At 72.5% G+C, this 55,842-nt stretch carries 54 protein-coding genes (2 of these 54 only partly in view); 17 read left to right on the top strand and 37 right to left on the bottom strand.

Translation table 11 applies throughout. The features are described from left to right. Together ACZ4WQ_RS24790 and ACZ4WQ_RS24785 are read right to left on the bottom strand one after the other, a co-directional pair. On the bottom strand, positions 1-885 hold the 5' portion of the coding sequence (locus ACZ4WQ_RS24790; RefSeq protein WP_311725695.1) for a sensor histidine kinase. The gene continues 594 nt to the left of window position 1, outside the view; the window shows 885 of its 1,479 coding nt (coding positions 1-885); its start codon is at positions 883-885; the stop codon falls past the left edge of the window. Then, positions 882-1,739: a response regulator transcription factor gene (locus ACZ4WQ_RS24785; RefSeq protein ID WP_311725694.1), complete on the bottom strand. Its 858-nt coding sequence runs from the start codon at positions 1,737-1,739 to the stop codon at positions 882-884. The genes ACZ4WQ_RS24790 and ACZ4WQ_RS24785 overlap by 4 nt, the downstream gene beginning before the upstream one ends. Before the next feature lie 219 nt (positions 1,740-1,958). On the opposite strand from ACZ4WQ_RS24785, the gene ACZ4WQ_RS24780 reads away from it, so the two are divergent. The 3 genes from ACZ4WQ_RS24780 to ACZ4WQ_RS24770 all read left to right on the top strand — a co-directional run bounded on the left by ACZ4WQ_RS24780 (position 1,959) and on the right by ACZ4WQ_RS24770 (position 4,949). Next, positions 1,959-2,564, top strand: coding sequence for a carbonic anhydrase (locus ACZ4WQ_RS24780; RefSeq protein ID WP_468022403.1), 606 nt, complete (start codon positions 1,959-1,961; stop codon positions 2,562-2,564). Continuing rightward, on the top strand, positions 2,558-4,507 hold the full coding sequence (locus ACZ4WQ_RS24775; RefSeq protein ID WP_468022402.1) for a SulP family inorganic anion transporter: 1,950 nt from the start codon (positions 2,558-2,560) through the stop codon (positions 4,505-4,507). The genes ACZ4WQ_RS24780 and ACZ4WQ_RS24775 overlap by 7 nt, the downstream gene beginning before the upstream one ends. A 184-nt stretch (positions 4,508-4,691) precedes the next feature. Then, a complete protein-coding gene (locus tag ACZ4WQ_RS24770) occupies positions 4,692-4,949 on the top strand; it encodes a hypothetical protein (RefSeq protein ID WP_311725691.1) in 258 nt (85 codons plus the stop codon). 92 nt (positions 4,950-5,041) lie between these two features. Here ACZ4WQ_RS24770 and ACZ4WQ_RS24765 read toward each other — a convergent pair whose 3' ends face one another. The 10 genes from ACZ4WQ_RS24765 to infC form a co-directional block, all read right to left on the bottom strand. After that, positions 5,042-5,572, bottom strand: a complete 531-nt coding sequence (locus tag ACZ4WQ_RS24765; protein ID WP_311725690.1) for an NUDIX hydrolase — start codon at positions 5,570-5,572, stop codon at positions 5,042-5,044. Positions 5,573-5,630: 58 nt separating this feature from the next. After that, positions 5,631-6,968: a transcriptional regulator gene (locus ACZ4WQ_RS24760; protein WP_311725689.1), complete on the bottom strand. Its 1,338-nt coding sequence runs from the start codon at positions 6,966-6,968 to the stop codon at positions 5,631-5,633. 92 nt (positions 6,969-7,060) lie between these two features. Then, a complete protein-coding gene (locus ACZ4WQ_RS24755) occupies positions 7,061-8,242 on the bottom strand; it encodes a PP2C family protein-serine/threonine phosphatase (protein WP_468022401.1) in 1,182 nt (393 codons plus the stop codon). Positions 8,243-8,503: 261 nt separating this feature from the next. Beyond that, a complete protein-coding gene (pheT, locus tag ACZ4WQ_RS24750) occupies positions 8,504-11,029 on the bottom strand; it encodes a phenylalanine--tRNA ligase subunit beta (RefSeq protein ID WP_468022400.1) in 2,526 nt (841 codons plus the stop codon). Then, on the bottom strand, positions 11,029-12,156 hold the full coding sequence (pheS, locus tag ACZ4WQ_RS24745; protein ID WP_311725686.1) for a phenylalanine--tRNA ligase subunit alpha: 1,128 nt from the start codon (positions 12,154-12,156) through the stop codon (positions 11,029-11,031). Before pheS ends, pheT begins: the two co-directional genes overlap by 1 nt. 149 nt (positions 12,157-12,305) lie before the next feature. After that, the gene (locus tag ACZ4WQ_RS24740; RefSeq protein WP_358847392.1) at positions 12,306-13,475 is read right to left on the bottom strand and encodes a sensor histidine kinase; all 1,170 of its coding nucleotides are present in this window, start codon (positions 13,473-13,475) and stop codon (positions 12,306-12,308) included. Between the two features lie 75 nt (positions 13,476-13,550). Further along, positions 13,551-14,384: a TrmH family RNA methyltransferase gene (locus ACZ4WQ_RS24735; RefSeq protein WP_361191932.1), complete on the bottom strand. Its 834-nt coding sequence runs from the start codon at positions 14,382-14,384 to the stop codon at positions 13,551-13,553. 224 nt (positions 14,385-14,608) lie between these two features. Then, positions 14,609-14,992 (bottom strand): 50S ribosomal protein L20, encoded by a 384-nt coding sequence (gene rplT, locus ACZ4WQ_RS24730; RefSeq protein WP_014175141.1) that lies wholly within the window; start codon positions 14,990-14,992, stop codon positions 14,609-14,611. 101 nt (positions 14,993-15,093) lie between these two features. Beyond that, on the bottom strand, positions 15,094-15,288 hold the full coding sequence (rpmI, locus tag ACZ4WQ_RS24725) for a 50S ribosomal protein L35 (protein ID WP_014175142.1): 195 nt from the start codon (positions 15,286-15,288) through the stop codon (positions 15,094-15,096). 113 nt (positions 15,289-15,401) lie between these two features. Beyond that, positions 15,402-16,022: a translation initiation factor IF-3 gene (gene infC / locus ACZ4WQ_RS24720; protein ID WP_311725901.1), complete on the bottom strand. Its 621-nt coding sequence runs from the start codon at positions 16,020-16,022 to the stop codon at positions 15,402-15,404. Between the two features lie 378 nt (positions 16,023-16,400). Between infC and ACZ4WQ_RS24715 the strand changes: the two genes are divergently transcribed. Continuing rightward, positions 16,401-16,772, top strand: a complete 372-nt coding sequence (locus ACZ4WQ_RS24715; protein WP_311725683.1) for a DUF1844 domain-containing protein — start codon at positions 16,401-16,403, stop codon at positions 16,770-16,772. Between the two features lie 108 nt (positions 16,773-16,880). Here ACZ4WQ_RS24715 and ACZ4WQ_RS24710 read toward each other — a convergent pair whose 3' ends face one another. Further along, entirely contained in the window at positions 16,881-17,729 is an 849-nt protein-coding gene (locus tag ACZ4WQ_RS24710; protein ID WP_311725682.1) for an aquaporin, read from the bottom strand. 83 nt (positions 17,730-17,812) lie between these two features. Beyond that, positions 17,813-18,595 carry an SseB family protein gene (locus ACZ4WQ_RS24705; protein ID WP_398373987.1) on the bottom strand — a complete coding sequence of 261 codons (783 nt, stop codon included), beginning with the start codon at positions 18,593-18,595 and terminating at the stop codon, positions 17,813-17,815. A gap of 96 nt (positions 18,596-18,691) precedes the next feature. On the opposite strand from ACZ4WQ_RS24705, the gene ACZ4WQ_RS24700 reads away from it, so the two are divergent. Further along, positions 18,692-19,735, top strand: a complete 1,044-nt coding sequence (locus tag ACZ4WQ_RS24700) for a serine hydrolase (RefSeq protein ID WP_398893937.1) — start codon at positions 18,692-18,694, stop codon at positions 19,733-19,735. 16 nt (positions 19,736-19,751) lie between these two features. Here ACZ4WQ_RS24700 and mycP read toward each other — a convergent pair whose 3' ends face one another. Both mycP and ACZ4WQ_RS24690 read right to left on the bottom strand, forming a co-directional pair. Next, on the bottom strand, positions 19,752-20,984 hold the full coding sequence (gene mycP, locus ACZ4WQ_RS24695; RefSeq protein WP_385344770.1) for a type VII secretion-associated serine protease mycosin: 1,233 nt from the start codon (positions 20,982-20,984) through the stop codon (positions 19,752-19,754). Further along, positions 20,981-22,168, bottom strand: coding sequence for a hypothetical protein (locus ACZ4WQ_RS24690; RefSeq protein WP_468022399.1), 1,188 nt, complete (start codon positions 22,166-22,168; stop codon positions 20,981-20,983). Before ACZ4WQ_RS24690 ends, mycP begins: the two co-directional genes overlap by 4 nt. A gap of 222 nt (positions 22,169-22,390) precedes the next feature. On the opposite strand from ACZ4WQ_RS24690, the gene ACZ4WQ_RS24685 reads away from it, so the two are divergent. Then, a complete protein-coding gene (locus ACZ4WQ_RS24685; protein ID WP_311725677.1) occupies positions 22,391-23,611 on the top strand; it encodes an amino acid deaminase/aldolase in 1,221 nt (406 codons plus the stop codon). Positions 23,612-23,645: 34 nt separating this feature from the next. Here the strand turns inward: ACZ4WQ_RS24685 and ACZ4WQ_RS24680 are convergent, their stop codons facing one another. The 4 genes from ACZ4WQ_RS24680 to ACZ4WQ_RS24665 all read right to left on the bottom strand — a co-directional run bounded on the left by ACZ4WQ_RS24680 (position 23,646) and on the right by ACZ4WQ_RS24665 (position 28,303). Then, positions 23,646-24,644 carry a DUF2510 domain-containing protein gene (locus tag ACZ4WQ_RS24680; RefSeq protein WP_468022398.1) on the bottom strand — a complete coding sequence of 333 codons (999 nt, stop codon included), beginning with the start codon at positions 24,642-24,644 and terminating at the stop codon, positions 23,646-23,648. Between the two features lie 71 nt (positions 24,645-24,715). Beyond that, positions 24,716-25,516 carry a 3-oxoacyl-ACP reductase gene (locus ACZ4WQ_RS24675; protein WP_468022397.1) on the bottom strand — a complete coding sequence of 267 codons (801 nt, stop codon included), beginning with the start codon at positions 25,514-25,516 and terminating at the stop codon, positions 24,716-24,718. A 1-nt stretch (position 25,517) separates the two neighbouring features. Further along, positions 25,518-26,924: an aldehyde dehydrogenase family protein gene (locus ACZ4WQ_RS24670; RefSeq protein ID WP_468022396.1), complete on the bottom strand. Its 1,407-nt coding sequence runs from the start codon at positions 26,922-26,924 to the stop codon at positions 25,518-25,520. Positions 26,925-26,935: 11 nt separating this feature from the next. Beyond that, positions 26,936-28,303, bottom strand: coding sequence for a glutamine synthetase family protein (locus ACZ4WQ_RS24665; protein WP_468022395.1), 1,368 nt, complete (start codon positions 28,301-28,303; stop codon positions 26,936-26,938). Between the two features lie 92 nt (positions 28,304-28,395). Here ACZ4WQ_RS24665 and ACZ4WQ_RS24660 point away from each other — a divergent pair, with 92 nt between their 5' ends. From ACZ4WQ_RS24660 to ACZ4WQ_RS24650, 3 genes are all read left to right on the top strand, one after another. After that, a complete protein-coding gene (locus ACZ4WQ_RS24660; RefSeq protein ID WP_468022394.1) occupies positions 28,396-29,196 on the top strand; it encodes a FadR/GntR family transcriptional regulator in 801 nt (266 codons plus the stop codon). Between the two features lie 99 nt (positions 29,197-29,295). Further along, the gene (gene eat / locus ACZ4WQ_RS24655) at positions 29,296-30,783 is read left to right on the top strand and encodes an ethanolamine permease (protein WP_385344749.1); all 1,488 of its coding nucleotides are present in this window, start codon (positions 29,296-29,298) and stop codon (positions 30,781-30,783) included. A 16-nt stretch (positions 30,784-30,799) separates the two neighbouring features. Continuing rightward, positions 30,800-31,501, top strand: coding sequence for a gamma-glutamyl-gamma-aminobutyrate hydrolase family protein (locus ACZ4WQ_RS24650; RefSeq protein WP_398373982.1), 702 nt, complete (start codon positions 30,800-30,802; stop codon positions 31,499-31,501). 93 nt (positions 31,502-31,594) lie between these two features. On the opposite strand, the gene ACZ4WQ_RS24645 is transcribed toward ACZ4WQ_RS24650, so the two are convergent. The 8 genes from ACZ4WQ_RS24645 to ACZ4WQ_RS24610 form a co-directional block, all read right to left on the bottom strand. Continuing rightward, positions 31,595-31,993 carry a hypothetical protein gene (locus tag ACZ4WQ_RS24645; RefSeq protein ID WP_311725669.1) on the bottom strand — a complete coding sequence of 133 codons (399 nt, stop codon included), beginning with the start codon at positions 31,991-31,993 and terminating at the stop codon, positions 31,595-31,597. Between the two features lie 183 nt (positions 31,994-32,176). Continuing rightward, positions 32,177-32,485 (bottom strand): trypco2 family protein, encoded by a 309-nt coding sequence (locus ACZ4WQ_RS24640; protein ID WP_311725899.1) that lies wholly within the window; start codon positions 32,483-32,485, stop codon positions 32,177-32,179. Between the two features lie 142 nt (positions 32,486-32,627). Continuing rightward, positions 32,628-33,038: a hypothetical protein gene (locus tag ACZ4WQ_RS24635; protein WP_398373981.1), complete on the bottom strand. Its 411-nt coding sequence runs from the start codon at positions 33,036-33,038 to the stop codon at positions 32,628-32,630. A gap of 103 nt (positions 33,039-33,141) precedes the next feature. Then, entirely contained in the window at positions 33,142-34,002 is an 861-nt protein-coding gene (locus tag ACZ4WQ_RS24630; protein ID WP_311725667.1) for a chitosanase, read from the bottom strand. A gap of 219 nt (positions 34,003-34,221) precedes the next feature. Then, positions 34,222-35,463 carry an MBL fold metallo-hydrolase gene (locus ACZ4WQ_RS24625; RefSeq protein ID WP_398373980.1) on the bottom strand — a complete coding sequence of 414 codons (1,242 nt, stop codon included), beginning with the start codon at positions 35,461-35,463 and terminating at the stop codon, positions 34,222-34,224. Between the two features lie 114 nt (positions 35,464-35,577). After that, a complete protein-coding gene (locus tag ACZ4WQ_RS24620) occupies positions 35,578-36,486 on the bottom strand; it encodes a glycoside hydrolase family 19 protein (RefSeq protein WP_311725665.1) in 909 nt (302 codons plus the stop codon). Between the two features lie 104 nt (positions 36,487-36,590). Further along, positions 36,591-37,763, bottom strand: coding sequence for a DUF6745 domain-containing protein (locus tag ACZ4WQ_RS24615; RefSeq protein ID WP_398373979.1), 1,173 nt, complete (start codon positions 37,761-37,763; stop codon positions 36,591-36,593). An 18-nt stretch (positions 37,764-37,781) separates the two neighbouring features. Further along, on the bottom strand, positions 37,782-38,108 hold the full coding sequence (locus ACZ4WQ_RS24610) for a hypothetical protein (RefSeq protein WP_065965941.1): 327 nt from the start codon (positions 38,106-38,108) through the stop codon (positions 37,782-37,784). 218 nt (positions 38,109-38,326) lie between these two features. Here ACZ4WQ_RS24610 and ACZ4WQ_RS24605 point away from each other — a divergent pair, with 218 nt between their 5' ends. The 6 genes from ACZ4WQ_RS24605 to ACZ4WQ_RS24580 all read left to right on the top strand — a co-directional run bounded on the left by ACZ4WQ_RS24605 (position 38,327) and on the right by ACZ4WQ_RS24580 (position 44,608). Continuing rightward, positions 38,327-39,286: an STM4015 family protein gene (locus ACZ4WQ_RS24605; protein WP_398373978.1), complete on the top strand. Its 960-nt coding sequence runs from the start codon at positions 38,327-38,329 to the stop codon at positions 39,284-39,286. 64 nt (positions 39,287-39,350) lie between these two features. Then, entirely contained in the window at positions 39,351-40,331 is a 981-nt protein-coding gene (locus ACZ4WQ_RS24600) for an STM4015 family protein (RefSeq protein WP_398373977.1), read from the top strand. Continuing rightward, a complete protein-coding gene (locus ACZ4WQ_RS24595; protein ID WP_361191952.1) occupies positions 40,312-41,505 on the top strand; it encodes an STM4014 family protein in 1,194 nt (397 codons plus the stop codon). The genes ACZ4WQ_RS24600 and ACZ4WQ_RS24595 overlap by 20 nt, the downstream gene beginning before the upstream one ends. A 7-nt stretch (positions 41,506-41,512) precedes the next feature. Next, on the top strand, positions 41,513-42,316 hold the full coding sequence (locus ACZ4WQ_RS24590; protein ID WP_398374023.1) for an STM4013/SEN3800 family hydrolase: 804 nt from the start codon (positions 41,513-41,515) through the stop codon (positions 42,314-42,316). Continuing rightward, positions 42,313-43,695 carry an STM4012 family radical SAM protein gene (locus ACZ4WQ_RS24585; protein ID WP_468022393.1) on the top strand — a complete coding sequence of 461 codons (1,383 nt, stop codon included), beginning with the start codon at positions 42,313-42,315 and terminating at the stop codon, positions 43,693-43,695. Before ACZ4WQ_RS24590 ends, ACZ4WQ_RS24585 begins: the two co-directional genes overlap by 4 nt. 10 nt (positions 43,696-43,705) lie before the next feature. After that, entirely contained in the window at positions 43,706-44,608 is a 903-nt protein-coding gene (locus tag ACZ4WQ_RS24580; RefSeq protein WP_311725657.1) for an STM4011 family radical SAM protein, read from the top strand. Here ACZ4WQ_RS24580 and ACZ4WQ_RS24575 read toward each other — a convergent pair. Next, entirely contained in the window at positions 44,562-44,813 is a 252-nt protein-coding gene (locus ACZ4WQ_RS24575) for a DUF397 domain-containing protein (protein WP_311725656.1), read from the bottom strand. The two genes, ACZ4WQ_RS24580 and ACZ4WQ_RS24575, sit on opposite strands and share 47 nt — an antisense overlap. Positions 44,814-44,816: 3 nt before the next feature. Next, on the bottom strand, positions 44,817-45,686 hold the full coding sequence (locus ACZ4WQ_RS24570; RefSeq protein WP_358844712.1) for a helix-turn-helix domain-containing protein: 870 nt from the start codon (positions 45,684-45,686) through the stop codon (positions 44,817-44,819). 136 nt (positions 45,687-45,822) lie between these two features. Here ACZ4WQ_RS24570 and ACZ4WQ_RS24565 point away from each other — a divergent pair, with 136 nt between their 5' ends. After that, on the top strand, positions 45,823-46,263 hold the full coding sequence (locus ACZ4WQ_RS24565) for an ATP-binding protein (protein ID WP_311725654.1): 441 nt from the start codon (positions 45,823-45,825) through the stop codon (positions 46,261-46,263). 87 nt (positions 46,264-46,350) lie between these two features. On the opposite strand, the gene ACZ4WQ_RS24560 is transcribed toward ACZ4WQ_RS24565, so the two are convergent. Continuing rightward, complete coding sequence (locus ACZ4WQ_RS24560) at positions 46,351-47,172, bottom strand: SGNH/GDSL hydrolase family protein (RefSeq protein ID WP_311725653.1); 822 nt, start codon at positions 47,170-47,172, stop codon at positions 46,351-46,353. Positions 47,173-47,251: 79 nt separating this feature from the next. After that, positions 47,252-49,357, bottom strand: a complete 2,106-nt coding sequence (locus ACZ4WQ_RS24555) for an alpha-galactosidase (protein ID WP_398373974.1) — start codon at positions 49,355-49,357, stop codon at positions 47,252-47,254. Positions 49,358-49,529: 172 nt separating this feature from the next. Here ACZ4WQ_RS24555 and ACZ4WQ_RS24550 point away from each other — a divergent pair, with 172 nt between their 5' ends. Then, positions 49,530-50,339, top strand: a complete 810-nt coding sequence (locus tag ACZ4WQ_RS24550) for a tyrosine-protein phosphatase (protein WP_398373973.1) — start codon at positions 49,530-49,532, stop codon at positions 50,337-50,339. 53 nt (positions 50,340-50,392) lie between these two features. Here ACZ4WQ_RS24550 and ACZ4WQ_RS24545 read toward each other — a convergent pair whose 3' ends face one another. The 5 genes from ACZ4WQ_RS24545 to shc all read right to left on the bottom strand — a co-directional run. Continuing rightward, complete coding sequence (locus tag ACZ4WQ_RS24545) at positions 50,393-51,793, bottom strand: aspartate aminotransferase family protein (protein WP_398373972.1); 1,401 nt, start codon at positions 51,791-51,793, stop codon at positions 50,393-50,395. Next, on the bottom strand, positions 51,790-53,787 hold the full coding sequence (gene dxs, locus ACZ4WQ_RS24540) for a 1-deoxy-D-xylulose-5-phosphate synthase (protein WP_398373971.1): 1,998 nt from the start codon (positions 53,785-53,787) through the stop codon (positions 51,790-51,792). The genes ACZ4WQ_RS24545 and dxs overlap by 4 nt, the downstream gene beginning before the upstream one ends. A 77-nt stretch (positions 53,788-53,864) precedes the next feature. Further along, positions 53,865-54,890, bottom strand: a complete 1,026-nt coding sequence (gene hpnH, locus ACZ4WQ_RS24535; protein ID WP_311725648.1) for an adenosyl-hopene transferase HpnH — start codon at positions 54,888-54,890, stop codon at positions 53,865-53,867. Then, on the bottom strand, positions 54,817-55,560 hold the full coding sequence (locus tag ACZ4WQ_RS24530; protein WP_398373970.1) for a phosphorylase family protein: 744 nt from the start codon (positions 55,558-55,560) through the stop codon (positions 54,817-54,819). Before ACZ4WQ_RS24530 ends, hpnH begins: the two co-directional genes overlap by 74 nt. Then, positions 55,560-55,842, bottom strand: the end of a protein-coding gene (gene shc / locus ACZ4WQ_RS24525; protein ID WP_385344705.1) for a squalene--hopene cyclase. Its footprint extends 1,661 nt past the window's final position; the window shows 283 of its 1,944 coding nt (coding positions 1,662-1,944); the start codon falls outside the window, past its right edge; its stop codon occupies positions 55,560-55,562. The genes ACZ4WQ_RS24530 and shc overlap by 1 nt, the downstream gene beginning before the upstream one ends.

The following is a 55,842-nucleotide window of genomic DNA, read 5'->3' as shown; positions in this document are numbered from 1 at the left end:
CTCGACCATGCGGGCCAGCCGGTCGGTCTCGGTCATGGCGGCGGTGAGGCTGCCGCGGGCGTGGCCGGCGATGTCGGGCTCCAGGTTGTCCAGGCGCAGCCGGAGCGCGGCGAGGGGGGTCTTGAGCTGGTGGGAGGCCTCTCCGGCGAAGGCTCGCTGGGAGGCCAGGAGGTGTTCCAGGCGGGCCGCGGTCTGGTTGAAGGTGGCGGCGAGGCTGCGTATCTCGGGTGGTCCCTCGGTGGTGGGGACGGGGGTGGCCAGGCTGCCCTCGGCCAGGCGGCGGGCGGCCCGTTCGACCTGGAGGATGGGGCGGCTGATCCAGCGGGCGAGCCCGAAGGCCACCGCGGCGAGGGCGGTGAGGACGGCGAGCCCGGCGAGGGCCAGCAGCAGCCAGATGCGGTGGATGCGCGCGGACACCGCCTCCGTGGGCACGATGATGCGTACGGCGCCCTGGAGTTCGGCGCCGTGGGTGACGGGGGCCGCGACGGACAGGGATCGCACTCCGCCGATGGTGGAGGTGCGTACGTCGGCGGTGGACCGGCCGCCCAGCGCGGCAGCGATCTCGGGGCGCGACGCGAGTTCCCGGGCCTCCTGGGCGGACAGGTCGTGGGAGGTGGCGAGCGGGCGGCCGAGGCCGTCGACGACGAGCACCTTCCCACCGATGCGCTCGGCGCACATGAGCACACGGGGGCGCAGTTCGCGTTCCGCGCGCCCGGCCGAGATGGACAGCGAGGCGTACGCGGACACCGAGTCGGCCTCCTCCTTGGCGGCGGTGACCACGCGCTCGCGCTCGCCCCGGCTGTAGACGAACCCCAGCGGGATCTCCAGGCACAGCAGGACCAGCGCGGCGAGGCTCAGATAGCTGAGCAGCAGTCGGCGCCTCATGGGCGGGCGGGCTCGAACGAGTGGTGGGCGGGGGTGAACCAGGACTCGGTTTCCGGCGCCGGAAACGGCGCCGGTTCCGGCCGGCGCTCCGGGGTGCGTACGGCCAGCCGGAACCCCACCCCGCGCAGCGTCTGGATCCACGCCGGGTCGCCCAGCTTGCGGCGCAGCGCCGCGATATGCACGTCGAGGGTCTTGGTCGGGCCGTGGAAGTGGGGGTCCCACACCTGGTCGAGGATCTGCTGGCGGGAGTAGACCGCGCCGGGGTCCTCGGTGAGCAGGGCGAGCAGTTCGAACTCCTTGGGGGTGAGCGAGAGGAGCGTCTCGCCCACCCACACCTGCCGGGTGCGCCGGTCCACGACCAGGGGCGGGGCGGGCGGCGGGCCGTCCACGGAGGGCCGGGGGAAGTCGGGGAAGGCCGGTGGCTCGGGAGCGGAAGCGGAAGCAGGAACGGAAGCGGAAACGGAAGCGGGGCGGTCGGCCGGCGGCGGTTCGGCCCGCCCCCCGGTGCGGCGGGTCACGGCCCGGATCCGGGCGATCAGCTCCCGGATGGAGAAGGGCTTCGCCAGGTAGTCGTCCGCGCCGAGTTCCAGGCCGAGCACCCGGTCGGCCTCCTCGCCGCGCGCGGTGAGCATGATGATCGGTACGTCGGAGACCTGCCGGATGCCCCGGCAGACGTCGATGCCGTCCATGTCCGGCAGCCCGAGGTCGAGCAGGACGATGTCGTCGTAAGGACCCGCCAGTCCGGCCGCGCCGGTCCTTACGTGATGGACCGTCAGCCCATAGCGCGCCAGCCCTTCGGCAAGCGGTTCGGCGATCGTCTCGTCGTCCTCGATGAGCAGCGCTCGTACGGTCATGGGTCCTGTCTCTTCCGTGAATACGGACAACACGAATCCCCCGGTCGGAGCCGACACGCTACAAGAGGCTCATTGGGCGGGCCCTGATTTTGTGATGTTGCGAGCAAAAACCGGACTTGGACGAGTTCTGGCCCCCCGCTGGCCTTCGCTTAACCTTCCGCTGGCACGTGCCTGCCTACGGTGCATGACACCTGGTCCAGCCAGCTGTCAGGAGGCACCGTGAAAGCCTTGGTCGAACACGCCCGCTCTTTTCGGTACCGCGCCGATTTCGCGAGCGACGAGTACCGGAAACTGGCCGAAGGACAATTCCCCGAAGCGCTGTTCATTACCTGTTCGGACTCCCGGGTGATACCGGCCCACATCACCGGCGCCCGCCCCGGGGAGATTTTCGAGCTGCGCAACGCGGGCAACATAGTTCCGCCGCATGGAATGCATCTGGTCTCCGGTGAGGCCGCCACGATCGAATACGCCCTGGAGGTGCTCGGGGTGCGGGACGTCGTCGTCTGCGGCCATTCCCACTGCGGCGCCATGGGCGCGCTGGAGTCCGGCGCGGATCTGTCGACGCTGCCCGGGGTGAGCGCCTGGCTCGAACTCGCCCGGCCGGGGCTGGTCCCGGAGATCACCGGCGACTGCCAGGACCCGTCTCTGAGGGGCATGGCGCAGCTCAATGTGCGCAACCAGCTGTCCGCGCTGCGCGACTACCCCGCGGCCCGCCGGCGGCTGGAGGAGGGCGGGCTGCGGCTGCACGGCTGGTTCTACCAGGTCGACACCGGCGAGCTCTGGGAGCTCGACGAGGACGGCCGCTTCCGGGAGCATCCGTGCTGACCGGGCACAGCACCCCCCGGCGCGCCCGGGGCCGCCATGCGGCGGGCCCGCCGATCACGTACGGGAACGGCGCCCCGGTGTACGGGAACGCCGCGCCCGGCTACGGGGGCGCCGACGCGCCGTACGGGAGCGCCGACCTGGCGTACGGGGGCGCCGAGGCGTCGTACGGGGCCGCCGCCACCCCTCCGTACGGGACCGCCGCGCCGCCCTACGGAGCCGCTCCGCCGGCCGCGCCGACCGCGCCGCCGCCACAGCCCGCCGCGCCGCCGCCAAGGCCGGCCGGGCGCGGCGCCCGGGGCGGGGGCGGGGGCGGCAAGCCCCGCTCAGGCGCCGGGCGCTCAGGCGGCATCGACCTGGGGACCGAGATCACCGCCTCGTTCGTGGTCTTCCTCGTCGCCCTCCCCCTGTGCATCGGCGTCGCCGTCGCCTCCGGCACCCCGGCCGAGCTGGGCATCATCTCCGGCGTCGTCGGGGGGCTCGTGGTGGGGGCGGCCCGGGGCAGCGCACTCCAGGTCAGCGGGCCAGCGGCGGGGCTGACCGCGCTGGTCCTGGAGACGGTGACGGAACACGGCCTGGCCATGCTCGGGGTGATCGTGCTGGCCTCCGGGGTGCTCCAGATCGTGCTGGGGCTGATCCGCCTCGGCCGGCTGTTCCAGGCCATCTCGGTCGCCGTGGTCCAGGGCATGCTCGCCGGGATCGGCCTGCCGCTGATGTTCAGCCAGTCGTATCCGCTGTCCGACGCCCGCGCCCCGGGCACCCCCCTGGAGAACATCGCGGGGTTCCCCGGGCTGGTCGCCGACACCCTGCGGGACCCGCAGACGACGATCGCGGCCGGGCTGGGCATCGCCACGGTCGTCCTCAGCTTCCTGTGGAAGAAGGTGCCGGGGCCGGTCGGCAAGATGCCCGCCGCGCTGGTGGCGGTGGGCATCGGCATCGCGGTCGCCGCGCTGCCCGGCGTCGAGGTGAAGACGCTGGAGGTGGGCAATCTGTTCGCCTCCGTCCAGGTGCCGGGGCCCGCGGAGTTCGCGGGGCTGGCCGATGTGGCGGTCCTGGGCGCGGTGCTCACCTTCACCGTCATCGCCTCGGCGGAGAGCCTGTTCACCGCCGCCGCGGTCGACCGCATGCACGACGGCGCGCGCACCCGCTACAACTCCGAACTGATCGCGCAGGGCGTCGGGAACACGGTGTGCGGGTTCCTCGGCGCGCTTCCGGTGACCGCGGTCGTGGCCCGCAGCTCGGCGAACGTCCAGGCGGGCGCCAAGACCCGGGTCTCCCGTACGCTGCACGGCCTGTGGCTGCTGGGCTTCGCGCTGCTCCTGCCGAATGTGCTCGCCCTGATCCCGATCTCGGTCCTCGCGGGCGTCCTGGTGCACAGCGGCTGGAAGCTGCTCGCGCCGCAGGAGTTCCCCAAGATGTGGCGCCAGGACCGCGGCGAGTTCGTCGTCATGACCCTCACCACGGTCGCCATCGTGGCCACCGCGCTGCTCGAGGGCGTGCTGATCGGGCTGGCGGCCGGGGTGGTGCTGGCCGCGCTGCGCATGTCGCGCACGCAGGTCAGGGAGCACACCGACGGCGACACGGCCCATCTCACCATGGCCGGCAACGCCACCTTTCTGCGCCTCCCCCAGGTGATCGAGGCGCTGGAGGCCATCGCCGCGTCCGGCAAGCCGCGGATCCGCCTGGATCTGACCGCGGTGACCCATCTGGATCACGCCTGCCGCAGCCAGATCGAGGAGTTCGCCGCCCAGCAGCGCGCGTCGGGCTCGGTGCGGGTGGAGCTGCTGATGCCCGGGGCCGAGGCGCCGCCGGGCTCGGACCCCGGCGCGGGTCCGGCTCCGGCTCCGGCTCCGGGCCCGACGGCGGAGTGGTTCTACCTGGACACGCGCCCGATCGAGGAGATCCCGGCGGCCGACGTAGCCTTCGCCCGGAGCGTCCCGTACTGACGCAGCGTGACCACCCCGGGCCCCCGGCCGACCCGCCCGCACAGTTCGGTCACACGGTTTTCACACGGGGTGTGCGGCGGTGACCCGTGCTTGTCCTGCGCACACTCTCCCGCGACACCGTCCAAGGCGGTTGACTCGGGTTGTGAGAAGTGCACAGAAGCGCATTTTGGAAGGGGAACAGCCCGTGACCACCGAGCCCGAGCACGCCGCGTTAGCCGTGGAGCTCGCGGAAATCCGCCGCAGGGTCGATGTCAGCCTGGCCCGTGTCGACGGACAACTCGCCCTGCTCGACCACCGCGGGGAACAGTCCGAGGAGGATGTGGAGCAACTGGCCGCGCGCGTACGCCATCTGGAGCACGGGCGCTGGCCGTTGCGGTCCATCGCCGCGCTGACCGGCGTATGCGCGCTGGCTCTGGCGCTGTGGCAGGCCGCCGGCCGCTGACGCCCGGCCGAGGGGGGACGCGGTCGGCAGGCCGCCGGCGGGGGCGACGCCGGCGGTCGGCCGAAGCGCATGCGTCGGCCGAAGCGGAGGCCTCAGCCGAAGCGGATGTGGTGGAGCAGCAGCAGCGCGGCCGCCATGTTCGCGGCGGGCACCTCGCCCCGCGCCACCATGTCCGGGACGGCCTTGAGCGGCACCCAGGCGCGGTGGTCGGATTCGAAGTCGTCCTCCGGGGGCCCGACGTACGCGGCCTCCTCGGCCCAGTAGATGTGGTGCCGCGCGTCGGTGAGCCCGTTGGACGGCTCGACGGAGAGCAGATGGCGCAGCGGGCCGGGGCGCCAGCCGGTCTCCTCCTCCATCTCGCGGGCCGCGGCGTCCTCGATGTCCTCGCCGTCCTCGACGACTCCGGCGGCCAGCTCCCAGCCCCAGGCGTCGGTGATGAAGCGGTGCCGCCACAGCAGGAGCACCTCGTTGGCCGCGTTGACCACGGTGGCCACGGCCACGGGGCGCAGCCGGATCAGATAGTGGTCCAGGTGGCGGCCGTCGGGCAGTCTGACATCGGCGAGGTTCACCGAGAACCACCGGTTCTCGTACACGGTCCGCTCCCGCAGGTTCTTCCATCGCACTGTCAGCCACCTTCCGCCGCACAGTTGGCAAGGCTGTCGACGAGGGCGCGGACCGGACTCAGAGGGGCACGCGCAGCGCCCCGTCGATGAGTTCGGCGGCTTCGGCAGTCGCCGCGCTCCCGCTCTCGGCGAGGTGTTCCCGCACCGCCCGGAGCCGGTCGCGTAAGCGCCGGGACTCCATGCCGCGGGCCCGCTCGGTCATTTCCACCGCCGTGGCCCCCGCCCGGTCGGCGTCGCCCTGTCTCAGCGCGATATGGGTGAGCATCGCGAGCCGGTGCACCCGGCCCCGGTCGTGTGCGGGGGTGCCGACCGCGGCGGCGGCGTTCTCCCGCGCGCCGCCGAGGTCGCCGAGGCTCAGCAGCGCCTCCGCGACCTGGACATTGACCAGTCCGGGCTGGACGTAGCCGGTCTCGTCGGGCTCCTGACCCGGGCGGATCCGGTCGGCGGCGGTCTCGGCGCTCCGGATGCAGGACAGCGCCCCGGCCCCGTCGCCCAGCCGCGCGTACGCCTTGGCCTGCATCGCGTACAGGTCGGCGGCGAGCGCCGGGGTGATGTCCGAGCCGGACGCGCGCAGCGCGGACTCGGCGAAGGCGACCGCCTGCCGGTACTCCTTCATGAACAGGGACTGGTTGACCAGCAGCGCGATGACATAGGCGCCGAGCCCGCGGTCCCCGCTCGCCTTGGCCAGCCGCAGCGCCTGGTGGAAGTAGCGCTGGGCCAGGCCGTGGGCGTCCGAGTCGTAGGCGCAGATGCCGGCGATGGCGACCAGGCCGCCGGTCGCCCGGTGCAGCTGGCGGCCGGTGGCGTCGGGGTAGCCGCCGCGCAGCAGCGGCGCGGCCTCGGCGTTGAGGAAGCCCACGACGCGGGCTCTGGTGGCCACTCCGCCGGCCTTGCGGTACAGCTGCTCGTAGTGGGCGCGGGCGGCGCGCAGCATGTCGATGTCGGACATGCTGACGCGGGTGAGGCCGCTGCGGGAGACGTCCGAGTCCTCCGGCGGGTTCTCCCACTCCCACACCGGGATGACGGCGGGGGTGCCGGTGACCGCGGGGGCGGTGACGACATGGGGCCGCTGCTGCTCGTCGGAGCGCCACAGGGCGGTGGCCCGCTCGACGAAGCCGGTCAGCGGGGTGGCGGGGGCACGCGGGGAGCCGGGGGTGCCGAAGCCGATGTCGTCGAGGGTGAGCGCGCGGTGCAGCCGCCCGCCGAGCACCTCGCAGATCAGGTCGGGCACTTGGCCGCGCGGGCGCTGGCCCTTCAGCCAGCGGGCGACCGCGGTGTGTTCGTACCGCAGCCTCATGCCGCGGGCCCGGCCGGCCTCGTTGATGTGCGCGGCGAGCCCGGCGTGGGAGATCCCGGCCTCGTCGAGCAGGGAGTCGAGCAGTGTGTTGGGCTCCATGGCCCCCTCCTGATGCGCGTGCCCAGCCGCATGCCCCCGGTGTGGCCAGCGTAGTGGAGGTCCGTTCGCACGGGGTGTGAAGTGACCCGGGCTCAGCCGGCCTTGGTCTCGTTGCGCAGCGCCAGCAGGGCGACGTCGTCGGCGAGCCTGCCGCCGGTGTGGCGCAGCACCGCCGACCGCACGCCCTCGATGACCGCCGCCGGGTCGATGGGGCCGGTGCCCGCGGCCCTGGCCAGGGCGGGGCCGAGGTCGAAGAAGGTCCCGTGTGCGTCGCGCGCGTCCTCGGCCCCGTCGGTGTGCAGGACCAGCGCGTCGCCGGGCTGGAGCGGGGCGCAGCGGGCGGCGGGGAGGTCGCCGGGCAGCGGGAAGGGGCCGAGCGGGGGCAGCACCTCGGCGGGGTCGAGCCGGCGGACCCGCGCCGCGCCGGTCGCGCTCTCGGACAGCAGATACGGCCAGGGGTGGCCGCAGTTGAGCGCGGTCAGCTCGCCGTCGGGCGCCACCTCGAGCAGCAGCACGGTGACGAACTCCTCGGCGACCGGGGTCCCGGGTTCCTCGCCCACGTGGGGCTCGCCCAGGGCGCGCTCCCGCAGATGGCGCTGGAGGGCGCGGTCCAGGCGGCGCAGTACGTCGGCGAGTTCGGGCTCGTCGTGGGCGGCCTCGCGGAAGCTGCCGAGGACGGCGGCGACGGTTCTGATGGCGCCGAGGCCGTGGCCGCGCGCGTCCCCGATGATCACGCGGACGCCGTGCGCGGTGGCCAGCACCTCGTACAGATCGCCGCCGACCACGGCGCCGCGGCTGGCCGACAGATAGCCGCTCGCCACCTCGATGCCCTCCAGGCGGGCCGGGAGCGGCCGCAGCACCGCGTCCTGCGCGGCGGCCGCCACCGCTCGCATCTGCTCCAGCTCGCGGACCAGCCGCAGCCTGCGGCCGTTGGTGAGATAGCTGGCGGCGACCACGGCGAGGATGGCGCAGCAGCTGACCAGGCTCGCGTGGGGCTCCTCCGAGTCGCCGTCGGGCTCCAGGGCGGTCGGCGGGGCGAGGGCGAACAGCAGGCTCGCGCCGCCGAGCAGCAGGATGCATCTGCGGCGGCCGCTGCTCGCGCAGGCGATGGCGGGCGCGGCGGCGAGGAGCGGGACGACCTCGGTGTCATGCGGAGTGAGCAGCTCCCAGCAGATGACGCCGAGCACCCACAGACAGGGCACCACCTGGGTGAAGGCCCGCAGAACCCGGCCTCCCCGTACGAACGCGCCGCCGACTTCCCATGTCCCGATCATGTCGCCCCCCAACGCCGGCCAATGAGGCGGTCGGCCGGACCCCGGATGGTCGGTTCTGCGCGGGCCAGTGCGACCGTGACGATTCTCGCGACAGCCCCTGTCGAAATGAGTAGCCGGACTCCGATTCTCACCTGATCGGGTGAGTTGTCTATCGCTGTGTTGTCGAACATCGCGCTGGGGAGGGGGATGACGGTGCGTCAACGCGTTGGGGGCGCACCCCGCGTACGGGATGCGCCCCCACCAGATCGGGCCGTTACGACATCAGGCGCCGCGCAGGGCCGCGCCGGTGCGCTCGACCGCCGCCGCGACCGCCGCGTCACGGGCCGCCGAGGCCTCCTCGGCGGTCAGCGTGCGGTCGGGGGCGCGGAAGCGCAGGGCGTAGGCCAGGGACTTCCTGCCCTCCCCCAGCTGTTCGCCGGTGAACACGTCGAACAGCCGCAGCGACTCGAGGAGTTCACCCGCCCCGGCCCGCAGCGCCGCCTCCACGTCGGCCGCGGCGACCGACGCGTCGACGACGAGCGCCACGTCCTGGGTGGCCACCGGGAAGGAGGACACATGCGGGGCCTGGACGGGGCCCAGGGCCGCCCGCTCCAGGCGGTCGAGATCGATCTCCATCGCGCAGGTGCGCTCGGCCACGCCGAGGGCCTTGGTGACCCGGGGGTGCAGCTCGCCCGCGTTCCCGACGAGGATCTCCTGGCCGTCGACGACCGCGAGCAGCGCGGCGCACCGGCCGGGGTGCCAGGGGTCCTGCTGGTCCTGGCGGACGGTCAGCTCCACACCCGCCGCCCGCGCCACGATCCGGCCCGCCTCGACCGCGTCGGCCCAGCTCACCGGGGTGCCCTTGCCCCACCAGCCGGCCTGCTCACGGGCGCCGGACAGCACGACCGCGGCACGCCGCGGCTGGCTGGGCAGCGCGGCGTTCAGCTCGGCGATCTCCTCGTCCGACGGACGGTGGTCGACGGGCAGGACCGCCGCCGGCGGCTCGTCGCCGGTGGCGCGGAACACCAGACCCGTCTCGAACAGCGCGAGGTCGTGCGCCCCGCGGCCGTCGTTGCGCCGCAGCGCGGCCAACAGCCCCGGCAGCAGGGTGGTGCGCAGCGCCGGCTCGGCGTCGGAGAGCGGGTTGACCAGGCGGACCGTGTCCCGCCGCGGGTCGTCCGCGGCCAGACCCAGCTGGTCGAGCACCTCGTCGCCGATGAACGGGTAGTTCAGGGCCTCGACATAGCCGGCGCCGGCCAGCGCCCGGCCGACCCTGCGGTGCAGCCGCTGGCGCTCGGTGAGCCCGCGGCCGGCGGGCGGCCGGGGCAGCGTCGAGGGGAGGTTCTCGTACCCCTCCAGCCGGATGACCTCCTCGGCGAGGTCGTTGGGGTCCCGCAGGTCGGGCCGCCAGCTGGGGACGGTCACGGTGAGGGTGTCGGCGCCGTAGACGTCGCAGCCGACCTGCTGGAGCCGGCGCACCACGGTCTCGCGGCCGTAGGTGACGCCCGCGACCCGGTCCGGGTGGTCGGCGGGCACGGTGATCGTACGGGGCGCGCTGGGCGCGATGATCTCGGTGACGCCCGCCTCGGCGGTGCCGCCCGCCAGCAGCACCAGCAGATCGACGGTGCGCTGCGCGGCCGCCGAGGCGGCCTCGGGGTCGACGCCGCGCTCGAAGCGCCGGGAGGCCTCCGAGGACAGCTTGTGGCGGCGCGCGGTGCGGGCGATGGAGACCGCGTCGAAGTGCGCGGCCTCGATGACCACCTCGGTGGTGCCGCGGACGGCGCCGGTCTCGGGGTCGGGCACGGCGTCGGCGATCTCGGTGTTGGCGCCGCCCATGACCCCGGCGAGCCCGATCGGGCCGTTGTCGTCGGTGATCACCAGGTCCTCGGCGTCCAGGACGCGCTTGGTGCCGTCGAGGGTGGTGAACTTCTCGCCCGGCTCGGCGCGGCGCACCCCGATCGTCCCGCTGACGCGCGACCGGTCGTACGCGTGCAGCGGCTGCCCCAGCTCCAGCATCACGTAGTTGGTGATGTCGACGGCGAGCGAGACCGGCCGCATCCCGGCCTTCTGGAGCCTGCGCTGGAGCCAGATCGGGGAGTGCGCCTCGGGGTCGAGCCCGGTGACGGTCCGCGCGGTGAAGCGGTCGCAGCCGATCCGGTCGGCGACCTGGACCGGGTAGCCGTGCGCGTTGGGCGCGGGCACGTCCAGCAGGGCCGGGTCGCGCAGCGGCAGCCCGTACGCGGTCGCGACCTCGCGGGCGATGCCGCGCAGCGACAGGCAGTAGCCGCGGTCCGGGGTGACGGCGATGTCCAGGACCTCGTCGACCAGCTCCAGCAGCTCGATCGCGTCGGAGCCGGCCTCGTGCTCCGGGGGCAGCACGATGATGCCCTTGTGGTCGTCGGACATGTCGAGCTCGGCGGCCGAGCAGATCATGCCCTCGGACACCCTGCCGTACGTCTTGCGCGCCGAGATCGCGAAGCCGCCGGGCAGCACCGCGCCGGGCAGCGAGACGACGACCTTGTCGCCGACCGCGAAGTTGGTCGCGCCGCAGATGACGTTCTGCGGCTCGCCCGTCCCGTTCGCCTGGCCGACGTCGACCTGGCAGTAGCGGATGGGCTTCTTGAAGCCCTCCAGCGTCTCGATCGCCAGCACCCGGCCGACGACCAGGGGGCCCTTGAGCCCGGCGCCGAGCTGCTCGACGGTCTCGACCTCGAGCCCGGCCGAGACGAGTTTGGCCTGCACGTCGCGGCCGGTCTCACCGGCCGGCAGGTCGACGTACTCCCGCAGCCAAGAAAGCGGGACCCGCATCAGATCTCCATCCCGAAGGGCCGGGTGAAGCGCACATCACCCTCGACCATGTCTCGCATGTCTTCCACGTTGTGCCGGAACATCAGCATCCGCTCGATGCCGAAGCCGAAGGCGAACCCGCTGTACTTCTCCGGGTCGATGCCACAGGCGATCAGCACCCGCGGGTTGACCATGCCGCAGCCGCCCAGCTCGATCCAGCCCTCGCTGGAGCAGGTGCGGCAGGGCCGGTCGGGGTTGCCGACCGAGGCGCCCCGGCACACGTAGCACTGCATGTCCATCTCGGCGGACGGCTCGGTGAACGGGAAGAAGTTCGGCCGCAGCCGGGTGGACATGCCCTCCCCGAACAGCGCCGAGACCATGTGGTCCAGGGTGCCCTTGAGGTCGGCCATGGTCAGGCCCTCGTCGACGGCCAGCAGCTCGACCTGGTTGAAGACGGGGGTGTGGGTGGCGTCCAGCTCGTCGGTGCGGAACGTCCGGCCGGGGCAGATCACATAGATCGGCGGCTTCCGGTCGAGCATCGACCGGATCTGCACGGGCGAGGTGTGGGTGCGCAGCACCACCCCGGACGCGGCGCCCGGCTGCCCCTTCGCGCCCTGCACGAAGAAGGTGTCCTGCATCTCACGGGCCGGGTGGTCCGGCGGGAAGTTGAGCGCGTCGAAGTTGAACCACTCCGCCTCGACCTCGGGCCCCTCGGCGACCTCGTAGCCCATGGCCACGAAGACGTCCTCGATGCGCTCCGAGAGCGTGGTGATGGGGTGGCGGGCGCCGGCCGGGATCCGGTCGTACGGCAGCGTGACGTCCACCGCCTCCTCGACCAGCACCCGGGCGTCCCGCTCCGCCTCCAGCTCCGCCTGGCGGGCCGCCAGCGCCTTGTTCACCGCCCCGCGCGCCTGGCCGACGCGCTTGCCCGCGTCCGCCTTCGCGTGCGGCGGCAGCGCGCCGATCTCGCGGTTGGCCAGCGCCAGCGGCGAGCGGTCGCCGGTGTGCGCGACCTTCACCTCGCGCAGCGCCTCGAGGTCGCCCGCGGCGGCGACGGCGGCGAGCGCCTCGTCCCGCATCCGCTCGACCTCTTCTGGTTTCAATGCCTCGACCTCGACAGGGTCGTACGACTTATTCGGTGCCGACATCTCTTCCCGTGCTTCCGATTGGCTGGCTGCGCGACCCGCCTCGACCACTGGTGCGCCAAAGGTGCCAAAAGCCGAGTCTAAGGGGCGTGGGACCGCGCTGTTCCGGGGGACGCCCCGGGCCCCGGGTGAGGTGTGGGCCCGTGGGCTCCTCAGGCCAGGTAGGCCGGGGTACCCACAGGCAGGGTAAATCGGAACTCCGCGCCCCCGCCGTGGGCCCGGCCGACGGTGATCGTCCCGCCGTGTGCCTCGACGATGCCCTTGACGATGTACAGGCCCAGGCCGGTGCCGCCGCGCTTGCTGCCGCGCCAGAAGCGGGTGAAGACGCGGCTCATCGACTCCTCCGGGATACCGGGGCCCTCGTCGCTCACGGTGACGGCGGTCCTTTCGACTGCGGGGCCTTCCGCGGCGGGCTTCGCCTGCTCGGGGGCCACCTCAATGGTGACGGTTCCCTCGCCGTGGCGCACCGCGTTTTCCAGCAGGTTCCCCAGCACCTGGTCGACCTTGTCCGGGTCGGCCCACAGGCCCGGCAGCGGCTCCCTGACCTTGATCAGAAAGCGCTCGGAGGAGTGCCCCGCGGCGGTCAGCGCCTGGACATGGCGCCGGACCGCGGCCGCGATGTCGACGGGCTGGCGGCGCAGCTCGAGACGGCCGGAGTCGATCCGCGATATGTCGAGCAGCTCCGCGATCAGGCGGGTGACGCGGTTGGCGTCGGCGTCGACGGTCTCCAGCATCAGCCGCTTCTGGTCGTCGGTGAAGCGCTCCCATTTCGCCAGCAGCGTCGCCGTGAACCCCTTCACCGAGGTCAGCGGGGAGCGCAGCTCATGGGCGACGGTGGCGATCAGCTCGGCGTGGCTGCGCTCGGTGCGCCGGCGCGCCTCGGTGCCGCGCAGCGAGACCACGACGCGGCGCACCGGTCCCGTCGGCCGCTCGCGCACATACCGGGCGGAGACCAGCACCTCACGGCCGCCGGGCAGCAGCAGATTCCGCTCGGGCTGGCCGACGCGGGTGGCCAGCCCCCCGTACGGGTCGGTCAGCGCCCACCAGCGACGGCCTTCCAGGTCCTCTAACGGGAGCGCGCGCTCCAGCTTGCGCCCGAGGGCGTCGGCCTGGCGGGTCGCGGTGATCCGGGCCGCAGCGGCGTTGAAGCAGGTGACCCGGCCGGTCTCATCGGCGATGACCAGGCCGTCGGGCAGGTCGTCCGGGTGCACGCCGAGGCCCGCCGTCACCTCGTCCGGCTCCCACCGCGCATACCCTCCGGGTAGGCGCGCTCCGGGCGCACAGGCGTCACTCGACCTGGCGCCGGAGGTCCTGACGTCCATCCCCGCACCCCCTCCGCTCGCGGCCGGACGCCCCCTTTGACGACAGACCCTGGGCCCCCAGAGGGGGCAACCCTACTAGGTCGATGTGACGGAGCGGCACCCTCCGGGAGCGCGCTGCGCACGAGCGGAGGCATAGAGGCACACAGCGGCGGCCGTGGCGAGGTTGAGGCTCTCGGCTCTGCCGTGGATCGGAACGCGCACCACCTCGTCGGCGAGTGCGCGGGTAGCCTCCGGCAGCCCCCACGCCTCGTTGCCGAAGATCCAGGCCGTGGGAGCGCCGAGAACCCCCTCGTCGAGCTCGGTGTCCAGGTCCCGCTCCCCCGCCCCGTCGGCGGCCACCACCCGCGCCCCGGCCTCCCGCAGGCCGCTCACGGCCCGCTCGACGGGCACACCGACGGCGACGGGCAGATGGAACAGGGAGCCCACGGAGGCGCGCACCGACTTGGGGTTGTACAGGTCGACGGAGGCGTCGGTGAGCACCACGGCGTCCGCCCCGGCGGCGTCCGCGCAGCGCAGCACGGTGCCGGCGTTGCCGGGGTCGCGGACGTGCGCGAGGACCGCGACCAGCCGGGGGCGGGCGCGCAGTATCTCCTCGAACGGCGTGTCCAGGAAGCGGCACAGCCCGACGATGCCCTGCGGGGTGACGGTGTCCGACATCTCGGCGACGACCTCGTCGGTCGCGGTGAGCACGGGGGCGCCCGCGGCGCGGGCGGCGGCGACGATGTCCGCGTGGCGGGCGGCCGCCTCCGGGGTCACGTACACCTCCACGAGGTGCGCCATCGCCTCACGGACGGCCTGCGGGCCCTCCACGAGGAAGCGGCGCTCCTTCCCGCGGAAGCTGCGCTTGGCGAGCCGTCTCGCCGCGGTCACGCGCGGCGATCGAAGGGAGGTCAGCTCGGGGGTCGCCATGGGGTGTGCTCTCGATTCGAAGTTGTGGGCAATCGTCCCGCCGGGGGCGCCCCCAGCTACCGCTGGGAGGTACCCCCGCCCAGCGGTAGCCGGGGGAGGGACGGGTGGTCACAACCCGACCACCGGGCCGCACCCTTGCTACGCGCCCCAGCCACCAACACGCACGGACCCGCAGGTGAGCGATTCACCTGCGGGTCCGTAGCAGTTACAGCTCAGCGCAGCGCTTACGCGGCCTTCGGCGCGTTGACGTCGCTCGGCAGCGCCTTCTGCGCGGCCTCGACCAGCGCGGCGAAGGCGTTCGCGTCGTTGACCGCCAGGTCAGCCAGGATCTTGCGGTCCACCTCGATGTTGGCGGCCTTCAGACCCTGGATGAAGCGGTTGTACGTGATGCCGTTGGCGCGGGCAGCGGCGTTGATGCGCTGGATCCACAGCTGACGGAAGTCGCCCTTGCGCTTCTTGCGGTCGTTGTAGTTGTAGACCAGGGAGTGGGTGACCTGCTCCTTGGCCTTGCGGTACAGGCGGGAGCGCTGGCCCCGGTAGCCGCTGGCCTGCTCGAGGATCGCCCGGCGCTTCTTGTGGGCGTTGACTGCCCGCTTGACGCGTGCCACTTGTTTAACTCCTTGTACGGGGCCGCGGCTGACTCACACGGCCCGGAAACGAATAGGTCCCGGTCGGCTCGACGCGCGCCCCGCCCGAGCGGGGCGGGGCGTCACTTGCCGAGAAGCTTCTTGATCTTCTTGGCGTCGGCCGGGGCCATCTCGGTCTTGCCGGCCAGGCGGCGCGTCAACGTGGACGGCTTGTGCTCGAGAAGGTGGCGGCGACCGGCGCGCTGGCGCATCACCTTGCCGGAGCCGGTGAGCTTGAAGCGCTTGCTGGCACCACTGTGCGTCTTGTTCTTCGGCATGTCGCCGTTCTCTCCTCGTCGGGACGCCGGCCGCACAAGGGCAGCGATAAGCGTCGGGATGTTTCGGTTTGTGTCCGGGGCGCGCGGCCCCGGGGTGAGGCTCGCGCCTCGAATCACGCCTCGGCGGGCTCCTCGGCGGGCTCCTCCGCGGGGCTGTGGCCCTGCTGACGCTCCGCCTTGCGGGCGGCCTGCGCCTCGCGGGCTTCGGCCATCGCCTCGGTCTTCTTCTTGTGCGGACCGAGAACCATGATCATGTTTCGGCCGTCCTGCTTCGGGTTGGACTCGACGAAGCCCAGGTCCTGGACGTCCTCCGCCAGCCGCTGAAGCAGTCGGTAGCCGAGTTCCGGCCGGGACTGCTCACGGCCACGGAACATGATCGTGATCTTGACCTTGTCGCCCTGCTTGAGGAACCGGACGACGTGACCCTTCTTGGTGTCATAGTCGTGCGGGTCGATCTTCGGCCGGAGCTTCATCTCCTTGATGACCGTGTGCGCCTGGTTCTTGCGCGCCTCACGGGCCTTCATAGCCGACTCGTACTTGAACTTTCCGTAGTCCATGAGCTTGCAGACCGGCGGACGAGCGTTCGCCGCCACCTCGACGAGGTCGAGGTCGTACTCCTGCGCAAGCTCCAGGGCTTTGGCAAGCGGCACGATGCCGACCTGCTCGCCACTGGGACCGACGAGTCGCACCTCGGGGACGCGAATCCGGTCGTTGATGCGGGGCTCGGCGCTGATGGGGCCTCCTCGGTTGCACCACGCGACCGCCTGGCGGACGACCGCGTAACGTCTGTTCTGGTCGGACCACCGCGCCGTGACGTGAGAAACGCCCCGGACGGTACACAGGCGGGGCTCCTCATAGACCGGGAGCACCGCCGCGATATCACCGCGGGGCGCAGCCTGACCGATGACCTGCCGACCCGGGGGTCGGTTCAGGTGGGAGTTCGGAGCCTCCACTTGCGGGCCGGGCACACGGGTGACCGGCCGGTCGTTTCCCACGATACCAGGACTGGCCGAGAATGCTCACCGGGCGGCCCCGCGCCCCGCGGCGGGGGCCCGGACCGCGCGCGCCTAGGCTGGGTCGCACCATCCACCAGGAAGTGAGCCTCCAGCACCATGAGCGACGCCAACGCCGGGCAGCCCGCACCCGCCCCCGACTTCGAACAGATGACCCGCGACATCGCGGATGTGCCCGCGGTCGAGGTGATCACCACGGTCGCGGTGCACCTGATGAGCGCGGCGGCGGTCAATCTGGGTCTGGCCGAGGAGGGCCCCCAGCACAAGGACCTGGACGAGGCGCGGAAGCTGATCAACGCCCTGGCCGGGCTGGTCACGGCCAGCGCCACGGAGATCAGCTCCTTCCACGCCGCGCCGCTGCGCGACGGGCTGAAGTCACTCCAGCTCGCCTTCCGCGAGGCGTCGGTGGTGCCGGACGAGCCGGGTCAGGGGCCGGGCGAGAAGTTCACCGGGCCGGTCTTCGGGCGCTGAGTGGCCGGGCACTGAGTGGCCGGGCGCTGAGCGGCCCGGTGCCGAGCGGCTGACGCCCGGCGGGCGGCCGGGGCGGCACGGTCGTACGGGGCCCCCGGGGCGGTGCGCTCAGGCGGCCTCCGGCCCCTTGGTCTCCGGTCCGCCGGCCTCGGGCCCGGCCGCCGCGGGGCCCCTGCCGCCGGGCCGCCTGCCCCAGAGCGTGTGCGGATGCGGCCCCACCGCCTCTTCCTCTTCCTCCGCGGCGACCGGGTGCCCGGGGTGGGTGACCATGTGCAGCCCCGCCGCCAGCACTCCGCCGACCAACGGCGCGACCAGGAACAGCCACAGCTGTGACAGCGCCCCGCCGCCCGCGAACAGCGCCGGGCCCAGGCTGCGCGCCGGGTTCACGGAGGTCCAGGTCAGCGGGATGCCGACCAGGTTGACCGCCGTGAGGGCCACGCCCACCGCAAGGGGCCCCACGCCGACCAGCGCGATCCTGCTGGTCACCGTGAGGAAGACGAAGACCAGCAGGAAGGTGAGCAGGACCTCGGCGAGAAAGGCCCCGCCGCCGCCGATGCCCACGGGCGACCGGCCCCCGTAGCCATTGCTGCCGAACGCGTCGCTCGTCACCAGCCTCGGCACCTGCTTGGCCAGCAGGAAGAGCACGGCCGCGCCCACGATCCCGCCGACCAGCTGCGCCACCCAGTACTCGACGGCCGTACGGACGTCGATGCGCTTGGCCAGCAGCACGCCCAGGGTGATCGCCGGGTTGACGTGGCAGCCGGAGATCCGGCCGAACGCGTAGGCGATCGCGATCAGGGTGAAGCCGAAGGCGAACGAGATGCCGACGGCGTTGATGTAGTCGCCCGCGAGAACGAGGGAACCGACCCCGAAGAAGACCAGCATCGCGGTTCCGACGAACTCGGATACGACCGTTCTCGTCTCTATCGTTCTCGTCTCCGCCGTGCTCGTATCCATCGGCGCTCTCCTCGATCGGATCGCCAGTTGTCGTCCTAGCATTGTGGGACGAAAGAGGAGATTCCGCCTGTCGGCCCCGCAGTTCAGCGGCTGAACAGCGGCTCCCCGGGGACCTGCGTCCCGGGCGGCAGCAGCGCCAGGTCAAGACCGCGCACCAGCCGGGCGCGCAGCGTCTCGTCGGCGGCCAGGGCTTCGGCGATCCGCCGCACCGTCTCCGGCGCGGGAGCGCCCGGCTCCAGGGCGAGCGCGAGCATCCCGTCCGCGTCCGCGGCGGACGTCAGATGGGCGCGGAGCACACCGGGCTCGGCGGCCAGCACGGTACGCAGCGCCGCCCCGACCGCCGGGTCGGCGAGCGGATCGGCGCTGGTGCGGCCCTCGGCGAGGGCGAGCAGGGCGGGCCCGGTCAGCTGGTACGGCACCGGCCCGGCCAGGTCGAGCACCACGGTGTCCGCCTTCTCGTGGGCCGCGGCCTCCAGCGCCTGGCGCAGCGGTACGGCCACCGGCCGGGCGTCCGCGCGCCAGCGGGCCAGCGTCTCCAGGGAGGTGAAGGCGGGCAGGGCGCGCCGGCCGTCGGGCGCCTGGAGCGTGGGCACCGCCATGTCGCTGGTCTTCTCCCGGCGCAGACCGCCCGCCCGTCGCCCGCCACCACCCTCAACGGACGCTTCGCGCCCCTTGTATTCCACCTCCTCGACCTCGCCGAGGATCGCGACCACCGGCACCAGCAACCGCGCCCCGGTGAGCGCGCCGAGCACCTCGGGCTCGGTGGAGGGGTCGTCGGCCCAGGCGGCGAGCGCCGCGGTCAGGCGGGGGTCGGCGGAGCCGTCGTCGCCGGAGAAGCCAGGGTCGGGAATGTTCTTGAGCGCCACCCGACGAGGGTATCGGGGGCGGCCGGAGCGATTTCTCACGGGTTCTTAACCTGCCTCTTAACCAGGAAGCAGTTCCTCCGCTTAGCGTCGCCCGTCATGGAATCCGGTACTCCGGGGGGAATAGGCAAGGGCGGCGCGCACCGTGGCACACACCGCCCGGCCACCCGCCGCCCCGCTCTGTACGCGACCGCCGCGGCACTGGCACTGTTGATCGGTGCGGTCGCCGTCGGCGCCCAGGTCCGCGCTCACGACCGGCCGCGCAGCGCCGCCGCGCGCTCCTCGGCCGCCGCCTCGCCGTCGGCCACCGCGAGCGGTGGCCAGGCCAATGGAGGGAGCGGCATGGAGCGCGTGGGCAGGGAGAAGAGCGGGGCGACGGCGTCGGCGACGCCGTCCGCCACCGCGTTGACCACGGCGCTGACCGACGCGCTGGACGCCGTGGCGGACGGCACCGACGCCCGGTTCTCGGCCGCCGTCCTGGACACCGGCTCGGCCGCGAGCGCGGTGTACGGCGGGGACGCGTACGACACCGCGAGCATCGTCAAGGTGGACATCCTCGCCGCGCTGCTGCTGCGGGCCCAGGACGCCGGGCGGCAGCTCACGGCCCAGGAGCGCTCGTACGCCGGCGTGATGATCCAGCAGAGCGACAACGACGCGGCGACCGCGCTGTGGCAGGAGATCGGCGGCGCGACGGGCCTGGACGCCGCCAACAAGCGGCTGGGCCTGACGGAGACCCATGGCGGCCAGGCGGGGCGGTGGGGGCTCACCCGGACCACCGCCGCCGATCAGCTGAGGCTGCTGCGGGAGATCTTCGCGACCGGAGATGCCGGCCTCGGCCACAAGGCGGCGCTCAGCGAACGGTCCCGCGACTACATCCAGCAGCTCATGGGGCAGATAGCGGCGGACCAGGCCTGGGGCGTCTCGGCCGCCGCCGACGACACGACCGGCACCCGGCTCAAGAACGGCTGGCTGCCGCGCAGCGCCACCGGCCTGTGGGACGTCAACAGCATCGGCCGGGTCACGGCGGGGGGCCGCACGTATCTGGTGGCCGTGCTCTCCGACGGACACCAGGACATGGACACCGGCGTCACGGTCGTGGAGACCGCGGCGCGCGCCGCGGTGCACGCCGCCGCCACGGCGTGAACCTCCTTGTCGGGGCCTAGAGCCCGCTCCGGGACCAGCGGCGGGCGAACTCCGGGCGGCGCAGCGGCCCCACCCCGCGCCACAGCGCCACCGCGGCGGCCAGCAGCCCGGCCCCGGCGGCGCCGGCGGTGAGCGCCAGCTCGTTCGGGCCGCCGTCGTCGGCGTCCTCATGGGCGCGCCCCGGGCCCGAGCCGAAGTAGCGGCTCGCATGGGCCCCCACGGCCGGACGCTGCGCCTGGGGCTTCAGCTTCGCCCCCGCCTTGATCGCCGCCGCCGGGTCCACCAGGCCCGCGCCGAGCTCGTCGCTGCGGCCGCCCGATGGGCGGTCCTGGGCGGTCTCGATGAGCAGCTGCCTGATCTGCCGGGGGCTCAGCTCGGGGTGGGCGGCGCGGACGAGCGCGGCCGCGCCCGAGACGAACGCGGCGGCGGCGCTGGTCCCCCACCCCACGTAGTAGCGCCGGTCGGGGTCGGCGATGACCACGTCGACGCCGGGCCCGCAGACCGCGGCGTACCAGCGGCGGGTGGAGAAGCCGGCGCGCGAGCCGAAGCGGTCCACGGCGGTCACGGCGATCACCCCGGGGTACGCGGCCGGGTAGGAGGTCCGGTCGCCCTCCTCGCCGCCGTTGCCCGCCGAGGCCACCACGACCACGCCCTTGCGCAGCGCGTACTGCACGGCGGCGTCCTCGGCGGGCTCCGGGTGCGCGGACTTGCTGTCGTCGCCCAGCGACAGGTTGATCACATCGGCGCCGTGGTCGGCGGCCCAGCGGATCCCGTTCGCCAGCGCACCGCCGCGCTGTGCGCGGGCCTTCTTGCGCGCCGGGTCGTCCTCTTCGAGGATCACGCGCACCGGCAGGATCTTCGCCTCGGGGGCCACGCCCATCACCCCGTCGCCGCCCGCGGCACCGTGGCCGTGGCCCGCGATGATCCCCGCCATCGCGGTCCCGTGCCCGGCCCACGCGCTGTCGCCGCGCCCGGCGCCGAAGCCGATCAGGTCCTTGCCCGTGAGGACCTGGCCCGCGAGGTCGGGGTGGCTGTCGTCCACGCCGGTGTCGAGCACGGCGACCGTCACGCCCGCGCCCTTGGTGGTCTTCCAGGCGTCGCGCGCGTGGATGGCGTCCAGCGCCCACTCCTGCGCCTGTATCTCGTCCGCCCGCACGGGCGCGGCGGGCAGCAGCGCCAGCCCGGCCGCGGCCAGCCCCGCGCCCACGGCGCGCCGCAGCCGCCGCCAACGTCGCCACCGGGTCGTCACGGGGCCTCCGTCCTGGACACTGCGCGGTGGAAGGCGCGCTCGATCTCCTCGGCGATGCCGCGCGCGTCGTGGCCGAGGCCCGCCTCGGCCGGGGCCGTCGTCGCACCGTTTCGGGTCGCCTCGCCGGCGGGCTGGGGGTCGGTGACCTTCCGGCCGTCGGCGAAGCCGGAGACGGTGTAGACGACGACCGGGGCGTCGGTCAGGACCCGGATCCGCCAACTGGCGCGCTGGGCGTCGCCGAAGTCGGCGGCGGCCGTGCCCTTGGCCGCGTACGGGCGGGGTATCAGGTCGGTGCGCTCGTCGAGCCCCTCGTCGGCGAACCGCTCGCCGAGCTTGCCCATGGCCTCCGGCCCGGCCTTGGTGAACAGCAGGCCGACGGTGGTCACGCCGGTGCTGGTGGCGTCCGTGTAGGTGGCGCGCAGCAGCCGCGCGCAGCCGACCGGGGAGAGGGCCTTGTCGAGCAGCGGGTCGAAGGCACCGCCGCAGCTGCTGTCCGGGGCGACCGCGATCCGGGTCCAGGTGCGTTCGGCGCCACCGGGTCCCTCGCCGCGCAGGGTGCGGGGGAAGAGGTCGTCGACGGGGACGCTGTGCCAGGCGCCGCGCGCCCGGAGGTAGCCGTCACCGGCCACCGGCCGGGGCCCGGAGTCGCCGGTGAGCCAGCTACCGGCCGCCGCGCCGCCGAGCAGCCCGAGGCCGAGGACCAGGCTCGCGGCGGCGGCCGCGACCCTGCCGGGGGTGCGGCGGCCCGCCGTGCCGCCCGGGGCGGCATCGTCGTACGGGCTGTCGGGCGCGGAGCGGCCGGGGCGGCGCCATGGGCCGAACCCGGCGGGCTGGGGGGCGAGCGGAGGCGCGCCGGCCGAGGGGGCGGCTGCGGGGCGGGGCGGGAGGGCGGTGTGACGCGGCCGGGATATGCCCGTGCCGTCGCCCGCGCCCGAGGGCGCGGCCCAGTGCGCGTCCGCGGTCCGGTTCGTGCCCGGGTGCGGGGTCCGGTTCGTGCCCGGTTTCGCTCGGGGGATCCGCAGCGGCACGCCCAGGATCGGGGTGTCCGGATCACCCAGCGGACCGGATCCGGGGGCGGCGCCCGGCGGTGCCGTGGGGCGCGGCGGGGGCGCGGTGTGCGGGGGGTGGGCGGGGCGGGGCGGAGGGATACGCGGGGTGCGCGTCTGTTCCGCTTCGGTGCTCACCTGCACCCCCTCGCACCCTCGAAGACGTGTTCACCTGGTCGCACCCGGCCGCCGTACGCACCCGACGGCCTTGCGACCAAAGTCAGGCAGGTGGGCCCGTATACGGACATCACGCCGCTCACCTGCCGGTCGTGGTGTGCGCGACACTCTACGGTGCGCCGGGCGCCATCCGCACCGGCTGCCCTCTACCCGGTGGTAATGGCCGTCTGGCAAGCTTCGCCCATGTCCGTGCTTTCAGCTGGTCTCCCCACTGATCTCCCTGCCGATCGCGCCCGTTACGACCGGGCCACCGCCCATCTCGAGGCACCGCTGGCGATCGTCGATCTACGGGCCTTCGACGACAACGCCCGCGATCTGGTGCGGCGGGCGCAGGGCAAGCCGATCCGCGTGGCGAGCAAGTCGGTGCGGTGCCGGGCGCTGCTGGACCGGGCGCTGGCCAAGGACGGCTTCGCGGGCATCATGAGCTTCACGCTCGCGGAGTCGCTGTGGCTGGCGCGCGAGGGGTACGAGGACGTGCTGCTGGCCTATCCGTCCGCCGACCGGGACGGGTTCGCCGCGCTGACCGGCGATCCGAAGCTCGCGGCCGCCGTGACGGTGATGGTGGACGACATGAGCCAGCTCGATCTGATCGAGAGTGTGCGCGCCGGGACCGAAGAGGTGCGGGTCTGCCTGGAGTTGGACACCTCGCTGCGGCTGTTCGGCGGGCGGGTGCGGATCGGGGCGCTGCGCTCGCCGCTGCGCGACCCGGCCCGGCTGGCGGAGCTGGCGGAGGCGATCGGGCGCCGGCCGGGCTTCCGCGTGGTCGGGCTGATGGGCTACGAGGGGCATGTGGCGGGCGTGGGCGACGCGGTGGCCGGGCAGCCGCTGCGGTCCCGCGCGATCCGGCTGATGCAGTCCGCCGCGCGGCGTGAGCTGGCCGAGCGCCGCGCGGCGGCAGTGCGGGCCGTCCGGGCGGTGGCGGACCTGGAGTTCGTGAACGGGGGCGGCACGGGCAGTGTGCAGCACACCGCCGCCGAGGGCGCGGTGACGGAGATCGCTGCCGGGTCCGGGCTCTACCAGCCCCGGCTGTTCGACAACTACACCTCCTTCCGCGGCCGTCCGGCCGCCCTCTTCGCCCAGCCGGTGGTGCGCCGCCCGGGCGTGGGCGTGGTCACGGTGCTGGGAGGCGGCTACCCGGCCTCGGGCGCGGCGGGCCGGGACCGGCTGCCGGTGCCGTATCTACCGGAGGGCCTGGCCTACGACCCGATGGAGGGGCCGGGCGAGGTGCAGACACCGCTGCTGGGGACGCCCGCCGACGACCTGCTGATCGGCGACAAGGTGTGGTTCCGGCACGCCAAGGCCGGGGAGCTGTGCGAGCGCTTCGCGGTGCTGCACCTGATCGACGGGGACCGGGTGGTGGACTCGGTGCCCACGTACCGGGGCGAGGGCCACACCTGTCTATGACGGCTCTGTGACGGCGGGCGCCCCGGGCGCGGGGTCAGACCGACTGCCCGTCCCCGTTGTCGCCCAGCGCCTTGATGCCCTTGACGATCTTGTCCATGTCGGACAGCGGCGGCGCCTTGTCGCTGACGTCGAATCCGAAGCGCACCAGGACCATCGTGTCGCGCAGGAGGGGTGACGGGAAGGCGACGGTCTGGACGTAGCCGTCCTCGCCCTTCTTCGTGATCACCTTCCAGCGCACCAGATAGCCCTTCTGCCCGGCGACCGTGACCGCTTCGGACTTGAGCTGCTTGTGCGAGGTGATCCCGCCGTACGACTCCTTGCCGTTCTCCTGGTTCTTGCCGTAGGAGCTCTCGGCCGCCTGCTCGATGTCCTCCTTGGCGATGCCCTCCGCGGACTTGGCCTTGAAGCCCGTGGCCGGCATGGAGAACACACCGCCGCGCAGACACTGGCTGGCAGCGTCGTTGGGGCAGGGGTAGCGGGCCTCGGTGGTGACACCGGCGCCGCCCGCGCTGCTGCGGCTCTCCTGCCAGCCGTCCAGGACCGGCAGACCGATGCCGTTCAGGGCGTCCTCGGAGACGTTCGGGTCGTCGCTGGGCTGGGGGACGGCGCTTTCGGAGGGGTCGCCCGGACCCCCGTCGCCGTCGCCGCCGGAGACGCCCCCGTCACCGCCGTCATCGCTCCCGCCACTGCTCCTGTCCGGGGCCGGCGCGGTGGCGGTCGGCCCGGGCCCGGCCCGGTCACCGCCGTCGTCGGACCCGCCGTCGTCGCCCAGCAGCGCGATGCCGCCCGCGATGGCGGCGGCCACCACGGCCACCACCACGACCGCCGCCGCGATCTTCGGGCCGCGGCCCCGCGCCGGCGCCCCGACCTCCCCGGGCGGGTACACGGGCACGGGCGGGCCGAACGTCTGGCTCGTCGGTCCCGGGGCCTCGCGGGTGTGCTCGGTCCAGGCGAACCCGTCCCACCAGCGTTCGGGGGCGGAGCCGGGGCCTGTGTAGCCGGGGTCCGGGTACCAGCCCGGGGGTGTCGTCATGCTCACGACGTCACCTTATGGGCACACGTCGGCTCAGTACACAGGCCCCACCCGTCCCAACCCTCGACCGCTCACACCGGGGTGACATACGCCCCCGCGATGCCGCCGTCGACGAGGAACTCCGCGGCGTTGACGAACGAGGAGTCGTCGCTGGCCAGGAAGGCCACCGCGGCCGCGATCTCCTCCGGCTCGGCGAAGCGCCCCACCGGGATGTGCACCAGCCGGCGGGCGGCGCGCTCCGGGTCCTTGGCGAACAGCTCCTTCAGCAGGGGGGTGTTGACCGGCCCGGGGCACAGCGCGTTGACCCGGATGCCCTCGCGGGCGAACTGCACGCCCAGCTCGCGCGACATCGCCAGCACCCCGCCCTTGGAGGCCGTGTAGCTGATCTGCGAGGTGGCGGCGCCCATGACGGCCACGAAGGAGGCCGTGTTGATGATCGAGCCCCTGCCCTGCTCGCGCATATAGGGGAGCGCGGCCTTGCAGCACAGGTAGACGGAGGTGAGGTTGACCTCCTGGACCCGCTTCCAGGCGTCCAGGCCGGTGGTGAGGATCGAGTCGTCGTCGGGCGGCGAGATGCCCGCGTTGTTGAAGGCGACGTCGACCGAGCCATAGGTGTCGTACGCGGTCTTGAACAGCGCCTCGACCTGCTCCGGGTCGGTGACGTCCGCCCGGACGTACAACCCGCCGACCTCGTCGGCCGCGGCCTTGCCCGCGCTCTCGTCGATGTCGGCGCACACGACATGCGCGCCCTCGGAGGCCAGGCGGTGCGCGGTGGCCAGGCCGATACCGCTGCCCGCCCCGGTGACGACGGCCGTGCGGCCCACCAGGCGGCGGCACACCGGGGGCTCGGGGGTGTTCGGGTTGTCGGTCACGTCACTGCTCCTCGGTGCTGATGAAGACGTTCTTGGTCTCGGTGAAGGCGGCCAGCGCGCCCGGCCCCAGCTCCCGTCCGAGGCCGGACTGCTTGTAGCCGCCGAACGGGGTCCAGTAGCGCACGCTGCTGTGCGAGTTGACGGAGAGGTTGCCGGCGGCCACGGCCCGCGAGACACGCACGGCGCGGCCCACGTCGCGGGTCCAGACGGACCCCGACAGGCCGTAGTCGGTGGCGTTGGCCAGCCGTACGGCGTCGGCCTCGTCCTCGAAGGGCAGCACCACGGCGACCGGCCCGAAGATCTCCTCGACGGTGGCGCGGTGCCCGGGCCCGGTGCCCTCCAGGACGGTGGCCGGGTACCAGAAGCCCTTGCCCTCGGGGGCCTCGCCGCGGATCGCGACGCGCGCGTCCCCGGTGACGTCCTCGGTGGCGCCCTCGGTGACGTAGGACCGTACGCGCTCGCGCTGGGCGGCGGAGATCAGCGGGCCCATGGCGGTGCCGGGCTCGGCCGGGTCGCCCACCACGACGGAGCGCACGGCGGGCTCCAGCAGCTCCATGAACCGGTCGTAGACGCCGCGCTGGACCAGGATGCGGCTGCGGGCGCAGCAGTCCTGGCCGGTGTTGTCCAGGAACGAGCCGGGGGCCGAGCGCGCGGCCCGCTCGATGTCCGCGTCGGCGAACACGATGTTGGGGCTCTTGCCGCCGAGTTCGAGGGTCACGCGCTTCACGCCCGCCGCGCACTTGGCCATGATCCGCTTGCCGACGGCCGTCGACCCGGTGAAGACGACCTTGGCGACGCGGGGGTGCTCGACCAGCGCCTCGCCCGCGACCGGCCCGGCGCCGGGCAGCACCTGGAAGAGCCCGTCGGGGAGCCCGGCCTCGGTGGCGAGTTCGGCCAGCCGGAGCGCGGTGAGGGGGGTGGTCTCGGCGGGCTTGAGGAGGACGGCGTTGCCGGCCGCGAGGGCGGGGGCGGTGCCCCAGGCGGCGATCGGCATGGGGAAGTTCCATGGCGCGATGACGGCGACGACGCCGAGGGGCTCCTGGAAGGTGATGTTCAGGCCGCCCGGCACGGGGATCTGGCTCCCGGTGAGCCGCTCCACTCCCCCGGCCGCGTACTCCAGCAGGTCGCGGACGTTGCCCGCCTCCCAGCGGGCGTTGCCGATGGGGTGTCCGGCCTCGCGGACCTCCAGTTGGGCCAGCTCCTCGAGGTGGTCGTCGACGGCGGCGGCGAAGCGGCGCAGCAGCCGCGCCCGGTCGCCGGGCGCCAGGGCCGCCCAGCCCGGCTGGGCCCGGGCGGCCCGGGTGACGGCGGCGTCCACGTCGGCCGGGCCGGCGGCGGGGACGGTGGCGATGACCTCCTCGGTGGCGGGGTTGAGTACCTGGTGTTCGTGCGGGTGCTCGTTGCTCACGCGGTGGTTCCTCACATGCGCTCGAAGGACCGGAAGCGCTCCCAGTCCGTGACGGCGGTGTCGTAGGCCTCCTGTTCGACACGCGCCATGTTGAGGTAGTGCTCGACGACCTCCTCGCCGAAGGCGGCCCGCGCTATGGGGGATTCCCGCCACAGCTCGGCGGCGTCGCGCAGGGTGGCCGGGACGTGCTGGGCGTCGCCGTTGTAGGCGTTGCCGGTGCACACCTCGGGGAGCTCCAGCTCCTCCTCGATCCCGTACAGTCCGGCCGCGACCATGCCCGCGACGGCGAGGTAGGGGTTGACGTCGCCGCCGGGGAGGCGGTTCTCCAGGCGGTGGGAGGGGCCGTGGCCGATGACGCGCAGCGCGCAGGTGCGGTTGTCCGGGCCCCAGGCGACGGCGGTGGGGGCGAAGGAGCCGGGGCGGAAGCGCTTGTAGGAGTTGATGTTCGGCGCGTAGAGGAGGGTGAAGTCGCGCATCGCGGCCAGCTGTCCGGCGAGGAAGTGGCGCATCGTCCGGGACATGCCGTACGGGCCGTCGCCGTCGGCGAGCACGGGCGCCCCCGACTCGTCGCGCAGCGAGAGGTGGATATGGCAGGAGTTGCCCTCGCGCTCGTCGTACTTGGCCATGAAGGTCAGCGCCATGCCCTCCTGGGCGGCGATCTCCTTGGCGCCGGTCTTGTAGACGGCGTGCTGGTCGCAGGTGGTCAGGGCGTCGTCGTAGCGGAAGGCGATCTCGTGCTGGCCGAGGTTGCACTCGCCCTTGGCCGACTCGACGGTCATCCCGGCCGCGCCCATCTCGTTGCGGATGCGGCGCAGCAGGGGCTCGACGCGGCCGGTGCCGAGGACGGAGTAGTCGACGTTGTACTGGTTGGCGGGGGTCAGCCCGCGATAGCCGGTGCCCCACGCCTGCTCGTAGGTGTCCTTGAAGACCATGAACTCCAGCTCGGTGCCCGCGTACGCGGTCCAGCCGCGCTCGGCGAGCCGGTCCAGCTGGCGGCGCAGGATCTGGCGCGGGGAGGCGAGCACGGGCGAGCCGTCGTGCCAGGCCAGGTCGGCGGTGATGAGGGCGGTGCCGGGGTTCCAGGGGGTGCGGCGCAGGGTGGCGGTGTCGCCGTTCATGGCGAAGTCGCCGTAGCCGCGCTCCCAGGAGGACATGGCGTAGCCGTCGACGGTGTTCATGTCGGCGTCGACGGCGAGGAGGTAGTTGCATCCCTCCGTGCCGTGGTCCAGGACCTCGTCGAGGAAGAACCGGGCGGCGAACCGCTTGCCCTGGAGCCTGCCCTGCATATCGGTGAAGGCGAGGACGACGGTGTCGATCTCCCCGGTGTCGACGAGTCCGGTCAGTTCGTCGACGGAGAGCGGGGGCGTGCGGTCTGCCACGGTGTTGCCTCCTGTCGGGTACGACTCGGTGCCACAGGAGCCATAAGGTATTCGGGTAGACCATTGATTGGGAAGTAGGTGCGGAAGGTTCCATGGACGGCGGCGGAGGCGGCGCGGCGGCCGCGGGTGGCGGCGCGGGCGGCGGCGCGGACGACCGGCTGGCGCCGGTGCTGCGGCCGGTGCGGGCCGGCAACGGCTTCGAGGAGGCGCTGGAGCAGATACTCCGGGTCCTGCGGCTCGGCCTGGTCCCCGAGGGCGAGCGGCTGCCCGCCGAGCGGGAGCTGGCCGAGCGGCTGCGGATCAGCCGGGTGACGCTGCGCGAGGTGCTGAAGGTGCTGACGGACCAGGGGCTGGTGGAGAGCCGGCGCGGCCGCTACGGCGGCACCTTCGTACGGGCCCGGCCGGAGCCGGCCGACGGCGGCGAGGACGAACTGCGGCGCCGGATCCGGGAGGTGGACGTCGAGGACACCCTGCGGTTCCGGGAGGTCCTGGAGGTGGGCGCGGCCGGGCTGTGCGCGGCGCACGGGCTGTCCGGCGAGCGGGCGGGCCGGCTGCGCGCCGCCCTCGGCGCGACGCGGGAGGCGCCGCTCGCCGACTACCGCCGGCTGGACACGCTGCTCCATCTGACGCTCGCCGAGCTGGCGGGCTCGCCCTCGCTCGCCGCCCAGTACGCGGCCGTCCGCGCCACCGTGAACGACCTGCTGGACCGCATCCCGCTGCTGGTGCGCAACCTGGAGCACTCGCAGGCCCAGCACACGGCGCTGGTCGAGGCGGTGCTGGACGGGGACGCGGACGGGGCGCGCGAGGTGATGCGGGAGCACTGCGAGGGCACGGCGGCGCTGCTGCGCGGCTTTCTGGTCGACAACACCCCCGCCGATAACGGGCAGGGTTAACGGGCGTTTTACGCAGAGGTCTTGCGCAGGCGCGCCGGACGGGGCAAAGGTATGCCTCCAAACCATTGCCCGCGCCTCTCGTGTGGACCAGGAGCATCCATGGCCGACGGAACCGAGTCCCCGCGCACCTCCCTCAGCCCGCCCGGCGGCACCGCACCGGACGCCGGCACCGCGCCCGCCGAGGACGCCTATCTGGAACGCCGCACCCTGCGCCGCGGCAGCGCGGGCCCGCTGCTGCTGACCGGTCTCGGCGTCGCCTATGTCGTCTCCGGCGACTTCTCCGGCTGGAACTTCGGCCTGGCGGAGGGCGGCTTCGGCGGCCTGGCCATCGCCGCCGTGCTGATGGGCCTGATGTACACCTGCATGGTCTTCGCCCTCGCCGAACTGGCGGCGATCCTGCCCACGGCGGGCGGCGGCTACGGCTTCGCGCGGCGCGCCCTCGGCACCTGGGGCGGCTTTCTCACCGGCACCGCGATCCTCATCGAATACGTCCTCGCGCCCGCCGCGATCGCCATCTTCATCGGCGACTACGTCGAGTCGCTCGGGCTCTTCGGCCTGGAGTCCGGCTGGCCCGTCTACCTCGCCTGCTTCGTCATCTTCATCGGCATCCACCTGTGGGGCGTGGGCGAGGCCCTGCGCTTCAGCCTGATCGTCACCGCCGTCGCCGTCGCCGCGCTGCTGATCTTCGCGGTCGGCGCCTTCACCGACTTCGACTCCGGCTCCCTCAATGACATCCCGGTGGACGACTCGGCCCTCGGCGCGAACTCCTGGCTGCCATTCGGGCTGCTCGGCATCTGGTCGGCGTTCCCCTTCGGCATGTGGTTCTTCCTGGGTGTGGAGGGCGTGCCGCTCGCGGCCGAGGAGACCCGCGACCCGGCGCGCACCCTGCCCAGGGCCATGGCCTGGTCGGTGGGCATCCTGCTGGTGCTGGCCCTGCTCACCTTCCTCGCCGCGACCGGGGCGCGCGGCGCGGACGCGGTCCAGGACGCGGGCAACCCCCTCGTCGAGGCGCTACAGCCGGACGGCGAGGCCACCACGCTGTCCCGCATCGTCAACTACGCGGGCCTGGCCGGCCTCGTCGCCTCCTTCTTCTCCCTCATCTACGCCGGCTCACGACAGCTGTTCGCCCTCTCCCGCGCCGGCTACCTCCCCCGCTTCCTCTCCCTGACCAGCCGCCGCAAGGCCCCCTACCTGGGCCTGCTGGTCCCCGGCGCCCTCGGCTTCGCGCTCGCGGCGGCGACCGGCGACGGCGCCCGGATGCTCAATGTCGCGGTCTTCGGCGCCACCATCTCGTACGCGCTGATGTCGCTCTCCCACATCGTCCTGCGCCGCCGCGAGCCGGGGCTGCACCGGCCGTACCGGACCCCGGGCGGGGTGGTGACCTCGTCCGTCGCGTTCGTGCTGGCCTGCTCGGCACTCGTGGCCACCTTCCTGGTGGACAAGGACGCCGCCTTCATCGCGCTCGGCGTCTACGCCGTGGCCCTCGCCTATTTCGCCTTCTACAGCCGGCACCGGCTGGTGGCGGCGGCTCCGGAGGAGGAGTTCGCGGCGCTGGCGGAGGCGGAGGCGGAGCTGTCCCGCGACTGAGAGATTGGACCCTGCGTTGTCAAAGCCCCTTATCGGCATCAGCACCTACCTGGAGTCGGCGGTCAGCTGGGGCGTCTGGCACCTGCCCGCGGCCCTGCTCCCGGCCGGGTACCACCGCCTCGTCCAGCGCGCGGGCGGCCTCGCCGTCATGCTGCCGCCGGACGACGCCCCGGCGTCGGCCGCGTCCGTGGTCTCCCGCCTGGACGCCCTGGTCATCTCGGGCGGCCCCGACGTCGAGCCCGTACGCTACGGCGCCCAGCCCCACGAACGCACCGGCCCGCCCGCGCGGGAGCGGGACGCGTGGGAACTGGCCCTGATCGAGGCGGCGCTGGCGGACGGTGTGCCGCTGCTGGGCATCTGCCGCGGCATGCAACTGCTGAACGTCGCGCGCGGCGGCACGCTGATCCAGCACCTGGACGGCCATGTGGGCCCGCCGGGCGTCTTCGACCGGCACGAGGTCGAGCCGGTGCCGGGCACGCTGCTGGCCCGGATCGCGCCGGAGGCGGTGTCCGTGCCGACGTACCACCACCAGGCCGTGGACCGGCTGGGCGAGGGGCTGACGGTCTCGGCGCGTGCGACAAGGGACGGGACGCTGGAGGCGGTGGAGGTGCCGGGGGACACGGGCTTTGTGCTCGGGGTGCAGTGGCATCCCGAAGCAGGGGAAGATGTGCGGGTCATGCGTGCGCTGGTCGACGCGGCGGCCGCGGCAAGGGACTGAACGTCCAGCGCCTCGCCGATCCCCGGCCATGGGCGATCGGGCCCGCCGGAGCTGCTCCGGCGGGCCCGATCAGAAGAGAAGAGAGGACGCCGACTACGCCCAGAACACGGCCGAGTCTTCGTACTCGTAGGGGTGGCCGGACTTACTGAGGTAGATCTTGACGGAGTAGCCCGCGCCCTCCGTCAAGTCGTGGCCATTCGAGGCACTGTGAGTGACGCAGTTTCCGTTTCCGCCCACGGAAAACTCGTCGTAATAGTGGTAGCCACTGACCTCCAGGTTGACCTTCCAACCGTCGGCCTCGATGTCGCACAGCTCCATGACGTCGCCGTTCGCCCTGAAGCGAACCCGACCGCCCGGGTCGCCGTCGTTGGTGTGCAGCTGATTGTCCCAGGTAGCGGTGGTGGCCGCCCCGGCGGTGGGTGCGCCGAGCAAGGGCACAGCCGCCGCGGCAACGGCCACGGCAAACGCGCTGAGGGTCCTGCGGAACTTCATGTCACTCCCCAAGAGGAAACAAAGCGAAGCAGTGTGCCCGGGGATGTGCACTTTCAACACCCTGGCCATACGCCAGAGTTGAGTGCGGCACATCTGCCTGCTGAGTGGTTGCCGCGAGGAATATAAGAGGCTGGAACAACCATGGTCAACTCCTGTATTCCATGGTTGCGAGCACGGCCGGCCTCAGCGCTCCCCGTCCACCTCGGCGCCGGAGATCCGGGCGGTCGTGGTCGTACCGCCGGGACCGGTCATCGTCGGCTGGAGGGTGAGGGAGATGCGCTGGGTCTCGCTGGTCGAGTACTTGCCGTTGCCGCCGGCCTCGACGACCCAGAAGCGGACCTTGCCGTTCGCGCCGCCCTCTTTGGTGACGGCCACGGTGACCTCGATCTCGATCGGACCGACGTCGAATTTCAGCGCCTCGTGCGCACCCGCGGCGGCCGCGACGGTCAGCTGTGTACGCAACTCGCGGATCATCTCCGACAGTTCGACCATCTCCGCCACGGGCTCCCCCTCGTCACTCGTCCCGAGAGAGGAAATCCTACAAGGGCGCACCGACAGGAAAGGCGAACCAAAAGCGGTCGGCCCGCCGGAAGGGGATCCGGCGGGCCGATCGGGAGAGACGGGGAACTCCGGGCTACGCGACCCAGTCCGCCGAGTCGTCGTAGTCCAGCGGGGTGCCGGACTTGCTGAGGTAGATCTGGAAGTAGTAGTGCTGGTTCTCCGTCAGGTCGTGGCCGTTCGCGGCAGTGTGGGTGACACAGCTGCCGTTGCCGCCCACGGACATGCGGTCGACCACGTTGCCGGTGTAGCCGTGGACGATCGTCAGGTTGACCTTCCAGCCGTCGGCCTCGATGTCGCACAGCTCCACTTTGTCGCCGTCCGCCTTGAAGCGGACGCGACCGCCCGGGTCGCTGTCGTTGGTGTGCATCTGCTCGTCCCACCAGTTGGCCGTGGCGGCGGCACTGGCGGTGGGCGCGGTGAGCAGGGGCGCCCCTGCCGCGGCGATGGCCACCGCGAACGCGGCGAGGCTCTTGCGGTACTTCATGTCACTTCCCAAGAACAGCAAAGAGGATTGATCAACAACGGTCCATTATGAACGGGCCGTTGACCGGCAGGGGCCCGGGCTCCCCTGCGGCAGGGAAGGACGGTCAGGAGTTGATCTCGAACGGGTCGCCGTACACCTTCCACTTCAGCGGGGGTTCGAGGCCGAGGTTGCCCTCGTTGAGGAACTTGCGCTGCTCGGTGTCCACCCGGCTGGTGTCGCTGTGCGCCTCTTCGCTCTGCATGGCCTTCTTGCGGGCGTCCAGGAAGGCGTTGAGGTAGGTCTTCTCGTCGCCGCCCTGCGCCGGGGTCTTGGCCTTGGACATGGCGGTCTTGCGGATGCCGCCGAAGCTGTACTTGCTGTCGCCGGGGCCGTGCATGACGATCGCGTCGTAGTAGATGAACTGGCCCAGCGTGCCGATCCCGTCGGACTTGCCCTGGCTGACGGACGGGTTGAAGTAGACGCGGTCGCGCTCGTGTTCCTGCGCGTCCTGGAACGCCTTGTCCTCGGCGGCCTTCTTCCAGTCCTTGGTGAAGTTGGGGTCGAGGCCGTCGTGGGAGTCGCTGCCGTCGACCTCGCGCAGCGCGGGCAGGTACTTGGCCAGCACGTTGCCGGGCTTGACCTGTGTGTAGTACTCGACGAGTTCGAGCATGTCGCCGGTGCCCGAGCAGAAGCCTATGATCCCGGCGGTGTAGCCGCGCCCGTCGTCTATGTCCTCGATGTACTTGAACTGGGCACGCCAGTCCAGCGAGGAGTTCTCCGCGCTGGAGACCAGCTTCATGGCGATCTCCTTCTTCGCGGGATCGTCCAGATTCTTCACCGCGGCCGTCCGGGGCGCCGCCTCTCCGGCCGGAGCGGACGCCGACGGGGGCGTGTGCTCGGCGGCCTGGCCGATTCCGACACTGGTGAGGACGAGCGCCGCCGGGACGGCTACGGCGGCTGCCACGAGGCCGATCCTCTTGGACATCTGGATCTCCGTTCCTTGTCGACTGTGGGGGAAGCACGCACGGGTCGTCGCGGAAAGACGCTCCCAACGATCCGTTAGGAACCTTTCCTAACCATTCAAGCGAGCGTGCCATGCTCGCGACAAGGGTTATGAAGAAAGAAGCGAAGACGGCGGCCGCGACCGCGCGGCCGCGACCAGGTCGCCCGCTACGCCTGGGGAACCGCTACGCCTGGAGCCCCGCTACGCCTGGGGAAGGGGGACCGCTGCGCCGGGGCCGCCGGTCTGGTCTCCGGGGCCGCCGTCGGATGCCGCGGCGCCGCGCCCCGGGCCCTGCGGCGAGACCGCCGCGGCGGTCAGCGCGCCCGGCGCCGGCCGCGCCGCGATCGCCCGCCACCACGGGTCCAGCGGCAGCCCGGCCACCGGCTCGAACGGCTCTCCGGGCCGGGGCACGGCCACCCGCGCGCCAACCGCCGTCGCCGCGGTCAGCGTGCCCTCGGCCGGCTCCTCCCACGGGTGCGGGGCGAGATTGAAGGTGCCCCAGTGGATCGGGAGCATGATCCCCCGGTCCGGCTCGCCGCCCTGGAGATCCACATGCGCCCGCATCCCCTCCTCCGGGGTCATATGGATGTCGGGCCAGAAGTCGCTGTACGCGCCGATCTGGATCATGGTGGCGTCGAATGGCCCGTGCTCCTCCCCGATCTCGGCGAAGCCGGGGAAGTAGCCGGTGTCCCCGCTGTGGTAGACCCGGTGCTCGGGACCGGCCACCACCCAGGAGGCCCACAGGGTGTGCTGGGTGTTGCGCAGCGCGCGACCGCAGAAGTGGCGCGCCGGGGTGGCGGTGAACCGCAGACCGGCCGCCTCCGTGGACTCTCGCCAGTCCAGCTCGGTCATCCGCTTCGCGGGCACCCCCCAGTGCTCGAGGTGCGCGCCGACGCCCAGCGGCACCACGAAATGCGCCTCCGAGCGCACCAGGGCTCGGATGGTCGGCATGTCGAGGTGGTCGTAGTGGTCGTGGGAGATCACCACCACGTCCACCGGCCCCAGCTCGCGCAGCGGCACCGGCACCGGGTGGACCCGCTTCGGCCCCGCGAAGGAGAGGGGCGAGCAGCGCTCGCCCCACACCGGGTCGAACAGCACCCGCCGCCCGTCGATCTCCGCGAGCACGGTCGAGTGCCCCATCCAGGTCAGCCGCAGCCCGGAGGCGGGCGGCGTGGCCAGGTCGGCGAGGGTGGTCGGGTGCACCGGCACGGGCCCGGCCGGGGCCCGGCGGACGCGCTCCTCCTTGCGGAAATACGTGGGCAGGAACTTCAGCATGGAGCCGGACGGGGCGGTGCGGGCGCTCACCGGGTTCACGAAGACGCCGTTCGCGAAGTTCGGCGACCGACGGATGCGCTCCATCCGCTCCCCCGCCGGGTCGGCCCCGAAGGCGGCGGGGCGCAGGGCGGCGGCGAGCCGGGCACGTTTCTGGCTGGAGCCGGTCACGGCACCTCCTGGATGAGGGGGTGATCACCCCCGTACGGTCTGCGGTGTGGCAGCGCGGCGGCGACCGCCGCGCTGCTTGGACAACTCGCGAGACCACCGACCTTGTTCCGGCGATCAGCAGCCGAGGTTGGATCCGGGGGTGGTGCCCAGTATCTGGACAAACCTCTGATACGAGTCGATCCGGCTCTGCACCTGGCCGGGGTTTCCGCCGTTGCACTCGATGCTGCCGTTGATGCTGCGGATCGTCTCGCCGAAGCCGCGCTGGTTGACCATCGCGTTGTGCGGGGTCATGGTGCCCGGCCCGGTCTGGGTGTTCCAGTACCACAGGGCGGTCTTCCAGGAGACCGCCGCGTCCCGCTCGACCAGGTACGGGTTGTTCAGCAGGTCGATGCCCAGCGCGTCACCGGCCGCCTTGTAGTTGAAGTTCCAGCTGAGCTGGATCGGCCCGCGCCCGTAGTACGCGGCCTGGCCCGCGGGGCAGCCGTAGGGCTGGTTCCAGTCGCAGTAGTGCGGATAGTTGGCCTGATTCTGCTCCACGATGTAGACGAGGCCGCCGGTCTCGTGGCTGACGTTGGCCAGGAAGGCGGCCGCTTCCTGCTTCTTGACGGTGTCGCTGCCGGTGTTCGCGAAGCCGGGGTACGCGCTCAGGGCGGCGGTCAGGCCCTGGTAGGTGTAGAACGAATTCCGGTTCGGGAACATCTGGTTGAACTGGGCCTCGCTCACCACGAACCCGGCCGGGTTCTGGCCCCCGGAGCCGCAGTCGTACGGGTCCCAGTACCAGGTGCTGATGGTCGGGTCATAGCCCGGGTTGTCGTGTTCGGCGCGGTAGTACTTGCCGTCGGTGTACCTCACGATGTCGCCGGCCACGTACCACTTGCCCGCGACCCAGTCCGGGTAGGTGCAGGCCGCGCGGGGGGTGGTGTCCGTGGGGGCCGCGGAGGCGGAGGCCATGGGCATGACAAACAGCAGGGCACAGACGGCCGCCGCGGCGGCGAGAGCGGCCCGGATGCGCTTTCCGGTCAAGGCTCCTCCTTCAGGGGGGACTTGACACCACTGAAGCGGACTTGGTCTATACCAGTCAAGGTATAGACCAAGTCGATGTGGGTCGGGCCGCCGGGCCCGGCGGGTCAGGTCTGGCGCTCCGGGGCGTATCCCTCGGCGTCCAGCCCGAAGGTCCAGGCAACGCCCTCACGGGCCGTTCGGGTGCTCGGCGGCACCCGCAGCCAGTACGTGCGGCTCGTACCGTCCGGCTCCGGGGTGGAGTTGACCACCTCGACCATGGTCACCGGCTCGTCCCCGGTCATGTCGATGCGCCACAGCACGCCGGTCTCGTCGCGGTGCACCGGCCGCGCCCCGGACTCCGTGAGGTAGCGGTCGTAGCCGTAGTACTCGAGCATGACGCGGCGCAGCTCCGCGTTCTCCTCGGCCCGGATGCGCTCGGCGGTCAGCTCGGACAGCTGCTCCAGGAAGGCGGCGGGCACCGGCATGCCCCGCCACGCGTACAGCGCGAAGCCGTCGGGGTACTCCAGCGCCGGCCCGTCGCCGCGGTCGAGACGGCCCGCCTCGTCGCGGTGCAGCGCGACCGGCCGCTCGGCGACGACCACGGCCTTCTCGTACGGCCACCACCACCCGGCGGACCGCGCCACCGCGGCCGGGCCGGCCAGCTCGCCGCTGTCCGCGCCCGCGTCCGCGCCCGCCTCCGGGCCGGCAGCGCCCTCCTCGGTCACCGCCGCGAGCCACGGCGCGTCGTGCTGGCCGAACACCGCGTCCAGCATGGCCAGCCGGACGGCGGACTGCCGGGCCCCGTCCGGCTCCGCTGCCAGGGTCTCGACCACCCCGGTGCGGACGCGCTCGGTGAGGGTGCGGGTGATGTCCCACAGCGCCGCGCCCGTCAGGGCCCATCGCTCGGCCCAGCCCGTGCTGCCCAGCGCGCCGTGCAGCCGCTTCCGCGCGGCCGCCCACGGAAGCGTGCGCACCGCCTCCCGCACAGAGGGGCCCGCCGCGCCCGCCACCGGCTCGACCCCCGCCGCGCGCAGCGCTCCGGTGGCCCGGTCGGCGATCTCCCGCGGCAGCTCGCCGCCCTGGCCGGTCAGCAGCATGGCCGCCGCCGTGCCCTCCAGCGGGGAGCCGACCCATACGATCCGCTCCGGCGCCGCCAGTCCGGCCGCGGCATAGGCCGTGCGCACACCCGCCTCGGCGGCCCCGCGGTCGGCCGGGCCCGTGGCCGCGGCCACCGCCCGCCACCACTCGACCCGGCTCGGCGTATGCGCGCTGTGCGACGCCGTCGTCATGATGCTCATCGTTTTCGTCCCCCGCTCTCAGTCCGCCACGACGCGCACGGCGCCCGGCACGTACTCCCGCTGTCGCACCACGCGGTACCACCCCTTGGGCAGCGGTATCGCCGCGTGTTCCTCGTGCACCACCCGCCCGCCGTCCGGCAGATGGAGATACGAGACGCCGAACGGCCCCGACTCGCGCACCAGCGTGCCCGGCCCGACCACCGCGTGGGCGTGTCCGGTCACCTCGCCCAGCGCCAGCACCAGCCGCCCCCGCGCGTCCCGCGGCTGCCGCGGCAGCGCTTCGGTGTTCGGTGGCAGTGCCTCCTCGGCCACCGGCACGATCAGGACGTCTCCCTGTCGGTACATGCGCTTCTCCCTTTCCACCGCACAGCGGCGCCGGGGCCCACCGCTCATGCGGCGCCCGTCGATGTTCACGACGTTAGGCGTGGGGTCTGACAACGCGGAGGGTCTGACAACGCATCGACAACGCCCGCCGACCCCGCTGTCGGTGGCGCTTGGTAGAACTCTTCGCACGCCCTTAGGAGCAGGGCACGCCCTCTCGAAGCCTCAGGAGATATCCCGTCATGGACCACGCCGCCCACCTCATGAAACTGCACGGCCTGCCGGGCTGCGAGTTCCCGTCGCCCACCAGCAAGCGGGAACTCCCCGAGCCGGAGAACGTGGCCTGGCGGATCTCCTGCAACCCGTACGACAGGGATGGGGAAGAGGGCTTCGCCGGCCGCTTCCAGCGCTTCCTGGACACGGTGGACACCACCCGCGTACGGGCGCTGATCTTCGGCATCTGGGGCGAGGCCTACGGGAACGCCTCCAGCGCGGTCATCGAGCCGCTCGTCGCCGCCAAGGACCGGCTGCCCGCCCTCGAGGCGGTCTTCATCGGCGACATCGAAGCGGAGGAGGCCGAGATCTCCTGGATCGAGCAGTCCGATGTCACCCCGGTCCTCGACGCCTTCCCGCGGCTGCGGGAGTTGGGGGTCCGCGGTGGCTCGAACCTGTCCTTCCCCGCCGTCAAACACGAGCACCTGCGCACGCTCCGGTTCGAGACCGGCGGGCTGCCCGGCGCGGTGGTGCGCGGCGTCTGCGACAGCGAACTGCCCGCGCTGGAGCGGCTGGAGATGTGGCTGGGAGTGGAGGAGTACGGGGGCGACGCGACCGTCGCGGACCTCGGCGGGCTCCTCTCGGGGGGCCGCTTCCCGCAGCTGCGCCATCTGGGCCTCCAGAACAGCGAGATCCAGGACGAGATAGCCGCCGCCGTCGCCGCCGCCCCCGTCGTCGCCCAGCTCGCCTCCCTGGACCTGTCCATGGGCATCCTGACCGACGCGGGCGCCGAGGCCCTGCTCGAAGGCCAGCCGCTGACCCACCTCACGTCGCTGGACCTGCACCACAACTTCTTCTCCGAGGCGATGGAGCAGCGGCTGAGCGACGCCCTGGAGCCCTCCGGCGTGCAGCTCGACCTCTCCGAGAAGGGCGACGAGGACGACGACGGAGAGGGCGAGGTGTGGCGTTACACCGCGGTCTCCGAGTGACGCCCCCCGGCCCGAAGGCCTGGACAGCCGCACACCACGACGACCGAAAGGACCGCACCGCCTCATGATCAGCGCATATCTGGAGACCTTCGCGGGCCTCCCCGTGACCGACTTCGCCACGTCCGGGACCGACGCCTGTGACCTGCCGCCCGCCGATGCCGTGGCCTGGCGGCTGGCCTGCGGCTGGGACGACGACCTCCCCTTCGACAAGCTGTGGCGGAACTTCCTGGAGACCGTTCCGGCGGACCGGGTCCGCGCGATCGTCATCGGCAGTTGGTGGGGCGAGGGAGGGTACGAATCCGTGCAGCCGGTGATCGACCGGCTGACGGAGTCCGCCGAGCGCCTGCCGGCGCTGCGGTCGATCTTTCTCGGCGATGTGACGGCCGAGGAGTGCGAGCTGTCCTGGCTGGAGATGACCGATGTGACGCCGGTGGTCGAGGCGTACCCGCTGCTCGAGGAGTTCGTGGCGCGCGGCTGCGGCTACGGGGCACCCGATGAGGCGCTGGCCTTCCGCCCCGTGCGCCATGAGCGGCTGCGGACGCTGCGGTTCGAGTCCGGCGGTCTGCCCGCGAGTATCGTACGGGCCGTCTGCGACAGCGAGCTGCCCCGCCTCGAACACCTCGCGCTGTGGCTGGGGATCGACCAGTACGGCGGCGACGCCACCGTCGCCGACCTCGCGCCGCTGCTGGCCGGCGGCCGCTTCCCCGAGCTGCGCCATCTGGGCCTTCAGAACAGCGAGATGCAGGACGAGATAGCCGCCGCCGTCGCCGCCGCCCCCGTCGTCGCCCAGCTCGCCTCCCTGGACCTGTCCATGGGCACGCTGACCGACGCGGGCGCCGAGGCCCTGCTCGAAGGCCAGCCGCTGACCCACCTCACAGCGCTCGACCTCCACCACCACTACCTGAGCGAGAAGCTGGCGCAGCGAGTGCGCGAGGCGCTGGAGCCGAGCGGGGTCGAGGTGGACCTCTCGGAGCAGCAACAGCCGCACAGGTGGGCAGGGGACGAGAGCGACGAGGAGCACCGCTATGTCGCCGTCTCCGAATGAGACGCGCCATGAGGGGCGCGGCGACGTGCGCTTCGCGGTGGTCGGCAACCCCGGTGGCCGCCGGGTGGAGATGTTCGCGGACGCCGTGCGGGCGGCGGGGCTGACCGAGCCCCGGGTGCTGCCCTGGCGCGAGGTGCTGTACGACAGCGGGCCCCGGTTCGAGCCGGGCGAGACGGTGCGGCTGGACTCCCCCGGCGAGGACGAGGAGGTGGAGCTGCTGCTGCGCGGCGCCGACGACCCGACCCGCGTCGAGGGCACCGCGCGCTGGTACGCCCGGTTCACCGGCGCCGTGCGCCAGGTCGCCGGGGCGGCCGCGGCGGGGGGCGCGCGGATGCTGGACGATCCGGGCGAGCTGGCCGTCATGTTCGACAAGCGGCTGTGCCACGGCGTGTTGAGCGAGGCCGGGGTCCCGGTGCCGCCGTCGCCGACCTCCGGCCCCCAGGCGCCGCCCGTCCGCGGCTGGGAGGACGTACGGGCGCTGCTGGCGGGCACCGGTGGGCTGCGTCGCGCCTTTGTGAAGCTCGCGCACGGCTCGTCCGCCTCCGGGGTGCTCGCCGTCGAGTGGGGCGCCCACGGCCGGGTGCGCGCCGCGACCTCGGTGGAGCGCACCGCCGACGGGCGGCTGTTCAACTCGCTGCGGGTGCGCCGGTACGAGACGGAGGCGGAGATCGCCGCGATCGTCGACACGCTGGCCCCGGACGGGCTGCACATCGAGCGCTGGGTGCCCAAGGCGGCGCAGCACGGCCGCGCCGCCGACCTGCGCGTCGTGGTGGTCGACGGGCGGGCGAGCCACGCCGTGGTGCGCACCAGCCGCTCCCCGATGACCAATCTCCACCTCGGCGGCATCCGTGGCGACCTGGCCGCCGCGCGCGCCGCGGCGGAGGCGGCCGGGGTGTCCTGGGGCGAGGTGCTGGGCTTGGCGGAGCGGGCGGCGGCCTGTTTCCCTGGCACCCTGTGCGTCGGCGTGGATCTGCTGCCCGGCACCGGATGGCGGCACTTCTCGATCGGCGAGGTCAACGCCTTCGGCGATCTGCTGCCCCGGCTCACCGGCCTGCCCGGCAGCGGCGCGGAGGGCCTGGACACCTACGGCGCGCAGGTCGCGGCCGTGGTCCGGGGGCGAAAGCCCGCGGCAAAAAGGGTGGCGGGAGAGGGCGGCGCCGATGCCGTTGCCTGAGCCCGATATGAACGAGATCGTGGGCAGCCACGATCTGCTGCTGGTCACCCTGGACACCCTGCGCTACGACGTGGCGGCCGAGCTGGCCGCCGAGGGTCGGATCCCGCACCTGGCGAGCCGGATGCCCGGCGGGGCGTGGGACGAGCGGCATGCGCCCGGCAGCTTCACCTACGCCTCGCACCAGGCGATGTTCGCCGGGTTCCTGCCCACACCCGCCGCGCCGGGTCCGCACCGGCGGCTGTTCGCCGCCCGGTTCGCGGGCAGCGAGACCACCGCCGAGGGCACCTATGTGTTCGACACCCCGGACCTGGTGTCCGGGCTCGCGGCCGCCGGGTATCACACGGTCTGCGTGGGCGGGGTGGGGTTCTTCAACAAGCGGGGTGCGCTGGGCTCGGTGCTCCCCGGGCTCTTCCAGGAGAGCCACTGGGAGCCGGAGTTCGGCGTTCCGTCCCCCACCTCCTTCGAGGCGCAGGTCGCGTGCGCCGAGAAGGTCATCGCCGGGCTGGAGCCTGACCGCCGACTGTTCCTCTTCGTGAACATCTCGGCGCTGCACCAGCCCAACTGGTTCCATCTGCCCGGCGCGACCCGCGAGGCGGGCGACTCGCGCGCCACGCACGCCGCCGCACTTGAGTACGTCGACCGCCACATCGGCCGGCTGTTCTCCGCGATGAGCGGCCGCGGCCCGGGCTTCGCGATCGTCTGCTCCGACCACGGCACGGCGTACGGAGACGACGGCTACACGGGCCACCGGCTCGGCCATGAAGTCGTCTGGACCGTGCCGTACACCCACTTCTTCCTCGAGGCCTCATGACCACCAGCACCACCGTCAGCCACGCCACCGGTACCGCCGCGCCCGTCCGCCCGTACCAGTCGTACGTCTACGCGTACCCGCACAAGACCGCCTACCGCCCGCTGGACCCGCGGCCCGCGCTGCGCGAGCTGTGGGAGGAGGAGCCCAAGGACTCGCTCTCGCTGTATCTGCACATCCCCTTCTGCGAGGTGCGCTGCGGCTTCTGTAATCTCTTCACGCGCGTCGGCGCCCCCGAGGGGCTGGTGAGCGCCTATCTGGGCGCCCTGGAGCGGCAGGCCGACACGGTCCGCGAGGCGCTGGGCGACCGGGCCCGGTTCACCACGGCGGCCTTCGGCGGCGGCACCCCGACCTTCCTGGAGGCCGCCGAGCTGGAGCGGCTGTGCGATATCGCGAGCCGGCGCATGGGGGCCGATCTGGCGGCCGTTCCGCTCTCGGTCGAGGCGTCCCCGGCCACCGCCACCGCCGACCGGCTGGCCGTGCTGGCCGAGCGCGGCACCACCCGGCTGAGCCTGGGCGTGCAGAGCTTCGTGGACGACGAGGCGCGCTCGGCGGTGCGGCCGCAGCGCCGGGAGGACGTCGAGGCGGCGCTGGGGCGGATCCGCGAGGCCGGTATCCCCGTGCTCAACATCGATCTGATCTACGGCATCGACGGGCAGACCGAGCGGACCTGGCGGCGGTCCCTGGACGCCGCCCTGGCCTGGCGCCCCGAGGAGCTGTATCTGTATCCGCTGTACGTGCGCCCGCTGACCGGTCTGGGCCGCCGCGACGCCGCGGCCACCGACGCGGAGTGGGACGCCCAGCGGCTGCGGCTGTACCGGTCGGGCCGGGACCACTTGCTCGCCCACGGCTATGAGCAGGTGTCCATGCGCATGTTCCGCCGCCGGGACGCGCCCGGGACCGGCAGGGAGCCAGGCGGCGGGGACGACTACGCCTGCCAGACCGACGGCATGGTCGGTCTTGGCTGCGGCGCCCGCTCGTACACCTCGGCGCTGCACTACTCGTTCGACTACGCGGTGGACATGCGGGAGATCCGCGGCATCATCGACGACTACACGGCGCGGCCCGCGGCCGACTTCGCGCGCGCCGAGGTGGGCCGCGCGATGACCGGGGACGAGGCCCGCCGGCGCCATCTTCTCCAGTCGGTCCTCCAGGCGGACGGCATGCCGGTCGCCGGCTACCGGGCACGGTTCGGCACCGACCCGGCCGAGGACTTCCCTACCGAGCTGGCGCGGTTCGCCGAGCGCGGCTGGCTGGACCCGGACGCCGCCCCCGGACTGCTGCGGCTCTCCGCCGAGGGGCTGGCGTACTCCGACGCGCTCGGGCCGGAGCTGTTCTCCCCCGCGGTGCGCGCCGCCATGGCCGACTACGACCTGAAGTGAGGCGACCGGCGTGGACCTGACGATCCTCTACCGCGGCCCGCTGGCCTCGTGCGACTACGACTGCCCCTACTGCCCGTTCGCCAAGCGGCGCGACACCCCGGAGCAGCTGCGCGCCGACCGGGCCGCGCTGGAGCGCTTCACCGCCTGGGCGGCGGCGAACACGGGCGACCGGCTGTCGGTGCTGTTCACCCCGTGGGGCGAGGGACTGGTGCGCTCCTGGTACCGCCGTGCGCTGACCGAGCTCAGCCGGCTGCCGCACATCGCCCGGGTGGCGATCCAGACGAATCTCAGCTGCCGTACGGGCTGGCTGGCGGAGGCCGACACGGACACCGTGGCGCTGTGGTGCACCTTCCACCCGGGCCAGACGCCGTACGACCGGTTCCTGGCCAAGAGCCGTGAGCTGGCGGCGCTCGGGGTGCGCCACAGCGTCGGCATCGTCGGCCTGCCCGAGCATCTGGAGCCCGCCCGGAGGCTGCGCGCCGAGCTGCCCGAGCACGTCTATCTGTGGGTCAACGCGGCCGAGGGGCGCTCCTATACGGACGAGGAGGCGACCGAGTGGACCGCGCTCGACCCGCTGTTCGGCTACAGCCGCCATCCGCACCGAAGCGCCGGTCTGCCGTGCCGGACCGGCGCTTCGGTGATCTCGGTGGACGGCGACGGCACGGTGCGCCGCTGCCATTTCGTCCGGGCGGAACTGGGCAATCTCTACGACGGGTCGTACCGCGCGGCCCTGGCACCCCGTTCCTGCCCGCTCGCCGTCTGCGACTGCCATATCGGCTATGTGCACCTGGAGTCGCTGCCGCTGTACGACGTCTTCGCGGGCGGGGTGCTGGAGCGGATTCCGGCCACGGCCGGCCCGGTTCGGATCAGGCGAGGAGGAAGTCCGCTTCGCCTGACTTCGCCCCCTGGATGAACCGCTTCATCTCCAGGTGCGTGTAGATGAGGGCCGGCCCGTCCGGATCCGTGGACTGGCGCAGCGCGACCCTTCCGTCCTTCAGTCTCATGGCCTCGACGCAACTTCCCCCGTTGCCGCCGCTCCACGGCTTGTGCCAGCCCTCGGTTCCGAGGTCGGTCGCCGGCATTCCGCTGTAGACGCGGTCCCTGCGAATGCGATCCATTGGTCAGATCTCCTTGCGAATGCCACTCAGAATGGCCTGAGTGGTCTGTGCAGGCGCGGCCTGCGCACACATCCGGTCCAAGGCCTCCAGGAACGCCGAAACGTCATCGCGCTGGTCGTAGTAGGAGCCGCTGACGAGCGACTCCGTGTACGCGATATCCGGCAACTCCTGGATCGGGAACCGGAAGATATGGAAGGGGCCGTACATCGCCGGATGGGGCCCGGCGTCGAACGGCATGATCTGCAACCTGATGTTGGACAAGGTCGCGGCATCGATGAGCCGCGTGATCTGATCGCGCATGACGTCGGGCCCGCCAATGGGACGGCGCAGCACCGTTTCGTCCATCACCACCCAGAGCATCGGTGAGTTCTCGCGGATGAGGAGGGACTGCCGCTCCATGCGCAGGGCGACATTGCGCTCGATCTCCGATTCGGGGGCGTGCGGCATGCCGGCGCGCAGCACCGCACGGGCGTAGTCCTCGGTCTGGAGCAGCCCGGGGACATAGTGCGGCTCGTAGGCCCGGATGAGGTTGGCCTCGCCCTCGAGGCTGACGAACGTGTTGAACCACTCCGGCAGTACATCCCGGAAGCGGTGCCACCAGCCGGGCTTGTTGGCCTCGCGCGCGAGGGAGAGGAACCCCTCGACCTCCTCCGGGTCGGTGACCCCGTAGGTGCGCAGCAACTTCTCGACATACGGGAGCTTCAGGCCGACCTCGGCCTTCTCCATGCGGCGGATCGTGGCATGGGTGACGTCGAGCGCGCGTCCCGCCCGCTCGTACGACAGCCCGGCCTTCTCCCTGAGGTCCTGTAGCCGCTTGCCGAGCACGACTCTCAGGACGGTCGGGGCGCCGCCGCCCGCCCTCGCATCCGGCACTACCGTCCCCCTCCAACTACCTTCACATCACAGCAGTCTGGCACGCGCTCAGCTTCAACAACAGACTGTGTCTTCGATTCTGCAATTTACAGATTGAACCTTGCCATACGCGAGTGGCGCAGAGCATAGTGTCGGCGTGGCTCCTTCCTATGAGGCTCTCCGGTTAGGGCGCAGCGGCTCGCTCTCCGCTCCGTGCCTGCAAGACGCGTTTCGTCTGCCGGCACTGAGCACTTCCGTCGCGGAGGCGAGAAGGCTGGTCGTGCTGCGGCTGTGCTCATGGGGAGCAACGCAGGAAATGTGCGACAACGCCGAACTGGTGGTCTCCGAACTCTTCACCAACGCCGTGCGCCACACATCCAGCGAAGAGGTGCGGTGCAGCTTGCAGCTCATGGGCAAGCGCTTGCGGTTGGAAGTGGCCGACCAAGGGTGCGCCCGTACGGAGCCACAGGCCCGGTCGGTGAGCGTGGACCAAGAGGGCGGACGCGGGCTGATGCTGGTGGAGGCCCTCTCCGAGGCATGGGGCGTCAGACCTGACACCGGAGGCACGGGCCGCGCCGTGTGGGCCTACCTGGCCTAGCATCGCACGCGGCCCTGTTCCGCGTTCGCGGTTTGGCCATCTTCGGGAGTTCAGGGGGGCCGGGAGTTCAGGGGCGCTTCGGGAGCTTCAGGGGCGCAGCGGCAGCAGATCCGGTCGCTTGGGCTCCACATGGTCCCCCGACGACTCCCCGCGCAGCCGTCGGCCGATCCAGGGCACCGCGTATTCGCGCGCCCAGTGGAGGTTGTCCCGGCGCACCTCGGCGGCCGAGCGCGGCCCCTCCGGCGGCCAGGGCTGATCCGGGTCGGCCGGCACCTCGAGGCCGAGCACCTGGGCGGCGCGCAGCGCGACCCGGGTGTGTCCGTCGGACGACAGATGCAGCCGGTCCTCGCTCCAGGCCCGCCGGTCCTGTACGGAGCGCAGCGACCACAGGTCGAGCACCGGGCATCGGTACCGGTCGGCGATCGAGCGCACATGGGCCGTGTACATGGCGGCCTTGCCGCGCAGATGGCGCAGCACCGGCACGCCGCGCGGGTCGAACCCGGTGCACAGCAGCACGGTGCCGACGCGGGAGGTGAGCCTGGCCACGGCCGCCTCGTAGCGCTCGGCGACATCGTCGGGGTCGCTGCCGGGCCGCAGGATGTCGTTGCCGCCCGCGCAGAAGGTCACCAGATCGGGGCCGAGTTCCATCGCGCGCGGGACCTGCTCCTCGACGATCTGGTCGAGGAGCCGGCCGCGCACGGCGAGGTTGGCGTAGCGGAACTCGGCCGGGGGCGGGCTCGCGGGCCCGCCCCCGGAATGCCGGTCGGAGAGCAGGACGGCCAGCCGGTCCGCCCAGCCGATGAACATGCCTTCGGGATCCGGGTCTCCGACGCCCTCGGTGAAGCTGTCCCCGATGGCTGCGTACGACCCGATCACGCCACTGTTGAGTCTCTTCGCATCGTCTGCCACGTCCCGACATCTTTCACCCTGACGAGTGACCTACGCCACCGTAGGCAGGGGTTGACGAAGGGTGATCTATCCCACCTGGTCAGATGCGCCGAAGGTGGAATACGGCGGCGTCCAGGTCGTGACGCAGCCCGGTCGCGAGGCCGTGGTGGGCGAGCACGGCTCCCCGGTGGACCGTTCCGGTCTCCAGGTCCTCGTACCGGGCCTCGGGGTCGAGCCCGCGCAGCCGCAGCCGTGGCTGGCGCTCGCCGAGGCGCTGCGCGTGCAGCCAGGCCAGCACCACGGTCTCCTCGCCGCGCACGTACTGCACCGCGCTGAGCCCGCCGTCCCCCGGCGGCCGCAGCCGGTACAGCTCGCCGTGCTGGACGACGGGCCGGATGCGCTTGTAGAGCGCCACCCAGTCGCGCGCCTCGGCGAGTTCGGCCTCGCTCCACCGGCTCAGGTCGCCGCCCACCCCGAGCACCCCGGCCATCGCGCTGATGAAGCGGAAGCGCAGCGAGGTGACCCGCTGATTGCCCAGGGCGTTGGGGGTGTCGGTGACCCAGGCGGCCATGACGCGGGCCGGGTGCAGCTGGCTGAAGCCGTGCTGGATGGGCAGCCGGTCCAGCGGGTCGGTGTTGTCCGAGGTCCACACCTGGTCGGTGAGTCCGAGGACGCCCAGGTCGATCCGGCCGCCGCCGCCCGAGCAGGATTCGAAGGCGACGCCCGGGTGCGCGGCCCTCAGGCGCTCCAGCAGCTCGTAGAACCCGCGCACATGCTCGATCCAGAGCCGCTGGGGGTACGGGTCGCCGGGCCATCCCGGGTCGGTGAAGGACCGGTTGAAGTCCCATTTCACATAGTCGATGGGCGCGCCGGACAGCAGGGTGTCCAGCCGCTCCCACAGGTGCTCGCGCACATCGGGCCGGGCGAGGTTGAGCACCAGCTGGTTGCGGAACTCGGTGCGGGTGCGCCCGGGGCGGTGCTGCGCCCAGTCGGGGTGGGCCCGGTAGAGGTCGCTGTCGGGGTTGACCATCTCCGGTTCGACCCAGATGCCGAACTGCATGCCCAGCGCGTGCACCTCGTCGGCGAGGGGCTTCAGGCCGCCGGGGAAGCGGTCGAGGTTGGGGGTCCAGTCGCCGAGCCCGGCGCGGTCGCTGGTGCGCGCCCCGAACCAGCCGTCGTCGACGACGAACAGCTCCACGCCCATCTCGGCGGCTCGGCGGGCGAGCCCGCGCTGCTGCTCCTCGCCGACGTCGAAGAACGTCGCCTCCCAGGAGTTGTAGAGCACCGGCCTGGACCGGTCGGCGTCGGGGATCACATGGGCCAGCTGCCAGGCGTGCCAGGCGCGGCTGGCTCCGCCGAACCCGCCGTCGGTCCACAGGCCCGCGAAGACGGGCGTGGCGTAGGACTCGCCGGGTGCCAGGCTCAGCTGGCCCGAGTCGTCGTGGCCGACGCCGCCGACCGTCTGCACGGTGCCGACGGGCAGCCGCTGTACGGCGATCCGCCAGGACCCGGACCAGGCGAGGGCGCAGCTGTGCACCTCGCCGTGGTCCTCGGTGGCCGCGCCCTCGTCCAGGGCGATCCAGGGCAGATGCTGATGGCTGGTGTGGCCGCGGCGGCTGCCGAGCACCTTCTCGCCGGGGGTGAGCTCGGTGCGCGCCACCTGGCTCTCGGCGGCCCAGCGCCCGTACAGATGCGTCAGCCGCCAGCGGTCGCGCCCCGGGAGGGACCAGGCGGCGGAGTCGACGCGCAGCAGCTCCAGCGGGGCGTCGTCCGGGCCGCCCGCGTGGGCGGCGGTGGTCCAGCGCTCGATCACGTCGAAGTCGTCGCGCATCCGGTAGTGGAGGGTGAGGGCGAGGTGGTGCAGCGGGTCGTGGAAGTGGAGCCGCAGCTCGTCGCCGGTGTCGGCCACCTCGCCCCGCTCGAAGCGCCACTCGGTGCCCCGGACGTCCCGCGACCGCACCGACAGGGCGGGGCGTACGAAGCGGGGCCCGCCTTCCACCGGGTACTCCTCGCGCCCGTCCAGGGGGGATTCGAACCCCCATTCCGGGGGGACGGACTCATCAGCGAGCGCCTCGGCGTCCGGGAGCGCGATGCGCGGGCCCCAGTGGAGGTGAAGCAGCTCGTCGTTCTCCGTGAGGTGCAGCGCATAGCTGCTCCGCCGTCCCGACAGCAGCCAGACGCGACCACTACCACCGATTTCGATCATCACTCTCCCCAATTCCGCACAGACCTGAACATCATCGGGGCAGCGCACCCGGCGCGCAATACTCGACCGGCCCCGGTCATGGACCGGTCGCCGGTGCGCACGCATGTCGTATGGTCAGCACAGTCCGCCTCGCCGACGAGCGGCGCTGGCGGCCGAGCCGTGAGGAGCGCCCGTGACGCAGCAGACGCCGCAGGTTCCGTCGATCGAGCCCGAGCTCTCGGGCGTGCGCAACTTCCGGGACGTGGGCGGTCTGCCGACGGTCGACGGGCGGCGCGTGGGGCCTGGCGTACTGTTCCGCAGCGGTCATCTGGCGCACGCCACCGAGAGCGACACCGCTTTCCTCGAATCGCTCGGGCTGCACACCGTCTTCGACTTCCGGAACTCCGCCGACATCAGGCTCGAGGGCTCGGACGTGGCGCTCACGGGCGTACGGACCGTCGGCCTCCCGCTCTCCGACCCGGCCGACGGCGCCGGGTTCTGGACCATGGTCCGCGAGGGCGATCTGGCCACCCTGCGCGAGATGCTCGGCGAGGGGCGGGCGGCGCAGCGGATGATCGACTCGTACCGCTTGATCATCACCACCCGGACCGCCGAGCACAGCCAGGTGCTCGACGAGCTCGCGAACGGCAGCGCGCCCGCGCTGATGCACTGTTCGGCCGGCAAGGACCGCGCGGGTCTGTCGATCGCGGTGACCCTGCTGGCCCTCGGCGTGGAGCGGGACGCCATCGAGGCCGACTATCTGGAGTCGGCCGCCGCCCACCGCCGCTACAAGGTATGGCGCGCCTCACATGCGGAGGACGGCATGTCCCCCGAGGTGATGGAGCTGCTCTCGCCGCTCTTCGACGCCCGCGCCGAGTATCTGGCGACCGCCTTCGAGGCCATCGAGGAGACCTGGGGCGACACCGACAAGTACCTCGCCCAGGGGCTCGGCCTCGACGCGGCCAAGCGGGAGCGGCTGCGGGAGCGGCTGCTCGCCGGTTGAGCCGCTGATCCGGCGTGGGGCGGGCGCGGGCGCCACCGCCCGCCCCGGCGCGGTCAGCGTTGCGCCATGGCCTGTTTGACCAGCGTCCGCCCGAAGTCCCACATCAGGCCGCCGCCCCCATGCGCGTCGTCCATGACCGCCGTGAACGCGTCGACGAAGCGGTCCACCTCCCGCTCCCCGATGATCAGCGGCGGGATCAGCTTGATGACTTCAAGATGGTCGCCGGAGACCTGGGTGAGAATGCGGTGCCGCTGGAGCAGCGGCACCACCACCATCTGCGCGAACAGCCCCTTGCGGGCCGCCTGGAGCATCGCCCAGCGGCTCCGCAGCCCCAGTGAGGTCGGCCTCCCGAACTCGATGCCGATCATCAGCCCGCGGCCGCGCACCTCATGGAGCAGCTCATAGCGGTCCACCAGCGCGGCCAGCCGGGTGCGCAGCAGGTCGCCGGTGATCCGGGCGTTCTCGACGACCTTCTCGTCCTCCATGACCGCGAGGACGGCCAGCCCCGCCGCCATCGCCTGCGCGTTGGCCCCGAAGCTCGCCGAGTGGACCAGCACCCGGTCCATCGACGAATAGACGCGCTTGAAGATCCAGTCCTTGCCGAGCGTCGCGCCGACGGGCACATATCCGCCCGACAGGGCCTTGGCCACGCACACCAGGTCCGGCTCCACGCCCGCCTCGTGCTGATAGGCGAAGAAGTCCCCGGTGCGGCCGAGCCCCGTCTGCACCTCGTCGGCGATCAGCAGCGCCTTGTGCCTGCGCAGCAGCTCCTGTGCGGCCGGCAGATAGCCGGGCGGGGTCTCGTGGACGCCCTTGCCCTGGATCGGCTCGACGACGAACCCGGCCACGTCGCCGCGCCTCAGCTCCCGTTCCAGCGCGGCCAGGTCGCCGAGCGGAATCGGCGTGTCCGGCAGCAGCGGCGCGAACCCCTTGCGGAAGGAGTCCTCCCCGTTGACCGACAGCGAGCCGGTCGTCAGCCCGTGGAAGGCGTGCTCGCAGTACAGGACGCGCGGCCTGCCCGTGGCGTACCGGGCGAACTTCAGCGCGGTCTCCACGGCCTCGGTGCCGCTGTTGCCGAAGAAGACCCGGTCCAGGTGCGGGGCGTGGCCGAGCAGCTTCTCGGCCAGCAGGCCGGGCAGCGGCTGGCAGTCGAACCGGGTCAGATCGGCCAGCTGGGCGTCCAGCACGTCGTGCAGCGCCCTGCGGACGACCGGGTGGTGGCGGCCCAGGCCCATCACCCCGAAGCCGGCGAGCATGTCGAGGTAGTCCTGGTCCTCGGCGTCCCAGAAGTACGCTCCCTCGGCCCGCTCGTAGACCTTGTCGAAGCCGATGGTGTGCAGCATGCGCGGCAGCTGGTGGTTGAGGTGCCGGGCGTGCAGGTCGTAGCGCTCGGAGCCGCGGTCGGCCAGGAGCTTCCCGAGGTCGAAGCCCGATCGCTGCTCGGCTGCTGTCATGCGTCCTTCTCCTTGCGGGCCGCGGGCGGGGCCGGGCGGGCGGCGGGGGTGGAGGCGGAGCCGGCGCCGGCCGGGGCGGGCGCGCCCATCCGGGCCATGTCGATACGGGCCAGGGCGGCCCCGATCCGGCCCGCCGTCTCGGCGGGGGTGAGCCCGAGGTCGGCGAGCACCTCCCCGCGCTTGGCGTGCGCCAGGAACGCCTCGGGGATGCCGAAGGTGCGCACCGGCAGATCCACCTCGGCGTCGCGCAGCGCCTGCGCGACGGCCGCCCCCACCCCGCCGGTGCGGCTGTTGTCCTCGACGACGGCCACCGCGCGGTGGCGCGCCGCCAGCCCGGGCAGCGCGGGGTCGACGGGCTTGACCCAGCGCGGGTCGACGACCGTGCAGCCGATGCCGCGCTCGGCCAGCAGCTCGGCGGCCGCCAGGCCGACCTGGGCCATCACCCCGGCCACGACCAGCAGCACATCACCGCCGCCGCCCCGGTCCGCCGGCTCCGGGCCGCCGTGGCGCAGCACATCCATGCCTCCGACGCGGGCGAGCGCCGGGATCGGCGCGCCCACCGACTCCTTCGGGAAGCGGATGACGGTGGGCGCGTCGTCCACATCGACCGCCTCGCGCAGCTGGGCGCGCAGCTGCTCCGCGTCGCGCGGGGCCGCGATCCGCAGACCGGGCACCACCTGGAGGACGGACATGTCCCACATGCCGTTGTGGCTGGGGCCGTCGGTGCCGGTGACGCCCGCGCGGTCCAGCACGAAGGTCACCCCGCACTTGTGCAGGGCGACATCCATCAGCACCTGGTCGAAGGCCCGGTTGAGGAAGGTGGCGTAGACCGCGACGACCGGGTGCAGCCCGCCGGTCGCCAGACCGGCGGCCGAGACCGCGGCGTGCTGCTCGGCGATGCCCACGTCCCACACCCGCCGCGGATACGCCCGGGCGAACTCGGCGAGGCCGACCGGGTCCAGCATCGCGGCGGTGATCGCCACCACGTCGGGGCGCTCGGCCCCGATCCGCACCATCTCTTCGCCGAACACCGAGGTCCAGGACCGTCCGCCGGAGGGCGCGAGGGGCGCGCAGGTGAGCGGGTCCATGGCGCCGACCGTGTGGAAGCGGTCGGCCTCGTCCTCCAGCGCGGGCCGGTAGCCACGGCCCTTCTCGGTGAGGCAGTGGACGAGGACCGGGCCGTGGAAGCGCCGCGCGCGGCGCAGGGCCGATTCGACGGCCGCGATGTCATGTCCGTCGATGGGGCCGACGTACTTCAGCCCCAGGTCCTCGAACATGCCCTGCGGCGCAAAGGCGTCCTTGAACCCCTTCTTGGCGCCGTGCAGCGACTCGTACAGCGGCTGGCCGACCACCGGGGTGCGCTGGAGCACATCCTTGCCCCAGGCCAGGAAGCGCTCGTAGCCGTCGGTGGTGCGGAGGGTGGCGAGGTGGTCGGCGAGGCCGCCGATGGTGGGCGCGTAGGAGCGCTCGTTGTCGTTGACGACGATGATCAGCGGGCGGTCCCGGGCGGCGGCGATGTTGTTGAGCGCCTCCCAGGCCATGCCGCCGGTCAGCGCGCCGTCGCCGATGACCGCGACGACATGCCGGTCGGTGCGGCCGAGCACCTCGTTGGCCTTGGCCAGGCCGTCGGCCCAGCCGAGGACGGTGGAGGCGTGGCTGTTCTCGATGACGTCGTGCTCGGACTCGGCTCGCGAGGGGTAGCCGGACAGGCCGCCCTTGCCGCGGAGCTTGGAGAAGTCCTTGCGGCCGGTGAGCAGTTTATGGACGTAGGACTGGTGCCCCGTGTCCCACAGGATGCGGTCCCGGGGCGAGTCGAAGACGCGGTGCAGGGCTATGGACAGCTCGACGACACCGAGGTTGGGCCCCAGGTGTCCGCCGGTTCTGGCCACCGCCTCGATCAGGAACGCCCTGATCTCCTCCGCCAGTTCGGCGAGCTCTCCCTCACTCAGCTCCTTGAGGTCGTGTGGGCCCCGGACACCCTCGAGCAGTCGCATGCGCGGATCCCCTCCTTGCGTATCGGCCACTGCCGCGGATTCGACGAGACATCCGCCGTCGCCGTCTTCGGCCAACGTCACCCGCGGCTTCCACCGGCCGTCTCGCGGGCCGCGCGCAGCGACTCCTTGAGGGAGCCCATCGTGGCCAGCACGGCGGTGGGCTCATAGCCGCAGTGGGCCATGCAGTTGTCGCAGCGCGGGTCCTTGCCGCGGCCGTACTTCTCCCAGTCGGTCTCCTCGATGAGCTGACGGTACGTGGGGACGTATCCGTCGGCCATCAGATAGCAGGGGCGCTGCCAGCCGAAGAGCGAGTAGTTGGGGATTCCCCACGCGGTGCAGGGGAAGTCGGCCTTGCCCTCCAGGAAGTCCAGGAAGAGCGGGCTGTGGTTGAAGCGCCAGCGCCTCCGGTTGCCGCCCGCGAAGGCCTTCTTGAACAGCTCGCGGGTCTGCTCGACGCCCAGGAAGTGCTCCTGGTCGGGCGCCTTCTCATAGGCGTAGGCGGGCGAGATCATCATCTCGTCCACCTTGAGCTCGTCGTTGAGGAAGTTGAGCACCTCGACGACGGTCTGCGGGGTGTCGGTATTGAAGAAGGTGGAGTTGGTGGTCACCCGGAAGCCGCGCCGCTGCGCTTCCTTGATCGCCTCGACGGCCTCGTCGAACACCCCCTCCTTGGCGACGGACTCGTCGTGCCGCTCGCGCAGCCCGTCGATGTGCACCGCGAACGCGAAATAGGGAGAGGGCTTGAACTTGTGGATCTTCTTGCGCAGCAGCATGGCGTTGGTGCACAGGAAGACATACTTCCGGCGCTCCACCAGCTGCCGCACGATCTCGTCGATCTGCGGGTGCATCAGGGGCTCGCCGCCCGCGATGGACACCATCGGCGCACCGGACTCCAGCACCGCGCCCACCGCCTGGGCGACCGGCATCCGCTGCTTCAGCACCCCGGCGGGGTGCTGGATCTTTCCGCATCCCTCGCACTTCAGGTTGCAGGCGTACAACGGCTCAAGCTCGACGATCAACGGAAACTTGTCACGACGCTTGATCACTTTCTGGTCGAAGAGATACGTCGCGACCCGGATGGTCTGACGGAGCGGCATGGCCATCTAGCTCACCTCCTGGGAGCAGCGAAGAACGGTGCCAGGCAAAGAAAGCGGGAAGGACAGTGCGTAGTACACGGAAAGCCGATATTCCCCCGCGCAGTGTTCCGATACGGACGAGTTCATGTTCAGGAGCGTCCACGATCACTCGTACGGCCGCAACCGGGCGTACCCCGGCGGCCACGGCGCTTCGGAGCGTCGCGGCGGACTCCATGTCCACCGCGATCGCGCCGGTGGCGTGCAGCCGGGCGCGCTCGGCGCCCCGTACGACATGGCCGGACCCGACGAGCGGGCCGGTGTGGACGGCGCGCCCGGGGCCCGCCCGGGCCAGTCGGGTGAGCGCCTCGGCGAGAACCGCGGTGCCGGTGCACGGCGTGTGGCCCGCCCCGTCCCGGGTCTCCTCGGCCACCACCAGGTCCCCCGGGTGCATCCCGGGGGCCAGGCCGGCGCAGAAGCCGGTGGCGATGACGGCGGCGCCGGGCGCGCCTCCGCCGGGCACGACGGACCCGGCGAGCGCGCGCGTCACCGCGCGCTCGGCGGCCTGCGGCCCCATGCCGGTGCGCAGTACGGTCACCGGCCCGGCGGCCGCGCCGAAGTCGCCGCCGCGCAGGGCGAACCGCTCGATGCCGAGCGCGCAGGCGATCAGCAGCGGCGCCGGGCCCGGGCCGGGGGTCATCAGGATCTCCGCGGCCGCGCCACGGCGGGCTCGCCGTTGACGTACCGCCCCAGCGCGGTGACCGGGAAGACCTGCCGGTACAGGTGGTAGTTGATGGAGAAGTCCCAGGGGAAGCCGGTGCCCGTGAAGTACGGCTCGTCCCAGGACCCGTCCTGGCCTTGCGTCTCGGCGAGCCAGGTGACCCCGCGCTCGACCGCCTTGTTCTCCCGCTCCCCCGCCGCCAGCAGGGCCATCAGCGCCCAGGCGGTCTGCGAGGCGGTGGAGGCGCCCCGCCCGGACCAC

Source organism: Streptomyces sp. NPDC028305 (genome assembly GCF_055569495.1).
This window is presented reverse-complemented; position numbering and strand designations above follow the sequence as displayed.

Bases quoted from the DNA above. Each gene is read 5' to 3' on its own strand.
- ACZ4WQ_RS24590 (WP_398374023.1), top strand. From the start codon at position 41,513: ATGAACGAGATCGTGGGCAGCCACGATCTGCTGCTGGTCACCCTGGAC.
- ACZ4WQ_RS24545 (WP_398373972.1), bottom strand. From the start codon at position 51,793: ATGACAGCAGCCGAGCAGCGATCGGGCTTCGACCTCGGGAAGCTCCTG.
- ACZ4WQ_RS24710 (WP_311725682.1), bottom strand. From the start codon at position 17,729: ATGGATACGAGCACGGCGGAGACGAGAACGATAGAGACGAGAACGGTC.
- ACZ4WQ_RS24585 (WP_468022393.1), top strand. From the start codon at position 42,313: ATGACCACCAGCACCACCGTCAGCCACGCCACCGGTACCGCCGCGCCC.
- ACZ4WQ_RS24760 (WP_311725689.1), bottom strand. From the start codon at position 6,968: ATGGAGCCCAACACACTGCTCGACTCCCTGCTCGACGAGGCCGGGATC.
- ACZ4WQ_RS24785 (WP_311725694.1), bottom strand. From the start codon at position 1,739: ATGACCGTACGAGCGCTGCTCATCGAGGACGACGAGACGATCGCCGAA.
- ACZ4WQ_RS24740 (WP_358847392.1), bottom strand. From the start codon at position 13,475: ATGGACGTCAGGACCTCCGGCGCCAGGTCGAGTGACGCCTGTGCGCCC.
- ACZ4WQ_RS24755 (WP_468022401.1), bottom strand. From the start codon at position 8,242: ATGATCGGGACATGGGAAGTCGGCGGCGCGTTCGTACGGGGAGGCCGG.
- pheT (WP_468022400.1), bottom strand. From the start codon at position 11,029: ATGCGGGTCCCGCTTTCTTGGCTGCGGGAGTACGTCGACCTGCCGGCC.
- ACZ4WQ_RS24645 (WP_311725669.1), bottom strand. From the start codon at position 31,993: ATGAAGTTCCGCAGGACCCTCAGCGCGTTTGCCGTGGCCGTTGCCGCG.
- ACZ4WQ_RS24575 (WP_311725656.1), bottom strand. From the start codon at position 44,813: ATGGATCGCATTCGCAGGGACCGCGTCTACAGCGGAATGCCGGCGACC.
- ACZ4WQ_RS24615 (WP_398373979.1), bottom strand. From the start codon at position 37,763: ATGAGCATCATGACGACGGCGTCGCACAGCGCGCATACGCCGAGCCGG.
- dxs (WP_398373971.1), bottom strand. From the start codon at position 53,787: ATGCGACTGCTCGAGGGTGTCCGGGGCCCACACGACCTCAAGGAGCTG.
- eat (WP_385344749.1), top strand. From the start codon at position 29,296: ATGGCCGACGGAACCGAGTCCCCGCGCACCTCCCTCAGCCCGCCCGGC.
- ACZ4WQ_RS24735 (WP_361191932.1), bottom strand. From the start codon at position 14,384: ATGGCGACCCCCGAGCTGACCTCCCTTCGATCGCCGCGCGTGACCGCG.
- ACZ4WQ_RS24660 (WP_468022394.1), top strand. From the start codon at position 28,396: ATGGACGGCGGCGGAGGCGGCGCGGCGGCCGCGGGTGGCGGCGCGGGC.
- ACZ4WQ_RS24635 (WP_398373981.1), bottom strand. From the start codon at position 33,038: ATGAAGTACCGCAAGAGCCTCGCCGCGTTCGCGGTGGCCATCGCCGCG.
- ACZ4WQ_RS24715 (WP_311725683.1), top strand. From the start codon at position 16,401: ATGAGCGACGCCAACGCCGGGCAGCCCGCACCCGCCCCCGACTTCGAA.
- rpmI (WP_014175142.1), bottom strand. From the start codon at position 15,288: ATGCCGAAGAACAAGACGCACAGTGGTGCCAGCAAGCGCTTCAAGCTC.
- ACZ4WQ_RS24640 (WP_311725899.1), bottom strand. From the start codon at position 32,485: ATGGTCGAACTGTCGGAGATGATCCGCGAGTTGCGTACACAGCTGACC.
- ACZ4WQ_RS24700 (WP_398893937.1), top strand. From the start codon at position 18,692: ATGGAATCCGGTACTCCGGGGGGAATAGGCAAGGGCGGCGCGCACCGT.
- ACZ4WQ_RS24530 (WP_398373970.1), bottom strand. From the start codon at position 55,560: ATGACCCCCGGCCCGGGCCCGGCGCCGCTGCTGATCGCCTGCGCGCTC.
- ACZ4WQ_RS24685 (WP_311725677.1), top strand. From the start codon at position 22,391: ATGTCCGTGCTTTCAGCTGGTCTCCCCACTGATCTCCCTGCCGATCGC.
- ACZ4WQ_RS24595 (WP_361191952.1), top strand. From the start codon at position 40,312: ATGTCGCCGTCTCCGAATGAGACGCGCCATGAGGGGCGCGGCGACGTG.
- ACZ4WQ_RS24680 (WP_468022398.1), bottom strand. From the start codon at position 24,644: ATGACGACACCCCCGGGCTGGTACCCGGACCCCGGCTACACAGGCCCC.
- ACZ4WQ_RS24605 (WP_398373978.1), top strand. From the start codon at position 38,327: ATGGACCACGCCGCCCACCTCATGAAACTGCACGGCCTGCCGGGCTGC.
- ACZ4WQ_RS24630 (WP_311725667.1), bottom strand. From the start codon at position 34,002: ATGTCCAAGAGGATCGGCCTCGTGGCAGCCGCCGTAGCCGTCCCGGCG.
- ACZ4WQ_RS24555 (WP_398373974.1), bottom strand. From the start codon at position 49,357: ATGATCGAAATCGGTGGTAGTGGTCGCGTCTGGCTGCTGTCGGGACGG.
- pheS (WP_311725686.1), bottom strand. From the start codon at position 12,156: ATGTCGGCACCGAATAAGTCGTACGACCCTGTCGAGGTCGAGGCATTG.
- ACZ4WQ_RS24610 (WP_065965941.1), bottom strand. From the start codon at position 38,108: ATGTACCGACAGGGAGACGTCCTGATCGTGCCGGTGGCCGAGGAGGCA.
- hpnH (WP_311725648.1), bottom strand. From the start codon at position 54,890: ATGGCCATGCCGCTCCGTCAGACCATCCGGGTCGCGACGTATCTCTTC.
- ACZ4WQ_RS24600 (WP_398373977.1), top strand. From the start codon at position 39,351: ATGATCAGCGCATATCTGGAGACCTTCGCGGGCCTCCCCGTGACCGAC.